A 55,400-nucleotide genomic window follows, 5' to 3' on the forward strand; every position below is an offset into this window, starting at 1 on the left:
TCCACGGTTTCGATCACGTTGGCGCCCGGCTGCTTGAACACCACCAGCAGCACCGCCGGCTTGCCGTTGGACAGGCCGAAGTTGCGCAGGTCCTGCACGTCTTCGCGCACGTAGCCCAGGTCCGAGATATGGATCAAGTCGCCGTTGTGCGCCTTGACCACCAGCGGCCCGTAATCGTTGCTGTCGAGCAACTGGTCATTGGCCCCAATGCCGTAGGAGCGGTCACCCACCGCCACATTGCCCTTGGGCAGGTTGGCGTTGGACGCGCCGATCACCTGGCGCACCTGCTCCAGGCTCACGCCGTACTGGTTGAGGCGGTCCGGGTTGAGCTCGATGCGCACCGCCGGCAGCGCGCCGCCGCCCACCGTCACGTCGCCGACGCCAGTGGTTTGCAGCAGGCGCTGCTCCAGTACCGTCGAGGCGGCGTCGTACATTTGCCCCGGCGTGGCGCTGTCGGAGGTCAGGCTGATAATCAGGATCGGCGAATCCGCCGGGTTGACCTTGCGGTAGGTCGGGTTGCCGGACAAGTCACTGGGCAAGTTGCTGCGCGCGGCGTTGATCGCCGCCTGTACGTCCCGCGCGGCACCGTCGATGTCGCGGCTCAGATCAAACTGCATAGTGATGCGCGTCGAGCCGAGGCTGCTGGCCGAGGTCATCTGCGTGACCCCGGCGATCTGCCCGAATTGGCGCTCCAGCGGCGTGGCCACCGAACTGGCGACGGTGGTCGGGTCGGCGCCAGGCAACGAGGCGCTGACGCTGATGGTGGGGAAATCCACCTCCGGCAGCGGCGCCACCGGCAGCAGGTTGAAGGCCAATAGGCCAAACAATGCCAGCCCGGCCGCCAGCAGCGTGGTGGCAATGGGACGATGGATAAACGGCGCGCTAAGGTTCATTGCATTAATCCACCGCCACCGGGCGACGGCTGAAACGCTGCCCCAGGCCATGCATGGCGAGGAAGATCACCGGCGTGGAAAACAGCGTGAGCAACTGGCTCAGCAACAGCCCGCCGATGATCGCGATGCCCAGCGGGTGGCGCAGCTCCGAGCCGATGCCGGTGCCCAGTGCCAACGGCACCGCGCCGAACAACGAGGCCATGCTGGTCATCAAAATCGGCCGGAACCGCAACTCCGCTGCCTGGCGAATCGCCTGCACCGGGCTCAAGCCGCCTTCGCGTAAAAGCTCCAGCGCGAAGTCGACCATCATGATGCCGTTTTTCATGACGATGCCGATCAGCAACACAATGCCGATCAAACCGATAATGTCGAACTGCGTGCCGGTGAGCAGCAACGCCAGTAAGGCGCCGAGAGCCGCCGACAGCAGGGTCGAAAGAATCGTCACCGGGTGAACGAAGCTCTCGTACAAAATGCCCAGCATCAGGTAGACCACCACAATCGCCGCCAGCACCAGGAACACCTGGTTGGACAACGACGCCTGGAATGTCGCCGCCGCGCCTTCGAGGTTGGCTTGCACCGACAGCGGCAGGCCAACCTTGGCTTCAATTTCCTGCAAGCGCGTGACTGCCGCGCCCAAGGTCTGCCCGGGCGCGAGGTTGAACGACACATCCGCGTAGGGGAACTGCCCCAGGCGATTGATAGTGACCGGCGAACGTACAATCTGCATGGTCGCCATGCTCGACAGCGGCGCCACACCGCCCCCAGGAATATCCACGTACAACCCAGTGAGCAAGTCCGGCAGGTTACGCGGCGGGTGGTCGGTGGCGATCACCACGTGGTACTGGTTGAGCTGCGTGTAGATAGTCGAGACCTGGCGCTGGCCGAACGCGTCATACAGCACATCGTCGATGGCCTGCGGCGTGATGCCCAGCCGCGAGGCGGTGGCGCGGTCGAAGGTCAGCTTGATCTGGTTGCCGAACTGCATGGCCTGGCTTTGTACATCGGTGAACATCGGGTCTTGCTTGATCGCGGCGAGCAGCTTGGTGGTCCACTGTTCCAACTCATCCGGGTCAGTGGCTTGCAGTCCCAAACGGTAGCTGGTGGTCGACACCGTGGCGTCCAGGGTCAGGTCTTGCACCGAGTGCAGATACAGGCGGATGCCCGCGTCATCGGCGTTGGCGTCGGCCAGGCGGCGAATCACTTCGGTGCTGCTGTCACGTTCGCCACGCGGCTTCAGGTTAATCAGCAAATTACCCTGATTGATGGTCGGGTTAGTCTGGTCAATGCCGACAAACGACGACAGGCTTTGCACCGCCGGGTCCTTGAGGATGCGGGCCGCCAGGCGTTGCTGCTCGACTTGCATCTGCTGGAACGAAATGGTCGGTGAAGCCTGGGAAATGCCCTGGATCAGGCCGGTGTCCTGATCGGGAAAAAAGCCCTTGGGCATGATCACCAGGGTGAACAAGGTCAGCGCGGCGGTGAGCACCACCGACATCAGGGTCAAGGTGCGGTGCGCCAATACCCAATCCAGGCCACGCACGTAATGGCGGTTGATGCGGTCGAAGAAATCCGCGCGGCGTTGCTCATGCCGGGACTTGAGCATGCGTGCGCACATCATCGGCGTAAGCGTCAGGGAGATGAACGCCGAGATAACGATGGTCACTGCCACGGTCATGGCGAACTCACGGAACAGCCGTCCGACCACATCGCCCATGAACAGCAGCGGAATCATCACCGCAATCAGCGCGATGGACAGCGAAATAATGGTGAAGCCGATCTGCTCCGCGCCCTTGAGCGCGGCTTGCAGTGGCGTGTCACCGGCCTCCAGGTAGCGCGTGATGTTTTCGATCATCACGATGGCGTCATCCACCACAAAGCCGATGGCAATAGTCAGCGCCATCAGCGTCAGGTTATTCAGGGAAAAGCCCAGTGCATAGGCCACCGCCAGGGTGCCGATCAGCGTCAACGGGATGGTGACGGCGGGAATAATCGTGGCCGGCACGTTGCGCAAAAAGGCAAAAATCACGATCACCACCAGCAAGATCGCCAGCCCCAATTCGTACTGCACATCGGTGACCGAGGCGCGGATGGTCTGGGTGCGGTCGGTGAGCACCGCGACCTTCAAGGTGCCCGGCAGGCTGGCGCGTAGCTTGGGCAGCAGTTGCTGCACGCGGTCGACCACTTCGATCACGTTGGCGCCCGGTTGGCGCTGGATATTCAACACGATCGACGGCGTGTCGTTGGTCCAGGCAGCCTGGCGTGGGTTTTCCGGGCCTTGGGTGGAGCTGGCAATTTGCGAGAGGCGAATCGGCGCGCCGTTTTTGTAGGCGATCACCAGGTCGCGGTATTCCTCCGCCGATTGCAGCTGGTCGTTGGCGCCGATGGAATAGGCCTGGAATTTACCGTCGATATTGCCCTTTGCCTGGTTGACGTTGGCGGTGCCCAGCGAGGTGCGCAAATCATCCAGCGACAGGCCGAGGCTGTTCAGCGCCGAGGTGTTGGCCTCGACTCGCACCGCCGGGCGCTGGCCGCCGCTGATGGTCACCAGGCCGACGCCGGTGATCTGCGAGATTTTCTGCGCCAGCCGTGTATCGGCCAAGTCTTCAACCTTGGTCAGCGGCAGTACATCGGGGGTCAGCGACAGCGTCAGCACCGGCGCATCCGCCGGGTTGACCTTGCTGTACACCGGCGGGTAAGGCAGGTTGGCGGGCAGGAACGTCCCCGCCGCGTTGATGGCGGCCTGCACTTCCTGTTCGGCCACGTCCAGGGACAGCGACAGGTCAAATTGCAGGGTCACCACCGAAGCACCGTCGGAGCTGGTGGAGTTCATCGACTTGAGCCCCGGCATTTCGCCGAGCTGACGCTCCAGTGGCGCGGTGATCGAGGAACTGACCACATCCGGGCTGGCGCCGGGGTATTGGGTGAACACCTGGATGGTCGGGTAATCCACCTCCGGCAGTGCCGACACCGACAGCAAGTGATAACCCAACAGGCCAAGCAGCAGCACCGCGACCATCATCAACGTGGTGGCCACGGGGCGTTCGATAAAGGGCCGCGAAATATTCATGTTCGGCGACTCCTTACTGGGCGACGACTTTTACGGAGGATCCATCATCCAGTTTGTCGGCGCCCTCGGTGATCACCTGCTCACCGGCCTTGACGCCATTGTCGAGCACTGCCGAGACATCCCCGGTGCTTGGGCCGGTCTTGATCGTGCGCAGGCTGGCCTTGTTGCCATTGACCACAAAGACGAAATCGCCCTTGCTGCCATGCTGAATCGCGCGGGTCGGCACCACGGCGATCTGGCTCAAAGTGTCGGCCTTGAGGCGCGCATTGACGAATTGGTTGGGGAACAGCGCAGTGCCCGAATCGTCGAACTGCGCCTTGACCTTGATGGTGCCGGTACTGGTGTCCACCTCGTTATCCAACGCCAGCAACGCGCCGGTGGCGAGCAGGGTTTGCTTGTTGCGATCGTAAGCCAGCACGCTGACGCTGCCATGGGACATGGCCTGGTTGATTGCGCCCAAGTCGTCCTCGGGCACAGCGAACACCACAGTGGCCGGGTTCATCTGGGTGATCACCACAATCCCGGTGGTGCTGGCGGTGGTCACGTAGTTGCCGGGGTCGACCAGCCGCAAGCCGACCACGCCATCCACCGGCGAAGTGATGGTGCAATAGCTCAATTGCACTTCGAGGTTTTGCACATTGCCCTGGTCGGCGGCGACGGTGCCTTGTTGCTGCTGCACCAGGGACGCCTGGGTGTCGAGGGTTTGCTGGCTGGTGGAACCGGCTTTGACCAAGTCGCGATAGCGCGCCAGGTCGCGTTGGGCGTTGCTCAGTACCGCCTGATCATGGGCCAGGTTGCCCTTGGCTACTGCCAGTTGCGCCTTCAGCGCACGGTCGTCGATGCGGGCGATAACCTGGCCTTTGCTGACGTGCTGGCCTTCCTTGAATTCCACGCTGCTGAGGATGCCATCGACCTGGCTTACCACCGTAACGCTGCGGGTTGGAGTGACGGTGCCGAGGGCGTCGATGTACACCGGCACGTCCTGCAACACCACCGGCACCACGGCAACCGGTTCACCCAGGGACGGCGGCTTGCCCTTGTGTTGCCCGCTGAAGAAGTGAATCCCTGCCAAAACCGCCAGTACCACCAAGACTACGCCGACCATCCAGGCGAACGTACGACGTCTGCTTTTCTCCACGGTTTCTCACTCACAAAAGCCAAAAACAGGATGAAGCGATGCAGCTTTGCACCGAATCGCTGCCCTGAACTCTAGCAGCGCGCCCGGTGCGTGCCTGTACAACCGTGAATGCGTTCAGCATCAAGACAGACAAACTCCGCTGTAACGCCCGGTGTGCAAGGGTTGCACCTGCATTCTTGAGCGCTGCGTCAAGCCGGTGCTACCATGCCCGACCGCCTGTCTTGGCAAGGAACCTGTTGGTTTATGAGCACCATTCGCGAGCGCAACAAAGAAAAGATCCTGCGGGCGGCAAGCGAGGAGTTTGCCGACAAGGGCTTCGCCGCGACCAAAACCAGCGACATCGCCGCCAAGGCCGGGCTGCCCAAGCCCAACGTCTATTACTACTTCAGGTCCAAGGACAACCTCTACCGCGAGGTGCTCGAAAGCATTATCGAGCCGATCCTGGCCGCCTCCACACCGTTCAACCCCGAGGGCGAGCCGTCGGTGGTGCTGAGCAACTACATCCGCTCGAAAATCCGCATCTCCCGCGATTTGCCGTTTGCGTCCAAGGTGTTTGCCAGCGAAATCATGCACGGCGCCCCGCACCTGAGCCCTGAGCAGATCGAGCAGCTCAACGCCCAGGCCAAGCACAACATCAACTGCATCCAAAGCTGGGTAGATCGCGGCCTGATCGCCGCCATAGACCCCAACCACCTGATGTTCAGCATCTGGGCGGCGACGCAGACGTATGCCGATTTTGACTGGCAGATATCGGCGGTGACCGGCAAAGCCAAGCTGGATGAGGCGGATTATGAGGCGGCGGCGCAAACGATCATTCGGTTGGTGTTGAAGGGGTGTGAGTTGGGCTGATGGGCCGTGGTGCCTGTGCTATTCGCGAGCAAGCCCGCTCCCACACTTTGAACCGCGCCAGACATAAACTGTATGAACACCACAGAGCCCATGTGGGAGCGGGCTTGCTCGCGAAAGCGCCCATCCAGACACATCCTGCCAAAAGCCTGCCGATCAGCATCAGCCACGGAGACCTAGCCTCTCAGAACCCCAACTGAAGAGAGGCCATGGAATGCCTGAACTCCCCGCTTCAAAACGACTGCGCATCGGGCGCTATGATGAACACAACCGCATCTACCTACTCACCACCAACACGCTTGACCGTGAGCCGATATTCGAGGATTTCAGGCTAGGCCGACTCGTCGTTCAACAATTCAGGATTGCGCAGAATCTAGGCCTGGCAACTTCCCTCGCCTGGGTGGTCATGCCTGATCACTTCCACTGGCTTATCTCCCTGGAAAAGGGATCACTTGCGGACCTGATGCGCCGGGTAAAATCCAAAAGCACCCGCGTCGTGAATGCCGTAGCCGGTCGTCAGGGTCGCCTCTGGCAACCTGGTTTTCATGATCATTCAGTGCGTCGGGAAGAGAGCCTTGAAGGGATTGCCAGGTATATCGTGGCTAATCCATTGAGAGCTGGCTTGGTGAAAAAGTTTGGCGACTATCCGTTGTGGGATGCCATTTGGCTCTGACCCAACACCGAGTCGCCTGCATCGCAGGCAAGCCAGCTCCCACATTGGAATGCATTTCACAGGTGGAACTCGGTCAGTGTGGGAGCTGGCTTGCCTGCGATGAGGCCCTAACAGGCTATAGCGATCAAGCAGAAACCCCCGCATCCGCCAACAACCCCCCACACTTGACTGCATTTCACAGGTGGAACTCGGTCAGTGTGGGAGCTGGCTTGCCTGCGATGAGGCCCTAACAGGCTATAGCGATCAAGCAGAAACCCCCGCATCCGCCAACAACCCCACCCCCTCGATCGCCGTAATCGCGCATTGCTCATCAATATCCGAGGTATCCCCGCTGATCCCGATCGCCCCCAGCACCAGCCCGTCCTGATTCCGTATCAACACACCACCCGGTGCCGGCACCACGCTGCCCTGGCCCAGGCTGTTCAACGCGGCGATAAACGCTGGGCGCTGCTGTGCGTCCAGCGCCAGCAAGCGCGAGCCCTTGCCCAGTGCAATCGCGCCCCAGGCCTTGCCGATGGCGATTTGTGGGCGCAGCAGGCTGGCGCCGTCTTCGCGCTGCAGGGTGATCAAGTGGCCGCCGCTGTCGAGCACCGCGATGGTCAGCGGTGCAGCCGAGATCGTGCGGCCTGCGGTGAGGGCCTGGCTGGCGAGTTGGGTGGCAAGTTTCAAGGTTAAAGCGCTCATGGTGCCGTCCTTCTTTTGTTATTGGGAATGCGGTGGAGGTCTGTTTGATCAGATGCTCGATCAAACAAATAGAACACAATGACATTTAATTTTGTATACAATATTTTCGCACAAAGGCTCCATACGTCGAAAAAAGTGCTTCCGACGAACGCCATGGCCACTTTGCAAAATGCATTGACCTGCGGCGCTCGCCGTGAATACACTTTGTCCAGACACCACTTGTATACAATTACAAAACGCAAGAGGCACCAAAACCATGAGCAAAATGAGAGCAATCGAAGCCGCCGTCCTGGTGATGCGCCGTGAAGGCGTGGACACCGCCTTCGGTATCCCGGGCGCCGCGATCAACCCGCTGTATTCGGCCTTGCAGAAGGTCGGTGGCATCGATCACGTCCTTGCTCGCCACGTTGAAGGCGCCTCGCACATGGCCGAGGGCTACACCCGCACCAAGGCCGGCAATATCGGCGTGTGCATCGGCACCTCGGGCCCGGCGGGCACCGACATGGTCACCGGCCTGTACAGCGCCTCGGCCGACTCGATCCCGATTCTGTGCATCACCGGCCAGGCGCCGCGTGCCCGCATGCACAAGGAAGATTTCCAGGCCGTCGACATCACCAGCATCGTCAAGCCAGTGACCAAGTGGGCGACCACTGTTCTGGAGCCCGGCCAAGTGCCCTACGCGTTCCAGAAAGCCTTCTATGAAATGCGCTCCGGCCGCCCTGGCCCGGTGCTGATCGACCTGCCGTTCGACGTGCAGATGGCCGAGATCGAATTCGATATCGACGCCTACCAGCCACTGCCGCTGGCCAAGCCACTGGCTACGCGCATCCAGGTGGAAAAAGCCCTGGCGCTGCTGGATGCGGCCGAACGCCCCTTGCTGGTCAGCGGTGGCGGCGTGATCAATGCCGATGCCAGCGAGTTGCTGGTGGAGTTTGCTGAACTCACCGGCATCCCGGTGATCCCGACCCTGATGGGCTGGGGCACGATCCCGGACGATCACCCGCTGATGGTGGGCATGGTCGGTCTGCAAACTTCACACCGTTATGGCAACGCGACGATGCTCAAGTCGGACGTGGTGCTGGGCATCGGCAACCGTTGGGCCAACCGCCACACCGGTTCGGTGGAGGTGTACACCGAAGGCCGCAAGTTCATCCACGTCGACATCGAACCGACGCAGATTGGCCGCGTATTCACCCCCGACCTGGGCATTGTTTCCGACGCTGGTTCTGCCCTGACCATGTTCATTGAAGTGGCCCGCGAGTGGAAAGCCGCCGGCAAGCTCAAGGACCGCAGCGCCTGGCTGCATGACTGCCAACAGCGCAAGGCCACCCTGCACCGCAAGACCCACTTCGACAACGTGCCGGTCAAGCCGCAACGCGTGTACGAAGAGATGAACCAAGTGTTCGGCAAAGACACCTGCTACGTCAGCACCATCGGCCTGTCGCAGATTGCCGGCGCGCAATTCCTGCACGTTTACAAGCCACGCCACTGGATCAACTGCGGCCAGGCCGGTCCCTTGGGCTGGACCATTCCGGCGGCACTCGGTGTGGTCAAGGCCGACCCGAGCCGCAAAGTGGTGGCGTTGTCCGGCGACTATGACTTCCAGTTCATGATCGAAGAGCTGGCGGTGGGCGCGCAGTTCAAGCTGCCGTATATCCACGTGGTGGTGAACAACTCCTACCTGGGCCTGATTCGCCAAGCCCAGCGCGGGTTTGAGATGGACTACTGCGTGCAGCTGTCCTTCGACAACCTCAACGCCCCGGAGCTCAACGGTTATGGCGTCGACCATGTGGCTGTCGCCGAAGGCTTGGGTTGCAAGGCGCTGCGCGTATTCGAGCCGGGCCAGATCCAGCCGGCGTTGCGCAAGGCGCAGGAAATGATCGAAGAATTCAAGGTTCCGGTGATTGTTGAGATTATTCTGGAGCGCGTGACCAATATTTCCATGGGCACCGAGATCAACGCCGTCAACGAATTCGAAGATCTGGCCCTGGTCGGCAACGATGCGCCGACTGCCATTTCCCTGCTCGATTAAGGAGAACCCTATGCCGCGTTTTGCCGCCAACCTGTCCATGCTGTTTACCGAGCAGGACTTTCTCGCCCGTTTCAAAGCGGCCGCCGACGCCGGCTTCCAGGGTGTGGAATACCTGTTCCCGTACGAGTTCAGCTCCGCCGAGATCAAGGCGCAGCTGGATGCCAACGGCCTGACCCAAGTGCTGTTCAACCTGCCGGCCGGTGACTGGGCCAATGGCGAGCGTGGTTTGGCGTGCCACCCGGACCGGGTCGAGGAGTTCCGTGCCGGGGTCAAGCTGGCCATCGCCTACGCCCAAGTACTGGGCAATACCCAGATCAACTGCCTGGCCGGGATTCGTCCTGCCGGTGTGGATGATGAAACCGTGGAAAAGGCCTTTGTCGCCAACCTCAAGTACGCCGCCGACAAGCTGCAAGCGGCGGGCATCAAGCTGGTGATGGAGATGATCAACACCCGCGATATCCCGGGCTTCTACCTGAACAACACGGCGCAGGCCCTGTCGATTCGCGAGCAGGTGGGCAGCGCCAACCTGTTCCTGCAATACGACATCTACCACATGCAAATCATGGAAGGCGATTTGGCCCGGACCATGGCCGCGCACCTGGGTGAGATCAACCACATCCAGTTGGCTGACAACCCTGGGCGTAACGAGCCGGGGACCGGGGAGATCAACTATCGCTTCCTGTTCGAGCATCTGGATCGGATTGGTTATGCCGGTTGGGTCGGCTGCGAGTACAAGCCGCTGACCACCACCGAAGCGGGACTGGGTTGGCTCAAGACCCATAACGCCATCTAACTGACACAACACAAAAGAATGTGGGAGCTGGCTTGCCTGCGATGCAGACACCGCGGTGTATCAGGCAAAACCGGGGGATGCCATCGCAGGCAAGCCAGCTCCCACATTTGGATCTTCAGTGTTTGGTGGACCGTGTCCGCCCTGCACCTAGAATAAAAAGAGGATTTTGATCATGGCTAAAATCGGATTTATCGGCACCGGCATCATGGGCCAACCCATGGCCGCCAACCTGCAAAAGGCCGGCCACCAACTGTTCCTGTCCGAGCATCACGGCAAGGCTCCCGAAGCCCTGATCGCGGCTGGCGCCGTGGCCCTGGCCAACCCGCAGCAAGTCGCCCAGGAAGCCGAGTTCATCATCGTGATGGTGCCCGACACCCCGCAGGTCGACGACGTGCTGTTCCGCGCCGACGGTGTTGCTGCCGGCCTGTCACCGAACAAAGTGGTGATCGACATGAGTTCGATCTCCCCTACCGCCACCAAAGCCTTTGCCGCCAAGATCAATGCAACCGGCGCGCAATACCTCGACGCGCCGGTGTCCGGCGGTGAAGTCGGCGCCAAGGCCGGCACCTTGAGCATCATGATCGGTGGCGAGCCGCAGACGTTCGAACGCGCCCTGCCGCTGTTCCAGGCCATGGGCAAAAACATCACCCTGGTCGGCGGCAATGGCGACGGCCAGACCGCCAAGGTCGCCAACCAGATCATCGTTGCGCTGAACATCCAGGCGGTGGCCGAAGCGCTGCTGTTCGCATCGAAGAACGGCGCCGACCCGGCCAAGGTGCGTGAAGCGCTGATGGGTGGCTTTGCTTCGTCGAAGATTCTGGAAGTGCATGGCGAGCGCATGATCAAGGGCACCTTTGATCCGGGCTTCCGCATCAACCTGCACCAGAAAGACCTGAACCTGGCGCTGGCCGGGGCCAAGGAGCTGGGGATCAACCTGCCGAACACGGCCGGTACGCAGCAGGTATTCAGCACCTGCACGGCGATTGGTGGTGGCAATTGGGACCACTCGGCGCTGATCAAAGGGTTGGAGCATATGGCGAATTTTTCGATTCGCGATAAGTAATTCGATTTGAAATGCAGGCCAATGTGGGAGCTGGCTTGCCTGCGATAGCGGTCTTTCAGTTAGACATTCATTGCCTGGTACACCGCTATCGCAGGCAAGCCAGCTCCCACATTTTGATCCCGTTTCAAGTCTTAACTCTAATAACAAGAATTCCCCGGGAGCCCGCTTATGTCGGTCGATCCGCAACACCTGCTTCGCGAGCTGTTTGCCACAGCCATCGACGCCGCCCACCCCCGGCAAGTCCTTGAACCTTATCTGCCCGCCGACCGCAGCGGCCGTGTAATCGTGATCGGCGCCGGCAAAGCCGCGGCCGCCATGGCGCTGGTGGTCGAGAACTGCTGGCAGGGCGAAGTCTCGGGGCTGGTGGTCACCCGTTACGGCCACGGCGCACCGTGCAAGAAAATCGAAGTGGTCGAGGCCGCACACCCAGTGCCCGATGCGGCCGGCCTGGCCGTCGCCAAGCGCGTGCTGGAACTGATCAGCAACCTCACCGAAGACGACCGCGTGATCTTCCTGCTCTCCGGCGGTGGTTCGGCCTTGCTGGCCCTGCCCGCCGAAGGCATCACCCTGGCCGACAAACAAAGCATCAACAAAGCGTTGCTCAAATCCGGCGCGACCATTGGCGAGATGAATTGCGTGCGCAAGCACCTCTCGGCCATCAAGGGCGGCCGGTTGGCCAAGGCCGCATGGCCGGCGACGGTGTACACCTACGCTATCTCGGATGTGCCGGGCGACCAGGCCACCGTCATCGCCTCCGGCCCCACCGTCGGCGACCCGAGCACCTCGCAACAAGCCCTGGCGATTCTCAAGCGCTACAGCATTGAGGCGCCGGCATCGGTGCGCAGTTGGTTGCAGAACCCAGCCTCGGAAACCGTCAAACCCGGCGACCCGGTACTCGCGCGCAGCCACTTCCAGTTGATCGCCCGCCCGCAGCAGTCGCTGGAAGCGGTGGCGGTAAAAGTCCGCCAGGCCGGGTTCAGCCCGTTGATCCTCGGCGATCTGGAAGGCGAAGCACGGGACGTGGCCAAGGTACACGCCGGTATCGCCCGGCAGATCGTGCTGCACGGCCAGCCCTTGGCGGCGCCCTGCGTGATTCTCTCGGGCGGTGAAACCACCGTCACCGTGCGCGGCAATGGCCGTGGCGGGCGCAATGCCGAATTCCTGCTGAGCCTGACTGACAGCCTCAAGGGTTTGCCCGGCGTGTACGCATTGGCCGGTGACACCGACGGCATCGACGGCTCCGAAGACAACGCCGGCGCAATCATGACCCCGTGCAGCTACCGCCGCGCCGAAGCCCTGGGCCTTAGCGCCAGCGACGAGCTGGACAACAACAATGGCTATGGCTACTTCGCCGCGCTCGACGGTTTGATCGTCACCGAGCCGACCCGCACCAACGTCAATGACTTCCGCGCCATCCTGATTCTTGAGACTGCCAAACATGACGCCTGACAAGAAAGTCAAAATTCTCGCCACCCTCGGCCCGGCCACCGATGGCATCGATGACATCCGCGAGTTGGTGGAAGCCGGCGTGAATATCTTCCGCCTCAACTTCAGCCACGGCGAGCATGCCGACCACGCCCAGCGTTACCAGTGGATTCGCCAAGTGGAGCGCCAGCTCAATTACCCGCTGGGCATCCTTATGGACCTGCAAGGGCCGAAGCTGCGGGTCGGGCGTTTTGCCGAGGGCAAAGTGCAACTGGTGCGCGGCCAGGCCTTGCGCCTGGACCTGGACCCGACGCCGGGCGATCAGCGCCGGGTCAACCTGCCCCATCCCGAGATTATCGCCGCACTGGAACCGGGCATGGACCTGTTGCTGGACGACGGCAAACTGCGCCTGCGCGTGATCACCAAACACGTCGACGCCATCGACACCACCGTGCTCAATGGTGGCGAGCTGTCCGACCGTAAAGGCGTGAATGTGCCGCAAGCGCTGTTGGAACTCAGCCCGCTGACCGCCAAGGACCGCCGCGACCTGAGCTTCGGCCTGGAGTTGGGCGTGGATTGGGTGGCGCTGTCGTTTGTGCAACGCCCGGAAGATATCCGCGAAGCCCGCGAACTGATCGGTGACAAGGCCTTCCTGATGGCCAAGATCGAAAAACCCTCAGCCGTGCTGCGCTTGCGGGAAATCGCCGAACTGAGCGACGCGATCATGGTGGCCAGAGGCGACCTGGGTGTGGAAGTGCCCGCCGAGAGCGTGCCGCAGATCCAGAAAGACATCATCAGCACCTGCCGCCAATTGGGTAAGCCGGTGGTGGTGGCCACGCAGATGCTCGAATCCATGCGCTTCTCGCCGGCGCCGACCCGCGCCGAAGTGACCGACGTGGCCAACGCCGTGGCCGAAGGCGCGGACGCGGTGATGCTCTCGGCCGAAACCGCCTCGGGCGAATACCCGCTGGAAGCCGTGCAGATGATGAGCAAGATCATCCGCCAAGTGGAAAACGGCCCGGATTACCAGACGCAACTGGACGTGAGCCGGCCCAAGGCGGATGCCACGGTGTCGGATGCGATCAGCTGCGCGATTCGGCGCATCAGCAGCATTTTGCCGGTGGCGGTGCTGGTGAACTACAGCGAGTCCGGCAGCTCCAGTCTGCGCGCGGCGCGGGAGCGGCCGGTGGCGCCGATCCTCAACCTCACGCCGAACCTGTCCACGGCGCGGCGTTTGAGTGTGGCCTGGGGCGTGCACTCGGTGGTCAATGACCGGCTGCGCCAGGTCGATGAGGTGTGTTCCACGGCGCTGGAAATTGCCCAGGCGCAAGGCATGGCGCAGCGCGGGGACACTTTGGTGATTACGGCGGGGGTGCCGTTCGGGCAGCCGGGGTCGACCAATTCGTTGCGTATCGAGACGTTGATCTAACCCCCTGTGGCGAGGGAGCTTGCTCCCGTTGGACGGCGTAGCCGGCCCATCTTTTGGGGCCGCTTCGCAGCCCAGCGGGAGCAAGCTCCCTCGCCACAGGGTTGGTGTTCACCTGCAGAAACTCAATTCATGCACAACCCAACCTGCCCCGACTGGGCCGAAGCGCTGCTCAACGGCTTCAGCCAGATATTCCTGCAACGCCAGCCGCTGTGCGGCCTGCTGTGCCTGTTGGCCATCCTGATCGGCGCCCCGGCCTTGCTCGGCGGGGCGTTGCTGGGGGGCGTCGCCGGTTTGCTCACCGCCCAGCGCCGGGGCTATCCCAAGGCAGAACGCCAAGCTGGCTTGTACAGCTACAACGGCGTGCTGCTGGGTGTGTTGATCAGCCAGCACTTCGCCTGGTCGGCCTTATTGCCGCCGCTGATCCTGGCCTGCGGCGGCCTGAGTGCGATGCTCACGCGGCAATGGTTGAAACATGCCCGTCACCCGGATGACTTGTCTGCGTACACCGCGCCCTTTGTCGGCCTGGGTTGGCTGCTGATCGGCAGCGTGCCTGAGCCGACGTTCGCGCTGGTCGAGCCCGACGTTCTGTCTGTGATCAGTGCGCCCTTGACCGGCCTTGCGCAAGTCATGCTGCTGGACCAACCCCTGGCCGGCGTCTTGATTGCGCTCGGTCTGTTGCTGGCCAACCGTCGCGCCGCACTGTGGGCGCTGATCGGCGCTGTGACTGGCGTGCTGGTGGCTCTACTGCTCGACGAACCCGCCAGCGCCCTCCTCGGCCTGCACAGCTACAACCCGGCGCTGGCGGCACTGGCCTTGAGCCAATCACGCCGTCAGCCGTGGCTGCCAATGTTGGGCATCCTGCTGGCGATCATCCTCACGCCCGGTTTTGCCGCCCTGCACCTGCCTGCGCTGACCGCGCCGTTTATCCTCGCGTGCTGGCTGGTGCGCGCCACGCAGCGGATGTTCAAAGCCCGCGTGGACAGCCCGTTCGAATCCCCCTAGGCTTGCTCGATATTCGATTCAGGCGGGTTTTATGGACAGCAACAGCGACTGGCGTCAGCGCCTCTATGTCATGGTATTCCAGAGCGACACCGCAGCCGGGCGGCGCTTTGACGGCATTCTGCTACTGATCATCCTTGCCAGCATTGTGATCGTGATGCTCGACAGCATCGACGATATCCACCAGAACTACGCCAATGTGCTGGCCTACATCGAATGGGGCTTCACGCTGATCTTCGCGATCGAGTACGGCTTGCGGCTGTACTGCTCGCCCAAACCCCTGCGCTATGCCTTCAGCTTTTATGGCTTGGTGGACTTGCTGGCCATCGTGCCCGGCATCCTCGCGCTGTATTACAGCGACGCCCAATACCTGCTGATTATCCGCATCATTCGGATGCTGCGGATTTTCCGCGTGCTCAAGCTCAGCCCGTACCTCAAGCAAGCCAACTACTTGATGGCGGCGCTGCGCGGCAGCAAACAGAAGATCGTGGTGTTCCTGGTCAGCGTGTGCACCCTGGTGACGGTGTTCGGCACCCTCATGTATGTGATTGAAGGCCCGGAGCACGGGTTTACCAGCATTCCCAAAGGCATCTACTGGGCAATCGTGACCCTCACCACCGTAGGCTTTGGCGATATCGTGCCGAAGACGCCGCTGGGCCAGGTGATTTCGTCGCTGGTGATGATCACCGGTTACTCGATCATCGCCGTACCCACCGGGATTTTTACCGCTGAACTGGCCAGCGCCATGCGCGGTGAACAGCTGGAGCACGATTGCCCGGTGTGCAAGAAAAACAGCCATGAACCCAACGCGGCGTTTTGCTCGCGCTGTGGCAGCAACCTGTTTCATAAAGTGGAATAAGCACAGTACGTTTTAATCTTTAAACGCCTATGCAGGCCCGGCTATAGTTGCTGGCAAATTGCCCCCACTCTTCTCTCGAACAACAAGGAATGAGCAGTGAAAAAAATCCTCAGCGCCTCTCTTCTGGCCGCGGGCCTGGCCCTGGCCGGTGCCGTGCAAGCCGCACCGGTCACACTGCTTAACGTCTCCTACGACGTGATGCGCGACTTCTACAAGGACTATAACGCCGCCTTCCAGAAGCACTGGGAAGCCGAGCACCCGAACGACAAGCTGACCCTGCAGATGTCTTTCGGCGGTTCCAGCAAACAAGCGCGCTCGGTGATCGACGGCCTGCCGGCCGATGTGATCACCATGAACATGGCCACCGACATCAATGCCCTGGCGGACAACGGCAAACTGGTGCCGGACAACTGGGTCACACGCCTGCCGAACAACAGCGCGCCGTTCACCTCCGCCACCGTGTTTATCGTGCGCAAGGGCAACCCCAAAGCCCTGAAAGACTGGCCCGACCTGCTCAAAGATGGCGTGCAAGTGATCGTGCCCAACCCGAAAACCTCGGGTAATGGCCGCTACACCTACCTGTCGGCCTGGGGTTATGTGCTGAAAAACGGTGGTGATGAAGACAAGGCCAAGAAGTTCGTCGGCGAATTGTTCAAACATGCACCAGTGCTGGACACTGGCGGCCGTGCCGCCACCACCACGTTCATGACCAACCAGATCGGCGATGTGCTGGTGACCTTTGAGAACGAAGCCGAAATGATCGCCCGTGAATTCGGCCGTGATCAGTTCGAAGTGATCTACCCAAGCGTTTCCGCCGAAGCTGAACCGCCGGTGTCGGTGGTCGACAAAGTGGTCGACAAGAAAGGCACCCGCGTTGCTGCCGAGGATTACCTGAAGTACCTGTGGTCGCCGGAAGGCCAGGAAATTGCCGCCAACAACTACCTGCGCCCGCGTGATCCGAAAGTGCTGGCCAAGTACACCGACCGCTTCCCGAAAGTCGACTTCCTGTCGGTGGAGAAGACCTTTGGTGACTGGCGTACCGTGCAGAAAACTCACTTCAATGATGGCGGGATTTTTGACCAGATCTACAGCGGGCAATAAATCGCTGTAACTGAAAAAATGCAGTCAAGTGTGGGAGCTGGCTTGCCTGTGATAGCATCCCCTCGGTGTAACTGATACACCGAGGTGATTGCATCGCAGGCAAGCCAGCTCCCACACAAGCCAGCTCCCACATTTGTTTTTGTGTTTGGCAGTTACATCGGCGGTGTCACGCCATCCTTGCCGGCTGAGATCGCCTGGGCCGTAATGGTCCCATCCGCGCCCTGCGCCGCAAACAACACCACCTTCACACCCGCCTTGAGCAAGCTGCGATCGCCCGGCTCCAGGTTCACGATCGGCACATCCTCCGGCACCACAATCTTCTGCTCGCCGCCTTTGTACTTCACGGTCAGGGTGCGCCCGTTGCTGACCACCAAGTCGCCCACCGTGCCATTGGTCATGCTGCTGCCTTCTTTCAAATCGAACGCGCGGTGCCCGTCACCCGTACCGGCCATGGCCGGTGGGAATACGTGGACTTCCAGCGCAGTCAGGGTGCCATCGGCGTTCGGCATGGCGGCCGAGCCGATGTAGCTGCCAGGCTTGATCTCATCGATCTTGGCCAAGGTAACGGCGCGTACCTGGGTGGCCGGCGTCAGATGCACCACAACCTCTTCGCCACTGTTGACCTTGACGTGCATCGCGTCGCCGTCCATCGCAGTAATGGCGCCGCGTACGCCGACCCGTGGGGCCTCGGCGGCATTGGCCAGCCCAATGGCCATGGCCGCAGCCAGGGTGGAGGCCAGGAGCATCTTGTTCAGCGTGATTTTCATCGCAATGGATTTCCTGTTTCGACAGTTATGTCTGAATGTATCATTGGCGTTCGACCCAAAAGTTAACGATTCAGTCATTAATTTGCGGCATGAGTGATATCAATGCGCGCGCCCTACACCGGCGCAGGTGTTGCCTTTACCCTCGCACGCCACCTTCCTTCGCTTGAATGAGAACACCATGACCGCTACCTCACACGCTTCAAGCACCATGACCCGAGGCATGGTGATGCTGTTTGCGTTCTGTTGCGGCGCCATTGTTGCCAACATCTACTACGCCCAACCGATCATCGAGCTGATCGCGCCGGACATCGGCCTGACCCCGGCACTGGCGAGCCTGATTGTCTCACTCACGCAAATCGGCTATGCCCTGGGCCTGTTCTTTCTGGTGCCGCTGGGCGACCTGCTGGAAAACCGCAAGCTGATGATCATCACCAACCTGGTGGCCATCGCCAGCCTACTGGGTGCAGCGTTTGCCGAGCAGCCGAATGTGTTCCTGCTTGTGTCGTTGCTGATTGGCTTCAGTTCCGTCTCGGTGCAAATTCTTATCCCGCTGGCCGCGCACCTGGCGCCCGCCGAGTCCCGAGGCCGGGTGGTCGGCAGCATCATGGGTGGCTTGTTGCTGGGTATTCTGCTGGCGCGGCCGGTGTCCAGCCTGGTGGCTGACCACTTTGGCTGGCGTGCGATGTTCATGGCGGCGGCTGCGGTGATGGTGTTTATCAGTGCGGTGCTGATGCTGACCATCCCCAAGCGCCAGCCCGACCATAGCGCCAGCTATGGCCAACTGCTGGGCTCGCTGGGCACCTTGCTGCGCAAGCAACCGCTACTGCGTCAGCGCGCGTTCTACCAAGGCTGCATGTTCGCCACTTTCAGCCTGTTCTGGACCGCTGCACCGTTGGAGCTGGCACGTAATCATGGCCTGAGCCAAAGCGAAATCGCCCTGTTTGCCCTGGTCGGCGCCTTGGGCGCTATCGCCGCGCCTATCGCCGGGCGCCTGGCCGATGCCGGCCACACACAGCGCGCCTCGCTGCTGGCCATGGTGTTTGCCGCGCTGAGCTTCCTGCCGGCTTTTGTACACCCGTTGTACAGCGTGATCGCCCTGGCGCTGACCGGCGTGGTGCTGGACTTCTGCGTGCAGATGAACATGGTCCTCGGCCAACGCGCCATCTACGCCCTTGATGCCAACAGCCGCAGCCGCCTGAACGCGTTGTACATGACCAGCATCTTCATCGGCGGCGCCTTCGGCTCGGCGATTGCCAGCAGCGTGTATGAACACGGCGGCTGGCTGGGCGTGATGCTGGTGGGCAGTGCATTCCCGCTGGTGGCGCTGTTGCGGTTCCTGAGCGCTTCGCGCCAGGCCGAGGTGGCTACCGCTTAAGAACGCACCAACTTCTCCAACGCCGCATCCGCCAGAAATGACGAGCGGCTTTTAACCTTGTGCTCGCGCACATAGCGGTCGATACGCTGAATGACATAACCGGGCAAGGTCACATTGACCTTCTCGGTCTTGCCCAAATAGGGCGAGATATCCAGCTCCAACATACCCCAGCCCATGCCGGCGTAGTCTTTGTGGGCGTGGTGGTTGGCCACTGACGTCGGCATCGGAATCACCCCGCCTTCGGCCGCGATTTCTTGCAGCAGGATGTGGGCGATTTCTACCGCGGCGTTATACGCCTCTTCAAAACTGTCGCCGGCGGTGACCGCGCCTGGAATATCGGGGATCTGGATACCGGTGGCGGTGAAGTCATCGCCCCATTCGATACAGATTGGGTATTGCATACATGCTCTCCTTAAAACTGAAACAGCCCGGCGCGCTTTCTGATGCTGCGGACGGTGCCCGGAGGCAGGTCCTTTTTGGGATGAGGCAACGGGATCGTTTACGGGTTATAGCGGTGGGTAAAAATATGATGACTGCCCGTGACCCGATCCAGCACCCAACCCGACTCTTGCAGCTCCTTGATCAATAACCTGCTTTGCACCCCAGCCTCCTTGGCTTGGCCTGAATAAAAACAACCCTAGAGTTATCTTTACTCAAGCACAGATTTCGTTGGTCGGACTGGCGGCCGTATTGCTGAATATTGGAAATGCACCGATTTATTCCCACCCCATGCCTTCCACTCGGGTTGCAGGCAAGCGTGATTCGATACGCCGAGGTCAACCCCGATTACACTCAACGCCCAGAACCCTCAGCCATGCTTGAGGCCCTCACCCGCTAACCAAGGACCTTCGATGGACCGCCTCAGCGCAATGGAAACCTTCGTCCACGTGGTCGAAACCGGCTCGTTCTCCGCGGCAGCCAAACGCTTGGGCATCGGCCAGCCCGCCGTGTCGAAAAGCATCGCGCAATTGGAGGCGCGCCTGGCGGTGCGGTTGCTGTTGCGGTCCACACGCGGCCTGACCCCGACCGAAGCGGGCCTTGCCTATTTCGAGCGGGCCAAGCGCGTCATCGATGAAACCAACGAGGCCGACGACGCTGCACGCGGCGCCGGGGCCGGGCTGTCGGGCAACCTGCGCGTCAGTGCTGCCACCACCTTTGCGCGGTTGCACGTCATCCCGCACCTGGGGCCATTTCTGGAGCGATATCCCGCCGTCAATATTGAAGTGGTGCTCAATGACCATTCGCTCAACCTGGTGGAAGAAGGCATCGACGTGGCCCTGCGCATGGGCAACCTGGTCGACTCAGGCCTTACCGCGCGCAAGATTGCCCAATCCCATCGGCAAATCCTGGCCACCCCAACCTACTTCGAACGCTTCGGTGAGCCCGCCACTCCGGCGGATGTGCTGCAACATCAAGCGATCATCTACAGCCTGGGCGGCGGCGCACGCTGGACCTTCAGCAAAGGCGACAGCCACTTCCCGATCGTCGCCAGTGGCCGCATACGCGTAACCTCGGCCGAAGGCGTACGCGCCGCGGTGCTCAACCATTTGGGCCTGGCCATGGCGTCGACCTGGATGTTTGGCCCGGAGTTGGCCAGCGGCGAAGTAAAAGCCGTGCTGAACGACTGGCGATTGCCGCCCATCGATTTATGGGCGGTGTTCCCCACAGGCCGAATGGCGAGTGCCAAGGCACGGGCGTTTGTGGAGTATGTAGAAGGGTTACTCGTTTAGCCCCGTAGCGCTGAACCTGGGGATACGGCCGTTAAGCGATGGCCAGTAGCTGAAGCGGCTCGCGCCCGCCAGCAAAGCCGGCTGACGACGCAACACGGCCAACACAGCGTGCGCGGCGATCGTCAGTGCCATCTGTTGGCCTGGGCAGTGATGGCGCCCGCTACCAAAGCTGAACAGGTGCCGTTGCGTGCGCGCCAGCACAAAACTGTCGGGATCGGTGTTGGCCTCAGCGTCGCGATTGGCCGACGCCAGCAGAACTAAAATACTCTCCCCCGCCGCCAACACCCGGTTGCCGATGGTGCAGCGCGCCGCCACGAATCGCCGTGTGTTTTGCACCGGTGAATCGTAACGCGCCACCTCCTCCACCAGCGCCGTGGCGAGGGCTGGCGTGCGTACAATCTGCGCGACCAGCTCAGGGTGCCGCGCAAGCATCACCAGTGAGTTGCCGATCAACCCGGCGCTGGCTTCGCAGGTCTGCGACAACAGCCCGATCAGATTGGCCGTCAACACCTGCGCATCCTCCCAGTTGCCGCCACGGATATGGGCCAGCAGCGCGGTTTCTTCCAAGACCTCTCGGAACATCCGCTGCAACTGCGACGCGCCGGCCTGCGCAGTGCACAACTGCGCTTCACTGCTCAGCGGTGAAAGGCCGGCGACAAACGCCCGCGTGAGCCCGGCGACACACGCCACTTGTGGCGCAGGGCATCCCAGCAGCGACGCAACCACCGCGACGGGCAAGGTAAACATCAGCGCATCCAGGGTCTGCACGCTGTCGATCAACCGAGCGACCTGCTCGGCGATGGCCGACGCCTCCACAGCCGCCAATGCCGGCTCAATCGCCGCCCGAGGGCATCGATGCGCCGGGCCTTCGTTCATGCGCATCCACCGCGCAAAAACCTCTCCTGCCGTACCCTGTGCTATCGCCTTGGGCACCGGCTCGTGTAACGGGCGTACGTGACAGTCCGGGTGTGCCAGCACCGCCTCCACCGTCTTGGCCCGACTGGCGACCCACAGGCCCAGCTCGGCATCGAACAGCAGTTCTTCATGACGCCGCAGGCTGGCGTAATACGCATAGGGATCAACATGGGTAGCAGCTTGCAGCGGTGTCATCCGGGACGTCCTGTGCTTAAAGAAGCGTTACTATCGGCGCTCCCACGCGGCAATGATTCGTTCAGGAACGAAATATGAACGCCTTTGATGATGACGCGGCACTCTCACAAATCGCCGGGGCGATAGCAGAGCCTGCGCGCACGAAAATGCTCTGCGCGCTGATGGATGGCCATGCGCGCACCAGCACCGAGATGGCCGTGATTGCCGGCGTCAGCACCTCGACGGCCAGCGCCCACTTGGCCAGGCTCAAGGACGATGGCCTGCTCACGCTGCACACCCAGGGCCGACACCGTTACTACAGCCTTGCCGGCGCGCACGTGGCCCAGGCCATCGAAGGGTTGATGGTGATCAGCCGCAACACCGCCCAGGCGTTTGTCCCCAGCACGCCCAACCGCCTGCGACTCGCACGTACCTGCTACGACCACATGGCCGGCACGCTGGCGGTGCAACTGCACGACCATTTCATCGCCTCTGGGTGGCTGGTTGGCGATGGCACCTATGCGCTGACGACGCCCGGTGAAACCGCGATGATCGCGTTGGGGCTGGATATGCCTGCGTTACGCGCGCAGCGTCGGCGTTTTGCCTGCGCTTGCCTGGACTGGAGCATGCGCCGGCCGCATTTGGCAGGGGCATTGGGTGCAGCGGTTTTGCAGTGCGTGATTGGTCGTGGGTGGGTGACTCAGGATCTGGACAGCCGGGCGCTGGGGGTCACGGCCAAGGGGCGCAAGGCGTTTGCAGCGCGCTTTGGCTTAGAAACTGCCGGGCAATAAGATTAAAGGTGGGAGGTGGGTTGCCTGCGGTGGCGGTCTTTTGGTGGTGTAAATATCCGTTGCTGCGGTAACGGCCGCTTAGGGTTCCGCTCTTACAGCGGGTCACTTTTGGCAAACGCCCCAAAAGTAACCAAAAGGTCTGTGCCCCACCACTTGGCACCTCGCTTAGGCTCGGTGTGCCCTCACTCCGGCTTGAATCCGTGGGCCGCCGCGATGGGCCATCCTTGGCCCAGCGCGGCTAACCCGGCGTCCTGCCGGGTTACCCACGGATTCAAGCCTGCGTTCGGCCATCGTGGTTAACGGGGCGTCTGAGATCAAAAGCAGATCAAGATCAAAATCTACAGCACGGCGGCCTGAAAGCCGACCTGAGTGGTTGAATCCAAAGCCAGATCAAGTGCAAAGCAAAAGCCTGTCTACCTGATGCAACGCGGTCTAAATGTGGGAGCGCATGCAGTTTTGAATATGAGATCGGCTGCGGATTTGCATGCACTGAAGAGCTGCTTTTCTGTGGGAGCTGGCTTGTCGAATCGTCGCACCGCTGCGATGCAGGCACCTCGGTACATCAGGTACACCGGGTTGATGCCATCGCAGGCAAGCCAGCTCCCACAGGTGACCGAGTATGGTTCTGCTGTTGCTGTTGCTGTTGCTGTTGCTCCGGCCCTTACATCCTTTTCGATGACGAAGTCAGCGGTCTTTTGATCTGCGCTTTTGATCTTGATCTGAAATCGCCCCGTTAAACACGATGGCCGCAATCTGACAGTGATTTGGGGGGTAAACCGGCAGGACGCCGGTTTAGCCGCGCTGGGCCAAGGATGGCCCATCGCGGCGGCCCCCCAAATCACTGGCGGATTGCGGGCATGCCGAGCCTAAGCGAGGCACCGAGTGTTGGGGCGAAGACTTTTTGGTTACTTTTGTGTCTTTACAAAAGTGACCCGCCGTAAGGGCGGAACCATAGGCAGCCGTTACCCAAATAACGGATATGTACACCAACAAAAGACAGCCATCGCAGACAAGCCAGCTCCCACATGAACAAGCGGCGCCTGCTAGAGAATCCGGCCATCCCAGGCCACCGTCACATGCCGTGGCAACTCGCGTCGGTGTTCCAGCAACCAGGCATCGAAGGTGTGCCCCACATGGGTCAACACACCCAACTGCGCGCCGGTTTCTTCGATACTCTGCAACGCCAACGTCAGGTCATTGTGATTACGCGGCGCTTGCGGCTGCGGCGGCATGGAGCAGTCGAGTACCAGCACGTCCAACGGCTCTCGTTGCAACCAGGCCAAGGTAGCCGGCGGTAGACCGACGGTGTCAGTGAGGTAGGCGATGCGCCGCCCCTCGCCTTCGAGCAGATAACCCAAGGTCAGCTTTGAATGCTGCAGCGGCAACGCAGTAACGCTCAGTTCGCCAAACCGTCGGGTTTCAAACTCGGCAAACGGCTGGCTGAAATCGAGGATGCCCGGATGTTTGTAGAGGTCGGACAAACCCTCCGGGTCGGCGGGGCCGTGTACCGGAATGATCAAGCCCTGGCCCCAACGCAGGTGCAACAAACCCTGAGCGTGATCGGCATGATAGTGCGTCTGCAAAATCCCATTAAAACTGCGCGGCGGGAAGCGTTCGCAGAGGTCGGGCAAGCCACTGTCGATCAACCAGCGCTGGTCGCCGCACTCGATCAACGCGCTGCACGGGCGGCGGCGCAGGCTGGCATCACTGCGTGCCAGACCGCACGCCGCGCACTCGCAGCCATACACCGGAACCTGCCGCGCGTCACCGGTGCCCAGTAAGGTCAGGCGCATGCCGTGTGCCCGTGATCGAGGCAGCAGAGCAAGCGCTCGACGGTGTTTTCCAGCGGGCCGGAATTGTCGAGTACAAACAATCCGCGGCCATTGCCCGCGATCAAATCAGCAGTAAACCGCGCATTGCGCGCCAGGCGTTCCTCGATATCGGCCTGGGACTCGCGCCCGCGCGCCATCAGGCGCTGGCGCAATACGGCCTGATCCACCGTCAGAAGCAATACCAGCAAGCTCGGATAGCGCTCACGGGTTTGTGCCAGGTGCGCACGCGAGCCATTGACCAGCACATCGTCCCCCGCCGCCAGCCATTCATCGATGGCCTTGGGAATGCCATACCACAAGCCATTGGCCTGCCAACTGAGGGCAAACGCGCCCTCGGCCAGCAGCGCGGCGAACTGTTCCGGGCTCACCCCTTGCGCGGCCTCGCCCACCGCTTCCGGCGAACGGGTGATCACGCGGCGCACAATGCGGCAGCCGCGCTCGGCCAAGCGTGGGCGTGCGGCATCCAGCAGGCTGTCCTTGCCCGAACCGGATGGCCCGATGAGATAGATCAACCTGCCTGCCATCAAAACACCCTCTTCGCTTGTCGCCAGACTTGTTGCACTACAGGAAGCCCCTCGCAGCGACGGGCTTGCACCAAATCCGCTCGCAGGCCTATCGCAATTTCACCGCGATCCGCCAGGCCCGCCGCTTGCGCAGGCGCCAGGCTGATCATCTTGACGGCCCGCGACAGGTCGCCGCCATCCTGTTGATCGGCCAGCACAAAGGCCGCCTGCAACAGGCTGGCCGGGTAGTAGTCACTGGAAAGTATATCCAGCAATCCTTCGGCAGCCAGGCCGGCGGCGGCCACATTACCCGAGTGCGACCCGCCGCGCACCACGTTCGGCGCGCCCATCAGAACTTTCATGTTCAGTGCCTGGCAGCCCTTCGCCGCCTCCAGCGTGGTGGGGAATTCGGCGATGGTCATGCCGTAGCCCGCCGACTCCTCCACATGCGCCAGCGTCGCGTCGTCATGGCTGGCCACCGACAGGCCGCGCTCCAGGCAATGGGCGACGATGGCCGCACGATAGCGGTCGCTATATTCCTTGGAGTTGGCCATTTGCAGCACGATAAACGCGTCCATGGTTTCGTCGTTGAGGTGGTACTTGCCCATGTAGTACTCACGGTACTTGGATTCGAGCACGAACTGGCGCTGGCCCGGCGAATGGTCCATCACCGACACCAGCCGCACCAGCGGGTTTTCCACCAGGTCGCGGAACACACTGAGGGTGTCCGGGTGGCACAGCTCGCAGCGCAGGTGCAGGTGGTGCTCGGCGCGGGTCAAACCGGCGTCTTCTGCCTGGGCGATCGCATCGAGCATCGCCGGCAGCTTTTTCATGCGGTTGCCCTTGGGGTTCACATCGCCGATGGACACCGCGTCGAACACTGTGGTGATCCCCGCCGCAATGATTTGCGCATCATGGCTGAGCACCGCCGAGATCGACGGCCAGTCCACGCCGGGGCGCGGGGTCATGTGTTTTTCCAGGTTGTCGGTGTGCAGCTCTACCAGGCCCGGCAGCAGGCAATCGCCGCCCAGGTCCTGGGCCTGGGGTAACTGGCTGCGGCCTTCGGCGAGGTCGACAATCTTGCCGTCGCGCAGCACCACCGTGCCCTGGAACATGCGCTCCGCCGTGACGACCTGGGCATTGGTGAGGATCTGTTCAGCGGGCATGGGCGTATTCCTCTTGGGCGACGGGCGATGGGGTCATGTCGAAATGGCGGTCAGCGACCGCTTCACGGGCGGCGCGGTCGTGGAAGATGCCGATCAGCGCCGCGCCGGCGGCCTTGGCTTCGTTCATCAGTTCCAGCACCACTTGGCGGTTGCTGTCGTCCAGGGACGCGGTAGGTTCGTCCAGCAACATCACCGGCCAGGCGACCATGAAGCCCCGAGCGATATTGACGCGCTGTTGTTCGCCACCGGAGAAGGTGCCGGGCGCCAGTTGCCACAAGCGCTGCGGGATGTTCAGGCGCGTGAGCAGCTGTTCGGCGCGGGCCTGTGCATCGGCCTTCGACCAGCCACGGGCCAGGGCCGGCTCCATCACCACGTCCAGGCAGGCCACGCGGGGGATGACACGCAGAAACTGGCTGACGTAACCGAGGGTCTGCTGGCGCACCTGGAGAATGTCACGCGGCTCGGCGCCGACCAACTCCAGCCACTCACCGGCATGCTGCACACGAATGCTGCCACCCGCTGGCAGGTAGTTGCCGTAAAGGGTGCGCAACAAGGTGCTTTTACCCGCGCCGGACTGGCCATGCAGTACCAGGCATTCACCGCCCTGCACACTGAACGCCACACCGCGCAGCACGTTGAGCACCACGCCGTGTTGCTGATGCAGGGTGAAGGTTTTCGAGAGGTCACGGACCTCAATCAAGGCATTCATCATGGCTGCAATACCGAAGACACCAGCAGTTGAGAGTAAGGGTGCTGTGGATCGTCGAGGATCTGGTCAGTGAGCCCGGTTTCCACCACGCGGGAGCGGCGCATCACCATCAGGCGGTCGGCGAGCAAACGCGCAACGGCCAGGTCGTGGGTGACGATCACCACCGCCAAATCCAGCTCACGTACCAGGCCGCGCAACAGGTCGAGCAGGCGCGCTTGCACCGACACATCCAGGCCGCCGGTGGGTTCGTCCATGAATACCAAGCGCGGGCTGGAGACGAGGTTGCGGGCGATTTGCAGGCGCTGCTGCATGCCGCCCGAGAAGGTGCGCGGCAAATCGTCGATGCGCTGCGGGTCGATTTCCACCTGGCCGAGCCAATCCAGACCGGCGCCGCGCAGCTGCGCATAGTTGCGCACGCCTTGGGCCATCAGGCGCTCGCCGATGTTGGCGCCGGCCGAAACGCCCATGCGCAGGCCGTCCCGTGGGTTCTGCTCGACAAAACCCCATTCGGTGCGCAGCAAGGTGCGGCGCTCGGCTTCGCTGGCGCTGTACAAATCCAGCCATTCGCCGTCCTTGCTGCGGTAGCCGATGCTGCCGGCTTGCGGCGGCAAACGCCCGCTCAGCAGCGAGAGCAAGGTGGATTTACCTGAGCCGGATTCGCCGACAATCCCCAGCACTTCACCCGGGTAAAGATCAAAGCTGACGCCCTGGCAGCCCTTCTCCGGGCCGTAAAGCAACGACAGGTCACGTACTTGAAGCAAAGGCTGGCTCACTGGTTGTTCTCCTTGACGCGTTGGGCGCAATACCAGGTGTCGGAACACACAAAACTCTGGGTTCCCGCGTCGTCGAGAATCAGCTCATCGAGGAAGGAATCGTGGCTGCCGCAGATGGCGCAGTTGTGTGCCCACTTCTGCACTTCGAACGGATGGTCTTCGAAGTCCAGGCTGGTGACCTGGGTGTACGGCGGCACCGCGTACAGGCGCTTTTCGCGACCGGCGCCGAACAGCATCAACGCCGGGCTCATGTCGAGTTTGGGGTTGTCGAATTTAGGGATCGGCGACGGGTCCATCACGTAGCGCTCATCGACCATCACCGGGTAGGCGTAGCTGGTGGCGATATGGCCGAAGGTGGCGATGTCTTCGTAGAGTTTGACGTGCATCACCCCGTAGTCGTTGAGGGCGTGCATGGTGCGGGTCTCGGTTTCCGAGGGTTCGATAAAGCGCAGCGGCTCGGGGATCGGCACTTGGTAAACCATGATTTGACCGGCCTGCAGCGCCGTTTCCGGGATGCGGTGGCGGGTCTGGATCACGCTGGCGTCGGGCGTCGCTTCGGTGGTGGCAACCCCCGCCGTGCGGGCGAAAAAGCGCCGGATCGACACGGCGTTGGTGGTGTCGTCGGCGCCCTGGTCGATCACCTTGAGCACGTCATCATCACCGAGGATCGCGGCGGTCAATTGCATGCCGCCGGTGCCCCAGCCGTAAGGCAACGGCATTTCGCGGCCGCCAAACGGCACTTGGTAACCGGGAATCGCCACGGCCTTGAGCAAGGCGCGGCGGATCATGCGTTTGGTCTGTTCGTCGAGGTAGGCGAAGTTGTACGCCGGGTCGCGCACAGCCGGTTGGGTCAAGTCATTCATGGCGGTTGCCCTCGGCCGGTTGGCGCAGTTTGCGGATCAGTTCCAGCTCGGACTGGAAGTCCACGTAGTGAGGCAATTTGAGGTGCGAGACAAACCCCGCCGCCTCGACGTTGTCGCAATGGGCCAGCACAAACTCTTCGCGTTGGGCCGGTGAGACGACTTCTTCGTTGTATTCCCCGGCGCGCAGCGAGCGGTCGACCAGCGCCATGCCCATGGCCTTGCGCTCGGCATGCCCGAACGCCAAACCGTAGCCACGGGTGAACTGCGCCAGCTCGGTGGCCGAACCGACGAACTGGTTGACCATCTCGCACTCGGTGACTTCGATGCTGCCCAGGCAGATGGGAAAGCCCAGCTCTTCGGGGTCGATCCACACCTCGACGTCGCCGATGCGAATCTCACCGGCAAACGGGTGGTTACGGCCGTAACCGCGCTGGGTCGAATAGCCCAGCGCGAGCAGGAAACCCTCGTCGCCACGGGCCAGGGCTTGCAGGCGCTCGGCGCGGCTGGCCGGGTATTCCAGCGGGTCGCGGGTGATGTCGGCGACGCTGGCGTTGTCGTCGGCTTCGTTTTTGATCAAGCCTTCTTTGGCGAGCAAACCAAGCACCCGTGGGCAGGCGTCAATCTGTGCATCCGCCGGGGTCTGCGGGCCTGGGTATTGACCTTCGGCCAGCAGCGAAAAATCCAGCAGGCGGTGGGTGTAGTCGAAGGTCGGGCCGAGCAGTTGGCCGCCGGGCACGTCCTTGAAGGTGGCTGACAGGCGTCGGCTCAAGGACATCTGCGACGTATCAATCGGCAGGCTCGGGCTGAAGCGCGGCAGCGTGGTGCGGTAGGCGCGCAGCAGGAAGATCGCCTCGACCAAATCCCCTGCTGACTGCTTGATCGCCAGCGCAGCCAGCTCTTCGTCGAACAACGAGCCTTCGGTCATCACCCGCGCCACCGCCAGCGGCAATTGCTCGCGGATCTGCCTCACGCTGAGTTCAGGAATGGCGGTATCGCCCCGGCGTTTTTTTGCCAGCAGGCGGTGGGCATTGTCGATGGCCTGTTCGCCACCTTTGACGGCTACGTACATCAGGCGTGCTCCTGTGCAATACGGCTGCTGCGCGGCAGGCCGATCAGGTGGTGGCCGGCGGTGAACACCAAGTCCAGACCACGCGGGAAGGCTTCGCGGCGTTGGCGCTCTTGCCAGAAGGCTTGCGGCACCGGCAGGTTTACCAGGCGCTGGGTTTTGATCCCTGGGCCGCGCCAGTGCAGGCCGCGACCGGACTCCAGGTCGGTAAGCTGAACCAGCAAGGTGCAGGACTGATCCGGGTAACGGTCGTTGCCGTGGTCGAAGCCGCCGAGGTCAAGCAGGTCTTGCTCACCGAGCAGCGCGAACACTGCGTCTTCGCGTTTATCGGTGAGCGGGCAACCACAGTGGAAGGCCAGGTTGGCGCGGATCAGCGGCGTGTCGAAGCTCGGCGCCAGCCACAGTGGCGTGTCCATATCCAGCAGGGCCAGGCACAGCGCGTAGGTGGCGGGCGCCAGGCCGTCGAGGCGTGGCGCGGACGGCAGATGCTGGATCAAACCGGGTTCGGCCAACGCCTTGAGGGCAGCACGAAAACCACGCTGGGCATCCAGCACCGGCTCGACAAAGGCCGGTTGCAATAGTTGAGCGTTCATCAGTTTTCTCCTCGTACCAGGGTGAAGAACTCGACCTTGGTGGCAGCGGTGTCGGTTTCTTTTTGCGCACGGCGCTGGGCCTGGGCAGTGGCCAGGGCGGTGATCAAGTCGCTGAGCCACAGGCTCGGTTGCGTGCCTTGCAGATGCGCATCGGCCAACGCGGCCAGCTCGGCATGCAGCTTGTCGCGCCCGGCCAGGTAGCTGTAGCCGGTACGGCCGTCGGCCAGGCGCACCACGCAGCGGGTCACGCTCATTTCGCCGACGTTGAAGGCCGCGCCGTCACCGCCCATGCGCCCGCGCACCAGGGTCATGCCGATTTCCGGGGCGCGGATCAGTTGGTACTCGGCGTCTTTCAACGCGGCCTCAAAGGGTTGCAATTCATTGAGCTGGGCGCGGGCTAATACGCCGATCCAATGTTGTCGCGGGGACACATTCATCATTCAAGTCACCACTTGGTACTGAAAGCGATCCGAACGGCTGGTGGACTGCGCCAGCTCCACCGGGCGGCCGTCGCGATCGCAGGAAAGGGTAAACACCGTGAGGGCCGGCAAGTGCCGAGGCATCATCAGCAGCGCGGCTTCATCACGGTTGGGCAGACGCGCACCGATCAGGCTTTGGGTGCGGGTCAGCGGCAGCGCTCGTTCACGCAGGTACTGGCGCAGGGAGCCGCCGTTGTAATCGGCCAGCAACGGCGCACGGCTGGCGCAGTAGCGATGGCGGATCAGGCTGACGGGCTGGTGATCAAGCTTGCGCAGGGTTTGCAGCTCGATCATCGGGGCCATCTCGGCGATGCCCAAATGCAGGGCTTCGTCGCGGCTGGCGTAGCAGTAGCGGCGCTTGAGCAACACCGCCTGCACGCCGACGCCCTGGGCCGACAGTGATTGGCTGTAGGAGGTCTCGGCGCCCATCGAGTAAATCAGCGGGCGGTCGAGCACCTGGGTGCCCTTGCCCTGGCGGCGCAACAGGCTGCCTTCAAACACCAGCTCGTCGATGGCGCGGCGCAAGGTGTGGCGGTTGACGCCAAAGCGCTCGGCCATGTGCACCTCGCCGGGCAGGAAGTCACCGGCCTGGTAGCTGCTCAATTCACGGCGCAGGATATCCGCGAGTTCGCGGTACACCGGCTCATCTTGTCTAGACAACTGCATGCTTAAAAAAAGCGCCGCGCGGGCACCCCTCCGGCGTCAGATGAACTGCTTGCGCAGGCGTTGGGACAGCACGTCGATACAGCTCACCACCACGATGATCACCAGCAGCACCGCGCAGGTTTGTACGAACTGGAAGGCGCGAATGTTTTCCCAGAGGATCACGCCGATACCGCCGGCGCCGACCATGCCCACCACCGTCGCCGAGCGCACATTGGCTTCGAAGCGGTACAGCGCGTAGCTCACCCACAGCGGCATCACTTGCGGGATCACGCCGTAGATCACTTCCTGCAAGGCACTCGCGCCGGTGGCTCGCACGCCTTCTACCGGGCCTGGGTCGATGGCTTCGACGGCTTCGGCAAACAGCTTGGCGAGCACGCCGGTGGTGCTGATCCACAAGGCCAAAACACCGGCGAAAGGACCGAGGCCGACGGCGACCACGAACAGCATGGCGAACACCATTTCATTGATGGAGCGGAAGGCGTCCATCACGCGGCGCAGCGGTTGGTGGACCCACCACGGGGTGATGTTGTCGGCGCACAAGATGCCCAGCGGCACCGAGCAGACGATGGCCAGCACCGTGCCCCACAGGGCGATTTGTACGGTGACGATCATCTCCTTGAGGTAGGAGCGCCATTCGTGGAAGTCGGGCGGGAAGAAGTCGGCGGCGAAGGTCGCCATGTTTCCGGAATCGCGGTACAGCGCCAGCGGGTTCATCTCGGCGCCGTGCCAGGCCCAGGCCAGCAGGACCAGGAACAGGCCCCAGCCGAGGTATTGCGGCCAGGTGCGCTTGCCGACGGCTTCAGCGTGTAAGGTAGTCATGGGTTCACTCTCAGTTGTTGTGAGGTGTGCTTTCTGTGGCGAGGGAGCTTGCTCCCTTTCGACTGCGAAGCAGTCGCCAGCTATTGGGGTGCTTCGCACCCCAGAGGGAGCAAGCTCCCTCGCCACAAAAGCCGGTTCCTACTGGGGTTAGCCGTTTGCCGCAGTTTTCTTGTCCAGCTCGGAGATGCGCTGTTGCAGCTTGGCCAGGTCGGCGTCGATGTCGGCGAGCTTCTTGGCCTTGTCGGCCGCTTCCAGCTTGTCGTCTGCACTGATGGTGGTGCGCTGCTTGAACAGCTCCAGTTGGCGGATCGGCAACAGCTGGTCGTCGTTGGAAGCGAGGAACTTGCCCAGTTGCATGTTCTTCAGCACCGCTTTCTCTTCATCGGTGTCGCCATAGTTGGCGAAGAAATCACGGATCTTGGTTTTCTCGCTGTCCGTCAGCGCCTTGCTCCACACCATCGGGTCGGCCGGGATCAGCGGCGATTTCCAGATCACCTTGAGCATTGCGGCTTTGTCCGGCTGGGTGACTTCCAGGCGGTCCCAGCTTTCGGTGTTGAAGGTGGCCACGTCCAACTGCCCCTTGGCCACGCTGAGTGCGTTGACTTCATGGCTGGAGTTGAGCGTGCGTTTGAACGCGGTGGCGGCATCCACATGGTTCTTGGCGAACACGTAGTAGCCCGGCACCAGGTAGCCCGAGGTGGAGTTCGGGTCACCGTTGCCGAAGGTCAGGTTCTTGGCGTTTTTGAGCATGTCGTCGACGTTGTTGATCGGGCTGTCCTTGCGCACGATCAGCACGCTCCAGTAACCGGCAGCGCCATTGGCGGCGGCGGTCTGGGCGAAGATCTCGCCGTTGGAACGGTCCACCGCCTCCATCGCCGCCTTGTTGCCCAGCCAGGCCACGTCGACCTTGTTAAAGCGCATGCCCTGGATCAACCCGGCGTAGTCGGAGGCGAAGGTGGCGTTGATGGTCAGGCCGGTCTTCTTCTGCATGTCATCCAGAAACGGCTGCCACACACTCTTGAGGTTCTGCGAAGACTCGGTGGACATGATGCCGAAGTTGATGGCTTTGTCGGCGGCCTGGGCAGTGCCCATGGCGGCGCCGGCCAGCAACACCGCAGACAGAAACACTTGGCCGATACGGTTCAACATGGACGGGATTCCTGTGGGTCGTGAGTAGGGTTTCAAGCGCGCGCCATGGCCAGCCGAGGCGTGGCGACGGCTGTGCGGGTCTGGTCGGAAAACATCAGGCTGGTGTCGACGTCGGCACCGTACAAATCGTTGAGGAACTGGCTGCTCATGGCGCTGCCCTGCCCGTCGAAATGAATGCGCCCGCCTTTAAGGGCCACGGCACGCGGGCAATAACGCATGGCGTAATCGACTTGATGCAGGGTCACCACCACGGTCTTGCCGTCGCGGCGGTTGATGTCGGCGAGGATCTCCATGACCTTGCGCGCCGACTCCGGGTCCAGCGAGGCAATAGGCTCATCGGCGAGGATGACTTCGGCGCGCTGGGTCAATGCACGGGCAATCGCCACGCGCTGCTGCTGACCGCCGGACAAGGTCGAAGCACGCTGCCCGGCCAGGTCGGCCAAGCCCACACGGGCGAGGGATTCGAGGGCAAACGCCTTTTCCTCGGCATTGAACAAACCGAGGTTGCCGCGCCAGCGCGGCATGCGGCCCAGGCAACCGAGCAGTACGTTGTCGAGCACGCTCAGGCGGTTGACCAGGTTGAACTGCTGGAAAATGTAGCCGATGTCTGCGCGCAACCGCCGCACCTTGCCATTCAAGCGCCCACTGGCCTGCACCTCCCGGCCCAACACCTTGACGCTGCCGCCGTTGCTCTTGTCGCAACAGGCCAGGCCCGCCAAATGGCGCAACAACGTGGACTTGCCGGAACCGGAAGCGCCAATCAGCGCGACCATCTCACCTGCGGCAATGGTGAGTTCGAGGTCGACCAATGCGGACTTCTTCGCAAAGGTCTTGTTCAAGTGATCGACATGGATAGCGTGAGTCATGGGCTTCTCTGTCTGGTTTGAACAGCCACACAAGGGCTGCGGTTGAGTTCAAACGACAGTAGGCGCGGGAGGTGTCAGTGCTATTACTTGCACATGACTGCCGGGCGGCGGTTTGATGAAGGTTTTGTGAAAGGTTGCAAAGCCACCGCAATCCCCTGTGACCGATCGTTCCCACGCTCTGAACTGACCCCACAAAGTTGGACGTTTACCCATCTATGCCTGAGCGGCCTGAGTTCTGTATTCAACAGGACTCAGGCCGTTTAGCTTCAGTCTGATACGCGAGTGATTGTAATACTGGATGTACTCGTCGATGCCAGCGTGAAGCTCATCAAGGTCGTTAAATTTATTCAGATAAAAAAACTCTGACTTCAGTGTGCCGAAAAAACTCTCCATGGCCGCATTGTCGTAGCAGTTACCCTTGCGCGACATGCTCGGCGTCACGGAGCTTTTTTTGAGAGCCTGCAGGTAAATGGGCATTCGATACTGCCAGCCCTGGTCTGAGTGCAAAACCGGTTTTTCATGCGGCTGAAGTCGCTTGAATGCACCTTTGAGCATCTTCCCGACCATATCGAACAGCGGCCTTCTGGCAACCTCATAGGAAATGATTTCGCCGTTGTACAGATCCAAAACGGGCGACAGATAAAGCTTCTGGCCTCCAACTTTGAACTCTGTAACGTCGGTTACCCACTTTTGATTGGGTGACGGAGCTTCGAACTCACGCCTCAAAAGATTTGCCGCTACCTTGCCTACCTCACCCTTGTAGGCTCGGTATTTCTTCACGCGCACCAAGCTCTTGAGCTGAAGCTGCGCCATCAGTCGCTGAACCGTCTTGTGATTGACGAGATGACCAGCGCTTCGTACCGCAGCCGTTATCCGGCGGTAGCCATACCGGCCCTTATGCTCATCGAACGTCGAACGAATCTTGTCTTTCAGCTCAGCGTGCTTATCAGCCGCTTGCAGCGCCTTTTGCTGATAGTAAAAGGTGCTGCGTGCCAAACCGGCGAACTTCAGCAGGCTTTCGAGAGAGTGCCGCGGCCTCAGTCCTATTACGATTCGCGCTTTTTCTGCTGCGCTACTCGTTTCTTCTCCTGAACCAAGGCATCGAGCTTTTTTAGGTAGTCGTTTTCCATCCGCAACTGCTTTACCTCGGCAAGCAAATCATCGCGTGAGCGCGACTCATCATCGGGTGAGTCGGGTTGAACAGGAGGAATGGTGGTTGGCATTTTTTTCGGACGTCCGGCTCTATTAGGCTGCTTGGTAAGGGCATCAAAACCGCCCTCATCATAGCGGCGCTCCCAGAGGCCGATGATGCCGAACCTGCGGATGTCGAACAAGGCCGCCGTCTGCCGATAGGACAGCTGTTCCTTACGCATACGTTTCAAAACAGACAGTTTGAAGTCGTTGCTATAGCGCTGCAGCTTTTTCTGTTTCAGCCCGGCAGCGCCATGCACCTGATAGGCCGCAACCCACTGGCGAAGGGATGAAAAATCCACATTGTGACGGTGTGCCACATCCCTCAAACCCGCGCTACCGGAACAGTAGTCCTGCACTGCTGCCAGTTTTACTTGCTCTGTGTACTTACCCATGACACCCCCAAAGGTTGTGTCCAACCTTTGGGGGTCAGTTCACTCTGCGTGGGAACGCCGCCTGGGACGCTCTGCGTCCCGAATCAGGCGAAGGTTTACGCAACGGTGACGCAGAGCGTCACGGGATGCATTCCTTTGCTGCGCGTGGGAACGATCTACAGGTTTTGTGAAAGGTTGCAAAGCCACCGCAATTCCCCGTGGCGAGGGAGCTTGCTCCCGCTGGGCTGCGAAGCGGCCCCAAAAAACGACGGGCGCGGTGTGTCAGGTGGATCGAAGGTGGCTGGGTTGGGACTGCTGCGCAGTCCAGCGGGAGCAAGCTCCCTCGCCACAGGGGCTTGGCTTGCCTTAAGGTATTCAATGTTCCTGCGATTGCTTCACGCCCATATAAATTGTCCCAAAACATGGAAGACAAACCTCAATGATCATCGCCAAGGCTTGCCCCGTCGTACTGCGAAAAAGACAGACTTTGGAAATCCTGGCCTTCGAACACCCCCTCGCCGGTTTCCAACTGGTCAAGGGCAGCATAGAGCCAGGCGAAACCACAGAGGCCGCCGCCATCCGAGAACTGCGCGAAGAGTCCGGAATAAACGGCAGCGTAATACGGGGCTTGGGCCCCTGGCATTCAGAGATCACCGGCCATACCTGGGCTTTTCACCAATGCCGGGCTTCGGTAGAGCTTGCGGATAACTGGACCCATTTTGCTGAAGATGATGGAGGCCATGAATTTCGATTTTTCTGGCACCCATTGAGCAGTGAACTTACCCATGAATGGCACCCAATCTTTAAGGGCGCGCTGACTACATTGATAGAGAGGCTTGGTGATAACCAAAGCTGAACAAGACTTTCCCTACGCCCAGTCAGTTAACCGCTCTGCATTATGTTGACCGAGCCATACGCAGGAGGGCCAAGCCCTGCCGGGTTTCCCATTCCCCGGTCGACCAACCTGCGTATGGTTCACCCTTTCCAACCTGCTCAGTGGCGGCTGTGCATGGGAGGCTTTTCGGCCTGCCGGGTTCCTATGACCGGCCTACCACCCCGTGTACAGTCGCCTCCCCCCGTCGTGTGATGGCTACCGGCCAATGTATGTGAAGATCTGCCCTACACATATTTCGGGTTGCGTCCGATCAACCTCACCGCTAACCTTCGCGGGTCGCTGCAAAATCAGCGAACGGGTGTGGAAGCCCGAACTCTCCAGGCGTATAAGCGCCCATAGCCTCTAGCGGGCGCTTTTTTCATGCCCGCTATAAAGTGTTATGGCGGCTGTGCGCGGGGCACCTTCGGGTGCGCCGGGGTCCTGGAGTCCGGTCTTCCACACCTGCGTACAGTCGCCACCCAATCATGTGGAAGTGATCGTGGCGACTCCTTTAACTCCAGGAGTAACACCATGAAAAAAGTCACGCCTAACCCTCCGCCATCCACCTCGGATGACACCCCACAAACCCCACCCAACCTCATCTTCACCGTCCGCCCCGGCCTCAGTACCGAAGTTGCCTTGAGCAATGCCAGCGAGATGCTGGAATCGGCGACGGTGTGTGCCTACGACTGTGCCGAGCACTTGGATGGATCAAGCCGCAAGCAGGTGCTGGCAGTGGTGCAGATGGTTGAGATTGCGCAATTGTTGGTGGATCAAGCGCTGAATCGGGAGTGTCCCGTGGCCTGATGGCTGAGGCGATCTAGTGTGGGAGCTGGCTTGCCTGCGATAGCGGTGTGTCAGCTACCCATCTGCCAACTGACCCAACGGTATCGCAGGCAAGCCAGCTCCCACATTGGTTGTGCGTACATCAGGGGATATTTGCGTCACGCACGCGCAGTCGCGGGGTGACGAAATCCAGGAAGGCGCGCACCTTCAGCGGCAATGGCGCCTGCCCTTTGTGCACCAGGCTGATCGGCAACGCCGCTGATTCGTAGGGCTGCAGCACCACCTGTAAATCACCCTTTTGCACTGCGTCCGCCACTTGATACGACAGCACCCGAATCACGCCAACATCCAGCGTTGCCGCCGTAATCGCCGCTTCCGCGGTGTTCACCGACAGCCGCGAATGCACGGGCACGCTCTGTTGCGCTTTACCCGCCCCAAACACCCACGCGCCCACCGAGGACAGCACTTCAAAGGTGATGCAACTGTGGTCCGTCAGCGTCTGCGGCGTGGTCGGTTCGCCATGGGTTTGCAGATAATGAGGACTGGCACACACCACCCGCCGCACCGTGCCGACTTGCACCGCCTTGAGTGAGCTGTCCGGCAGGTCGCCAATGCGCACGGCCACGTCGCACTGTTCTTCCATCAGGTGCACCACGCGGTCGGTGAGCACCAGGTTGACGCTGATCTCGGGGTACTGCGCCAGAAACTCCGCCACCACCGGCACGATATGCAGGCGCCCGAACACGATGGGCGCGGTCACCGTGAGCTCGCCTTTGGGCACGGCATATTCGCCGGTGGCGGCCCGTTCGGCTTCGCCGATCTCTTCGAGAATCCGCTGGCACGCCGCCAGATAGGAAGCACCCATGTCCGTCAGCGACAACTGCCGCGTGGTGCGGTGCAGCAGCCGGGATTTGAGGTGAGCTTCCAGTTCCGCAACTTTACGGCTGACCGTTGCCAGCGGCATGCCCAACTGGCGCGCCGCCGCCGACAAGCTACCCGCCTCCACCACCGCGACAAACACCGACATCGATTCAAGACGGTTCATAACGCCCTATCAAATTCTGGAAGGATGATTCCCGATCCTAGGGGATTATCGACATAAACGCGACTGCGTAAGGTTGGCGACTCATCCCCCAGCGACATGAGGCAAACGCCATGACATCCGAGAATGCACCGCCGCGAGGCAAGATCATCATGATGGCGGTGATCGCCGGCGCGGTGGTCACCAACATTTACTGCACCCAGCCGGTGCTGCCGTTGATTGCCTCGGACATGGGCGTGGCGGTGTCGACGGTCAACCTGGTGGCGGGCGCGGCCTTGCTGGGGTTCGCCACTGGGTTGGCATTTTTACTGCCCATGGGCGACCGCTTTGACCGGCGCAAGCTGGTACTCGGGCAGATTGCGCTGGCGTTCTGCTTTGCCTTGGCTGCGACCTTTGCGCCGAGCATTTGGGCGTTGATCGGCGCCTCGTTCGGCCTCGGCGTGGTGTGTTGCGTGCCGCAACAGTTGGTGCCCTTTGCGGCGGTGATGTCGCAGCCCCACGAACGCGGGCGCAATGTGGGCACGGTGGTCAGCGGGATCATGTTAGGGATTTTGCTTGGGCGCACCATCAGCGGTGTGGTCGGTGAAGCGTATGGCTGGCGGGCGGTGTATGCCATGGAGGCAGCGTTCATGATCCCGGTGTGGTTTATCGCAGCCAGGCTGCTGCCGCCGGGCGTGCCGAGTACCGACCTGTCCTACCCTCGTCTGCTGGCTTCACTGTGGCCGTTGATGCGCGATAACAGCCCGATTCGGCAATCGATGATGGTGCAGGCGTTGTTGTGGGCGTGCTTCAACGCGTTTTGGGTGAATTTGGCCGGGTTGCTGGCCAATGGGCCGTGGCAGCTGGGCAGTGCCTGGGCCGGTGGTTTCGGGATTATCGGCGCGGTGGGTGCGTTTGCGGCGTCGTATGGCGGGCGGGCGGCGGACAAGCTGGGTTGTCGCAAGGTGATTGGCGCCAGCGTGGGGATTGTGACCTTGGCGTTTTTGATGCTGGCGGGGGCGCAGACGTCATTGATCTTGCTGGTGCTGGGCGTGATTGTGCTGGATATCGGTGTGCAGGCCGGGTTGGTGGCCAATCAGACGCGGGCGTTTGCGGTGGACCCCAAGGCGCAGGGGCGGATTAACAGTTTGTATATGACCGCGACGTTTGTGGGTGGAGCGGTTGGGGCGACGGTGAGTGGGTGGTTGATGGCGCAGTTTGGTTGGGTGGGGATTGTGGAATTTGGGGTGGTGTTGGGGGTGGTGGCTGGGGTGATTCACTGGCTCGGAGCGCCGCGCCGCATTCAAGAACTGGCGTAAATCTCAGATCAAATGGAGATCAAAACTGTGGGAGCGGGCTTGCCCGCGATAGCGGTGGACCAGGCAATACCTAGCCAGCAGGTGTACCGCTATCGCAGGCAAGCCAGCTCCCACAGGGGATTGCGTTTCAAGTCAGGTAATGCTCGTTCCCACGCGCAGCAAAGGAATGCCGCCTGGGACGCTCTGCGTCCCGAAGTGGGCCTGACGCAGAGCGTCACCGCATGCATTCCTTTGCTGCGCGTGGGAACGATCAAATTCGAACGATCAAAGGGGATCTACTGTGGGAGCTGGCTTGCCAGCTCCCACAGTGGATTGCGTTTCAAGTTGAGTAATAAAAAAGGCGACCTTTCAAAGGTCGCCTTTTGTTATTGCGCGTATTGCTTGCTCAACCCCGGCGGCACGCCGTGTATGTCGGTGTCTTCCCACGGCCCGTTCGGGCTGATGGAGCGGCTCCAGCCGTTGCTCCAGCGGTAGTAAGTGCGCTGGCGGTAGAAGGTGTCAGGCTGTTCGTCGAGCACATACACCTGCATCTTGCCGTCCCAGTGGCTGGCCGCGCCAGGTGGTGGGGCGAAGGTGGGCGATTTGCTTGGCACAGGTTTCGGCGGCGGCGTTACCGGGCCGGAAGGCTGGGTGCTTGGCTGGGTCGCCGGGCCAGACGGCGGGATAGTCGGGCCGGTGGGCGCGGGAGGCCGATGGACCGCACAAGCGCTCAAGCCGAGTACCAGGCTGAGCAAGGTGATGCGTGCAAATGCGGTCATAGGCGTTTCCTCGAATTATTTGTCCGGAGTGTCGATGGTCAGCTGCTGCAGCGCAGTGGTGCTGCTGGCCAAGGGTTGGCTGCGGCCGATCCACTCGCCAGTGGTCGGTTGACCGGCCCGGGATATGCGCGCAACCAGTTGGACTTCGGGGAAGTTCGACAGTTTCAACTGCGGCATCATTGCGTCCGCATCGCCCAGTTCGACGGTGACCGGCAGTTCAGCCACGGTGACGCGCTTGGCCGCCAACGGCGCCGGTGGGCCGTTTACCGCACGGGCGAAGATAAACACGCTGTCGGTGGCCAGGGCTTTGGCCTTCACCTCAGGTGCCAGGTCCACGCGCACTTTCATCACGGTTTTTGCCGCAACCGTGCCCCCGCTTTCCTTGAGCTTCTCGGCCGCACGGTCGATGCCCCCTTGCAGCGCGACACGGGAGTTGTCTTCCGCTGGCAACTGCGCCAACAGCCGGTTCCAGTAATCGATGGCTTCCTGATAACGCTGGCCTTCAAAGGCGGCGATACCCAGCAGGCCGAGGCTGGTGACTTCTTTGGGGTCGAGCTTCAAGGCTTCATCGGTCAGCGCCTGCACCTTGGGCGACCATTGTTTATTGTCGGCAAAGTACTGCGCCTGCGCCCACTGGCCGAGCAGTTCGGGCTGGCGCCCGGCCAGTGCGACGGTGCGTTCGAAGATTTTCGCGGCGTCCGCGGAACGGTCCTGAGCCATGTAGGCGCGGCCGAGGAAGTACAAGCCTTCCGGCGAGTCCGGCTGGGCGGCGGCGGCGCGCTCCAGGCGGCGGGTCATGTCTTGCATCGACACCGGCGGCTGGGAGAATTCGCGGGTCAGTTCGACCTTGTCGCTCGCTCCGTAATGCAGGTACAGCGCAACGCCCAGGACCGGCACGAGAAACGCCGCCAAAAACGGCAGTGGTTTGCCCAAGCGCGATTCGCGCGGCTTTTCTAAGCCTTCGGTGTCGGCCAGCAACTCACGCGCAGCCTCGGCACGGCCAGTGTCGAGTTGCGCGGCATTCAGCACGCCTTCGTCCTGCTGCACTTGCAGCTCGGCCACGCGTTCTTGGTAGAGCGCCACGTTCAGTGCGGTGCGATCCTCTTCACGCTGGGCACGGCGGCCGCGCAACACAGGGATCAACAGGAAACTCAGGGCAATCAGGAGCAGCAACCCTGCTGCGAGCCAAAAATCAATCATCAGTCTTGGTGTCCAGCAATTGGTCGAGGCGTTTGCGTTCATCCGGGGAGAGCGCATCGGAACCATCAGTAGGCGCAGCGCGGCGACGGCGCACGATCACGGCCATCACCACCACGCCGGCCAGCAACAGCCCGGCGGGGCCGAACCAGAGCAACGCAGTCTTGCCGGTAAGGGCCGGTTTGTAGCGCACGAAATCACCGTAGCGATCGACCATGAAGTCGATGATCTGCTGGTTGTCCTTGCCCTCCCCCAGCATGCGGAAGATCTCTTTGCGCAGGTCGGCGGCGATGGGGGCGTTGGAGTCGGCAATGTCCTGGTTCTGGCACTTGGGGCAGCGCAGTTCCTTGGTCAGTTCGCGAAAACGCTCGCGGTCACCGTCCTTGGCGAACTCGTAGGTGTCGATGGCCGCATGGGCGACGCCGACCAATCCAAGTGCCAAAACAGCAGCGGCTAACAGACGCTTCATGGCTTGGCCTCATCGACCAGCGCCTGGTACTTGGCGGCCAGTTGCTCGCGCCAGACCACTTCGTCGATCACGCCAACATACTTGTCGCGGATCACGCCTTTGGCATCGATGAAGAAGGTTTCCGGAGCGCCGTACACGCCGAGGTTGAGGCCCAAGTTGCCGTCCTCATCGCGAATATCCAGCTGGTACGGGTTGTGGAACTCGGCCAGCCACTTCAAGGCCGCCGCATTGTCGTCCTTGTAGTTGATGCCGTAGATCACCACGCCCTGCTCGGCGAGTTTGTTGAGCACCGGGTGCTCGACGCGGCAGGAGATGCACCAGGTGCCCCACACGTTGACCAGCGCCGGTTTGCCCAGCAGGTCGGCCTGGGTCAGAGTCTTGTCGCCCTGCACCGTCTTCAGGCTGAACGCCGGGAATGGCTTGCCGATCATCGCCGAGGGCAACTCGGCCGGGTCCAGGTACAAGCCACGGTATAAAAACACTGCCATCACCAGAAAGGCCGCCAGCGGTAACACCATCAACCAACGCTTCATGCCGCCGCTCCTTGCAGGCCGAGGGCTTCACGCACCCGGCTTTTGACCTTGACCCGATAACGCCGGTCCAGCGCGGCGAGTAACCCGCCGAAACCGGTGAGCAAACCGCCGAACCAGATCCAGCGTACAAACGGCTTCACATGCACGCGCACCGCCCAGGCACCGTCGCCCAACGGCTCACCCAGCGCCACATAGAGGTCGCGGGTAAAACCGGCGTCGATACCCGCTTCGGTCATCATCGAGCTTTGCACGGTGTACAGGCGTTTTTCCGGGTGCAGCACCGCCACTTCCTTGCCGTTGCGCACCACACGCACCGTGCCTTTGTCGGACGTGAAGTTCGGGCCTTCGAAGTGCTTGGCGCCTTCGAAGATGAAGTGGTAACCGGCCAGGTCCATGGACTCACCCGGCGCCAGGCGCAGGTCGCGCTCGGCGCTGTTCTGGCTGGACAGCACCACGCCGAGGGCGCACACGGCGATGCCGATATGGGCGACTTGCATGCCCCAGTAGCTGCGGGTCAATGTTGGCAGACCTTTGATCAGGCCTTTGTGACGGGTCTTGTCGAAGATGTCGCGCACGCCGGCCAGCAATACCCAGGCGGCGAGCAGGAAGGTGGCGAGCACCGCCCAGTTGAAGTCGCCGTAGGCAAACCCGGCGATCACTGCCAGGGCCACGCTGCCCAGCAGCACCGGCATCAGCATGCCGGCCAGCCATTTCACCGGCGTGTCTTTCCAGCGCACCAGCACACCAACGGCCATGACCACCATCAACAGGCCCATCAACGGGATAAACAACGCGTTGAAGTACGGCGGGCCGACGGACAGCTTGGCGCCGCTCAGCGCGTCCAGCACCAAGGGGTACAAGGTGCCGAGCAGAATCATCGACGCGGCCACCACCAGCACCAGGTTATTGCCCAGCAGCAGGGTTTCTCGCGACCACAGGTTGAAGCCGACCTGGCTCTTGACCACCGGCGCGCGCAACGCAAACAGGGTCAACGAGCCGCCGACTACAAACAGCAGGAAGATCAGGATGAACACGCCGCGCTCCGGGTCCGACGCAAACGCATGCACCGAGGTCAGCACGCCCGAACGCACCAGGAAAGTACCCAGCAGGCTGAGGGAGAATGCGGCGATGGCCAGCAACACGGTCCAGCTTTTGAACACGCCGCGTTTTTCGGTGACCGCCAGCGAGTGAATCAGCGCGGTGCCGACCAGCCAAGGCATGAAGGAAGCATTTTCCACCGGGTCCCAGAACCACCAGCCGCCCCAGCCGAGTTCGTAATAGGCCCACCACGAACCGAGGGTAATACCGATACCGAGGAATGCCCAGGCCACAATGGTCCATGGCCGCGACCAGCGCGCCCAGGCCGCATCGAGGCGCCCGCCGAGCAGGGCGGCGATGGCAAACGCAAAGGCTACGGAGAAACCGACGTAGCCCATATAAAGCATCGGCGGGTGCACGATCAGGCCGATGTCTTGCAACAACGGGTTGAGGTCATGCCCATCCATTGGGATCTGCGGCAGGATGCGCGTGAACGGGTTGGAGGTCATGATCAAAAACAGCAGGAAGCCGATGCTGATCATGCCCATCACCGCCAGCACGCGGGCCAGCATGACTTGCGGCAGTTGGCGCGAGAACACCGACACGGCAAAGGTCCAGCCGCCGAGGATCAAGGCCCAGAGCAGCAACGAACCTTCGTGGGCACCCCACACGGCGCTGAACTTGTAGTACCAAGGCAGCGCGCTGTTGGAGTTATTGGCGACATAGGCAACGGAAAAGTCGTCGGTCATAAAGGCGTAGGTCAGGCAGCCAAAGGCGAACACCAAAAAGGCAAACTGGCCCCAGGCGGCCGGTTGCGCCAGGCTCATCCACAGGCGGTCACCGCGCCAGGCACCGAGCAACGGCACCACGGCCTGAACGATGGCGAAGCACAGGGCGAGGATCATCGCCAGTTGGCCCAACTCCGGAATAAACAGTGCGGACGTCATGGCTTAGCCCTCCTTGGCAGGCTGTGCATTTGAGCCAGGGGCCGATTGGCCGCTGTCCTTAAGGGCTTTGGTGACCTCGGGCGGCATGTACTTCTCATCGTGCTTGGCGAGTACTTCATCGGCCACCACCACGCCGTCGGCGTTGAGCTTGCCCAGGGCGACAATGCCCTGGCCTTCACGAAACAGGTCCGGGAGGATGCCGCGATAGGTGATGGTCACGGCTTTGTTGAAGTCGGTGACCACGAAGGTCACGTCGAGGGAATCACCGGAACGCTTCAAGGAGCCCTTCTCGACCATGCCGCCGGCGCGGATGCGCGTGTCGACTGGCGCTTCGCCATTGGCGATCTGGGTCGGGGTGTAGAACAGGTTGATGTTCTGCTGCAAGGCGCTCAGGGCCAGGGTGACGGCAATGCCGACGCCGGCCATGATGGCGAGGATGATCAACAGACGCTTTCTACGCAGCGGATTCACTTATCGGTCTCCCGGCGCAGACGACGCGCCTCTTGTTGCAGGTAACGCTTGCGGGCCAGGATCGGCGCGGCGACGTTGAGGGCCAGCACCGCCAGGCAGATGCCATAGGCCGTCCAGACATACAGGCCGTGATGGCCCATGGCGAGAAATTCACTGAACGAGTTGAAGTTCATCCGCGCGCTCCCAGGCTGTTTTGCACTTCGGCCTTGACCCAACTGGTGCGGGCTTCACGCTTGAGCACTTCGAGGCGCATGCGCATCAGCAATACGGCGCCAAAGAAGCAGTAGAACCCCAACACCATCAGCAGCAGCGGCGCCCACATTTCCACAGGCATCGCCGGTTTTTCGGTGAGGGTGAAGGTGGCGCCCTGGTGCAGGGTGTTCCACCACTCCACCGAGTATTTGATGATCGGGATGTTGATCACGCCGACGATGGCCAGCACTGCGCAGGCCTTGGCGGCGCTGTCGCGGTTGCTGATGGCGTTGCCCAGAGCAATCAGGCCGAAATACAGGAACAGCAGGATCAGCATGGAGGTGAGTCGCGCATCCCACACCCACCACGAACCCCAGGTGGGTTTGCCCCAGATCGCGCCGGTGACCAGCGCCACGGCGGTCATCCACGCACCGATGGGCGCGGCGCATTGCAGGGCGACGTCGGCCAGTTTCATCTTCCACACCAGGCCGACGATGCCGCACACGGCCAGCATCACGTAGCAGGACTGGGCCAGCATGGCGGCGGGCACGTGGATATAGATGATGCGAAAGCTGTTGCCTTGCTGGTAGTCCGGCGGCGCGAAGGCCAGGCCCCAGACCAAGCCGATGCCGATCAGCAAAATGGCGGCGACGCTCAACCACGGCAGCAGCTTGCCGCTGATGCCGTAAAACCATTTGGGCGAGCCGAGCTTGTGAAACCAGGTCCAGTTCATTGCTGTTTCCATCACGGTGGCTGTGCGTCATTGCGCAAAGCTCAGGGTCTTTACTGGCCAAGACATAACACTTGGCCAGACCTCATTATTCGCCGACGCTGATCTTCAGGCCAGCCGCTATAGCAAAGGGTGTCAGGGTTACCGCCAGGGCGGTCAGGCTGCCAAGCCACAGGAGGTAACCGGTCGCCGGCATGCCCATGAGCGCGGCCTGCAAGGCGCCGCTGCCCAGGATCAACACCGGGATGTACAAAGGCAGAATCAGCAGGGCCAGCAACAGGCCACCCCGCTTCAAACCGACGGTCAACGCTGCGCCCACCGCCCCCAACAGGCTGAGCACCGGCGTACCGAGTAACAAGGACAGGAGCAACACCGGCAGGCACTCAACGGGCAAGCCGAGCATCATCGCCAGCAGCGGCGAGAGCAATACTAGCGCCAAGCCGGAAAAAACCCAGTGTGCCAGCACCTTGGCCAGTACCAGAAGTGGCAAGGGGTGCGACGAAAGGACCCACTGTTCGAGGGAACCGTCTTCAAAATCACTGCGAAACAGCCCGTCCAGCGAGAGCAGGACCGATAAAAGCGCGGCCACCCACACCAGTCCCGGGGACAAGGTTTGCAACAGTTTAGTTTCAGGGCCGACTGCCAGCGGGAACAGCGCGATGACGATGGCGAAAAACACCAAGGGATTGGCCAGTTCGGCCGGGCGACGGCACAACAGGCGGGCTTCACGGGCGACTAACAGCGCGAACACACTCATGCCGACCACCGCCCTAAATCCAGGTCGCGGTAACCGGCGGGCCTGCGCGCCAGCGTGTGGTGGGTGGTGAGCAGCACCAGGCCACCCTGTTCACAGTGCTGGGCCAGGTGCTCTTCGAGTTGGGCGACGCCTTGCTTGTCGAGGGCGGTGAAGGGTTCGTCGAGAATCCACAGCGGCGGGCCAGGCAGATACAAACGTGCCAGCGCCACGCGGCGCTGCTGGCCGGCGGACAAGGTGTGGCAGGGAACGTCTTCGAAGCCTTTGAGGCCGACAGCGGCCAAGGCCTGCCAGATGGCATCACGGGGCGCCGGATGATGCAGGGCGCTGAGCCAACTGAGGTTTTCTTCCGGCGTGAGCACGTCCTTGATGCCGGCGGCGTGGCCGATCCAGGTCAGGTTACGCGCGAGTTCGGTACGTTGTTCGTTGAGGGGCTTGCCGTTGAGTCGAACCTCACCGGCCGTCGGCTGCATCAAACCGGCCAGCAGGCGCAGCAAACTGGTCTTGCCGCTGCCGTTGGGGCCGCTGATCTGCACCATGTCGCCGCCCGCCAGCCGCAGTTCGAGATGCTCGAACAGCAGGCGCAGGTCACGTTCACAGGCAAGCGCTACGGCTTCTAGAAGAGGGCTGGTCAAAAGATCGCGGGCCTTTACGGTTCAAGTCGGCGGTGCAGCGGCCGTTATAGAGAAATGCACAATAACGGCTTTGGCGACCGATTTTAGAGAGCTGGATCAAATAGTTGTGAGGTTTTTACCGCTCTCTTTGCAGACGGGCGGCATTATACATGTGATGCCCTACTCTAAAGAGGGCAATTTCCCCAGAGACGACGCGCACGATGACCGGTGAGATCAACCTTCCTACGCTGCCGCCCGCACCGACGCCCGGGCCTGCCCCGCTGCCGCCGACCGGCGAGTTGTTGAAACTGCTGGAGCCGCAGACCGGCCTGATCGACCCTGGGAAAACCGTCAACGCCGAGGTGATTGCGCTTAAACAAGGCGGTGATGCGTTTCAGCTATTGCTCAAGTTGACCCTCGAAGGCGGCCGCCAAACCTTGGTACAAGCCAGCAGCGCCCAGCCGTTGCCGTTGGGCAGCAATGTGGCGGTGAGCCAGACACCCACCGGCAACCTGACCATCAGCTTGCAGCAAGCCTTGAGCGCCAATGTGGCCGCCCTCACCCGCATTGACACCACACAAATGCCGGTGGGCACGCTGTTGCAGGCCAAGGTGCTGACCACCCAGATGCTGCCGCAAGGCACCGCGCAACCGGCAATCTATCGCTCGCTGGTCAGCGTGCTCAATAACGCCCTGGCCGGCACCACGCTGAGCCTGGAAAGCCCGCAGCCGCTGCGGGTCGGCAGCTTGCTCAGCGCCGTGGTGCAGAATGCGCAAAGCCTGAATTTCGTGCCGTTGAGCGGGCTCAAGGATCAGTTGGCCGTGGCGCAACAACTGACCACTCAGCAAAGTCGCCAAGGCTCGCTGGATGTGCTGTTCACCGCGCTGCAAAGCCTGCCCGCCGACGACACCACTTCCAGCGACCTGCGCGCCGCCGCCGCGCGTTTGCTCAATGCGCTGCCTGACCTGGCGCAAGTCAGCAACCCGAAGGTGCTGGCGCAGTTGGTACAAAGTAGCGGCGTGTTCCTTGAAGCCAAATTGCTCGCCGGGCAAGACCCGCAAATTCCGCCTCTGGACATGAAGGGCGCGCTGCTGCGCCTGGTTGACGATTTGCTGCCGGCCCTGCCCGCCGCGACGAATCTGAATGCCATCCTCGCCGCCAATACGCTGGCCCAGGTACTGCCCAACTTCGTGCGTAACCCGCTCAGCACCCTCGGCCAGATCGGCGCACGGCAAGCCCCGGCAGGGTTTCCTCTGCCGGACCGGCTGATGGCCAAGCTGGCAGGCGAAGGCGACCTGGAAAACCTGCTGCGCCTGGCCGCCGGGGCCATTTCCCGGCTGCAAAGCCACCAGCTATCGAGCCTGGAGCAAACCGGCACCACCGCCGATGGCCGGCTGCAAACCACCTGGCAGCTGGAAATCCCCATGCGTACCTTGCAGGACATTGTGCCGTTGCAGGTCAAGTTCCAGCGTGAAGAACCGCCGCCGGACAAGGACCAACCGGAGCGCAAGGACAAGAAAGACCCCAAGCAAATGCTCTGGCGCGTCGAGCTGGCCTTCGACATGGAGCCGCTGGGGCCGTTGCAGGTGCAGGCGCAACTGACTCAGGGCAAATTGTCCAGCCAGCTGTGGGTCTCGCGCCCGTTCACCGCCAGCCTGATCGAAAGCCACTTGGGCAGCTTGCGCGAGCGCCTGGTGACCTCGGGTATCAATGTCGGCGACCTGGATTGCCACCTCGGCACGCCGCCACGCGGGCCACGAACCGGATTGGAGCAACGCTGGGTGGATGAAACCGCATGAAAAACCCGACCCCGCCGCGCCAGGCGATTGCCCTCAAGTACGACGGCCAGCAAGCGCCGACCCTGACGGCCAAGGGCGACGATGCCCTGGCTGAAGCCATCCTCAAGTTGGCGCGGGAAAATGAAGTACCGATCTATGAGAATGCCGAACTGGTGAAGCTGCTGGCGCGTATGGAATTGGGCGACAGCATCCCGGAGGAGCTGTACCGCACGGTGGCCGAGATTATTGCGTTTGCGTGGACGCTCAAGGGCAAATTCCCGGTGGGCTATGACCCGAATGCCGAGCCGGTGGAGCGGGATGTGACTGAGCGTGGGGATGATTACTAGCTAAGCGCAAATCCAATGTGGGGCTTGCCTGTGATAGCGGGGGGGTCAGCCGATGCATGTGCGGCTGATGTGCGGGATGTTAGGCCGTGTACATATCCGTTGCTGCGGTAACGGCTTCTATTGGTTCCGCTCTTACAGCGGGTCACTTTTGTAAAGACACAAAAGTAACCAAAAAGTCTTCGCCCCAACACTCGGTGCCTCGCTATGGCTCGGCATGCCCTCACTCCGGCTTGAATCCGTGGGCCGCCGCGATGGGCCATCCTTGGCCCAGCGCGGCTAACCCGGCGTCCTGCCGGGTTACCCACGGATTCAAGCCTGCGTTCGGCCATCGTGTTTGACGGGGCGATTTCAGATCAAGATCAAAAGCGCAGATCAAAAGACCGCTGACTTCGTCATCGAAAAGGATGTAAGGGCCAGAGCAACAGCAACAGCAACAGCAACAGCAACAGCAACAGCAACAGCAACAGCAACAGCAACAGCAACAGCAACAGCAACAGCAACAGCAACAGCAACAGCAACAGCAGAGCCATACTCGGTCAAAGGTGGGAGCTGGCTTGTCGAATCGTCGCACCGCTGCGATGGCATCAACTCGGTGTGCCTGATACACCGAGGTGTCTGCATCGCAGGCAAGCCAGCTCCCACAGAAAGGCAGATCCCAAAGAAAAGCAGCTCTTCAATGCCTGTAAATCCGCAGCCGACCTCATATTCAAAACTGCATGCGGTCAACTGTGGGAGCGGGCTTGCTCGCGAATGCGGTGGGTCAGTCAATTTATCTGTCACTGATACACCGCATTCGCGAGCAAGCCGCTTCCACATCTCAGCCCCAGTTGCATCAGGTAGATAAGCTTTTGCTTTGCACTTGATCTGGCTTTTGCTTCAACCACTCAGGTCGGCTTTCAGGCCGCCGTGCTGTAGATCTTGATCTTGATCTGAGACGCCCCGTTAACCACGATGGCCGAACGCAGGCTTGAATCCGTGGGTAACCCGGCAGGACGCCGGGTTAGCCGCGCTGGGCCAAGGATGGCCCATCGCGGCGGCCCACGGATTCAAGCCGGAGTGAGGGCACACCGAGCCTAAGCGAGGGGCCGAGTGGTGGGGCGAGGACCTTTTGGTTACTTTTGCGTCCTTGCAAAAGTGACCCGCTGTAAGAGCGGAACCATAAGCGGCCGTTATCGCAGCAACGGATATGTACACCGAAAAACCGCCACAGCAGCCAAGCCAGCTCCCACAGTCGATCTCTATCGTCAGTTCAGCACTTCACTCAACGGAATGAAATTAACGCGGTCGCCCATCTCCAACGTCGTGCCCTCCAACACCTCCACAAACCCTTCGGCCCACGCCGCACTGCGCAGCACACCGGAACTCTGGTTGCGGTAGATAATCGCCCGACCCTGCTCGATACGCCCGCGCAGGTACTCGCGGCGGTTGCCCGGCTGGGGCCACACAAACCCCACCGGTACTTCGAAACGCAGCGGTGCTACGTCTTGCACGCCTTGGCGGCGCAGCAGATAAGGCCGGGCCAGCAGCGCAAAGGTCACCAGCGTCGACGCCGGATTGCCGGGCAGACCGATCACCGGCACACCGCGAAAGTGCCCGAAGGTCAGCGGCTTGCCCGGCTTGATCGCAAGCTTCCACAGGGCCAGTTCGCCTTCTTCGCGCAGGGCGATGCCGAGAAAGTCCGCCTCGCCGACCGAGACACCGCCGGTGGACAGGATCAGGTCGACACCGCCCAGGCCTGCCAGGCGTGTGCGGGTTTTTCCCAGGTCATCCGGAAGAATCCCGGCATCGATCACTTCACACCCCATGCGTGCAAGCCAACTGCACAACACTCGCCGGTTGCTGTTGTAGATCTGCCCCGGCCCCAGCGGCAGGCCGGGTTCGATCAGTTCGTCGCCGGTGGACAGCACGGCTACGCGCACCCGGCGCACCACACTCAGACAGTCATGCCCGAGGGAGGCCGCCAGGCCCAGCTCTATCGGGCCCAGGCGAGTGCCGGCGTTTAACACCAACTCGCCGACCGTGGTTTCCTGGCCTTGAGGGCGGATGTTCTGGCCGGCCTGCAAGGGCTCGGTAAAGCTCACGCGCTGGTCGGTATGGACCACGGCGTTTTCCTGCATCTCCACGCAATCGGCGCCTTCGGGCACCGGCGCGCCGGTAAAGATGCGCGCGCAGGTGCCGGCCACCAGTGGCTGCGGCGCCTGGCCGGCGAAGATGCGCTGGCTCACGGGCAGCGGCTCGCCGGTCCAGTCGGCCAGGCGCAGCGCATAACCGTCCATAGCGCTGTTGGGCCAGGGCGGCAGGTCGAGGGTGGAGACCAGGTCTTGCGCCAGCACGCGGCTATCGCAATCGGCCAGGGCCAGCACTTCCTGCTCGCGGATCGGCTTGGCGTCGGCCATGTCCAGCAATTGGCGCAGCGCGTCTTCCACCGGCATCAGCGCGCCAGTCTTGCCGGGCTTATCCAAGGGCTTGTCCAAGGGCTTACCCACGAGATTCGCAGGGTTCGGCCTGCTTCAGGTGCGGCACGAAGTTGCAGGGGCGGTGACGGTTATCCAGCTGCTCGGCGAGGATGCCATCCCAGCCCGTGCGCACCGCGTTGGTCGAACCCGGCAGGCAGCACACCAGCGTGCCATTGGCCAGGCCGGCCAGGGCGCGTGATTGCACGGTGGAGGTGCCGATATCGGCCACGGAGATCTGGCGGAACAGTTCGCCAAAACCATCGACGAGCTTGTCCAGCAGGCAACTGACGGCTTCTGGCGTGCTGTCGCGCCCGGTGAAGCCGGTGCCGCCGGTGATCAGCACCACTTGCACCACGTCTTCGGCGATCCAATGAGCGACTTGGGCGCGGATTTTGTAAAGATCATCCTTGAGCAGCACACGCTCGGCCAGGTTGTGGCCGGCGGCGGTCAGGCGATCGACGAAGACCTGGCCGGAGGTGTCGGTGTCCAGGGTGCGGGTGTCGCTGACGGTCAGCACAGCGATATTGAGGGGTACGAAGGGCGCATCAGCCTTGGCTTTCATGGCTTGGTCCGGTTGTCGAATGAACAGCCCGATGTTATATCACAGGCTCCTATTTACCTGCCGCAGCGGAACCACCATGTCGCTTGATTCTTCGCCCCTGCCCTGTTCGATCCTGCTGCTGGCCGGCGGCCGTGGCCAACGCATGGGCGGCCAGGACAAAGGCCTGCTGCCTTGGCACGGTCAGCCGTTGGTTGCACATTTGCAGCGCCTGACCCGCCCGCTGACCGATGACCTGATCATCTCGTGCAACCGCAACCATGAGCAGTACGCGCCCTATGCCGACCAGTTGGTGAGCGACGACAGCCCGGACTTCCCCGGCCCGCTGGCGGGCATCCGCGCGGGCCTGGCCGCCGCGCGGCATGCGCACTTGCTGATACTGCCGTGTGACGTCCCGAACATCGACGTGGGACTACTCAACGACCTGCGTGAGATTGCACGCCGCAACCCGCAGCTGCCGGTGATGGTTCGCCATGGTGAATTCTGGGAACCCTTGATCTGCATCATCCCCACCCACCTCAAAACCCAGGTAGAACAGGCATGGGACGCTGGTGAGCGCAGCCCGCGCAAGATCTTCCTGCAGTTGGGCGGTGTGGGCCTGGAATGCCAAGCCGACGACCCGCGCCTGGCCAACCTGAATACACCCGAGCTGTTGCACCCTGGGTCCGGCGTGTCAGAATGAACCTCGCACAAGGAACTTTGTCGACGCCACGCGCGTCACAAGGTCAGCAATTTAAAAGAATTCTCTTGGAGACAAACTCATGACTCAACGGACCATCGCCGCTCTCATGCTTGCACTGGGCCTCGCTACTCTTGCCGGTTGCGCTTCGCCTACAGTGATCACCCTGAATGACGGTCGCGAAATCCAGGCCGTCGACACCCCTAAATACGACAAGGCTTCGGGCTTCTACGAGTTCGAACAACTTGACGGCAAGCAGACCCGTATCAACAAGGATCAGGTTCGCACCGTTAAAGACCTGTAAGTCTAAGCGCTTGCCCACAAGGCCCGCCATGTGCGGGCCTTGTCGTTTCTGGCGGTTACCAGCCGAGGGTGATGCGGCTGCGAAAATCGCGTTGTTCAGCGGTTACCGGGTCGATAAAACGCACGCCCTGGGCCAGCAATTTGAGCGGGTTGGCGTAGTCGTCCTCGGCATCCTTGAGCACGTCGGGGTAGAACGGGTCGTTGCAGATACTCGCCCCCAGCGCCGTCATGTGCACCCGCAACTGGTGCTTCTTGCCGGTCACGGGGAACAGGCCGTAGCGCCACAGATCGCCATTTTTCTCGCGCACCTCCACCGCCGTTTCGGTGTTGCTGGCGCCCGGCCCTTCCTGCATCCGAAAGAACGGTTCGCCATCGACCAGGCGGCTTTTATGCACCAGTGGGAAGGTCAGGTCGGGCAAGGCCGGAGCAATGGCTTCGTAGAATTTATCGATGCGCCGCGTGGGAAACAGCTGTTGATACGCCGACCGGGTTTGCGGGTTGGCCGAGAACAGCACCAGACCCGCCGTGTGCCGATCAATACGATGCAATGGCACCAGCGCGGGGTTGTCCAGGCGGCGTATCAGGCGGCGCAACAGGGTTTGTTCGACGTATTCGCCGGCCGGGGTCACCGGCAGAAAGTGCGGTTTGTCGGCCACCACCAAGTGCTCATCGACGTACAGGATGGTTTCCTGAACCGGGATCACCTTCTCATTCGGCACTTCGCGAAAATAATAAATGCACAGGCCTTCCTTGTAGGCGAGGTCCAGGCTGATTGGCTGGCCATTGATATCCAAGACGCGGCCACGGGCGATGCGGTCCAGCCACTGCTCGCGGCCAATCGCCGGGAAGTGCTCGCACAGGCAATCGAGCACCGTCGCCCACGGGCCGGGTGGCAGGTACAAGGTGCTGGCTTGATGCTGGGACGCAGAGAAACCGGATGTGGACATGCAATGCTCGAAACCTGGATAAACCGGCTGGCATTATCCCGCATGGAGCGCGGTTGAGCCTAGGGCGGATCTCAGGCCTTGGCCAATTGCGCCCGCAGTACCGGCGAAGCACTGGCCGCCTCGGTGAACTCCTTGAGCCAACGCAACACATCCACCGCTTCCCAGCGGCCAGGATCATAAAGCGCGTACAACAAGCCCTGGTAACCCACCACGTCGAGTTGCTTGTGGTAACCGGCGCGCTGGAACAACGCCTCGATTTCAGCAAAGCAGGTATTGAAATGCACTTTGTTAAACGGCGTCTTGCCTTCCGTGACCAGGCCGTCGAGGCGCAGCTCGTTCACCGCGTCGCGCACGACGTCGGCGGACATGCGATTGACGCTGCTTTTCAGTTGTTCAACATTCACCACGGGCGTTCCCTCTATTCAATCGCTGTACAAACATACAGTAACGCAATATTTGGAAACTCGCCATCGCGAAAACGCGCCTGTGCGATCAAGCTCGGCAGAGCACACCCGGCGAGCCTGCTCAGAGGTTCTGCAACTGAGCACTGATGCGCTGACAATTGCTGCGCAGCACCTCCACAAAGTGAACGACGTTGGACGATTCCGGACGGTGCAGCGGCCGCACAACGCTCACACAGTAAGATATCGAATGGGAAAAACGCCGGATCTGCAAACCTCTGCCCACATAGTCCAGGGCGGTGAGTGGATTGACGATTGCAACGCCGACACCCAGGTTTACGGTCGCGCACACAGCACTGGCGCTATGCGTTTCGACCACCAGCCGTCTTTCAATGCCCGCCTGGTGAAAGATCGCGTCGGTTTT

58 protein-coding genes and 1 pseudogene (2 of these 59 running past the window's edge) are annotated in these 55,400 nt (G+C 61.6%); 20 read left to right on the top strand and 39 right to left on the bottom strand.

Features of this window, described 5'->3' with window-relative positions:
- The 3 genes in view from P5706_RS23080 to P5706_RS23090 are tightly spaced (at most 13 nt apart) and all read right to left on the bottom strand, a layout consistent with a single transcriptional unit that may run on beyond the window.
- Positions 1-893: the 5' portion of an efflux RND transporter permease subunit gene (locus P5706_RS23080; RefSeq protein WP_285682012.1), read on the bottom strand. 2,233 nt of this gene lie to the left of the window's left edge; the window shows 893 of its 3,126 coding nt (coding positions 1-893); it begins with the start codon at positions 891-893; the stop codon falls past the left edge of the window.
- A gap of 4 nt (positions 894-897) precedes the next feature.
- Positions 898-3,960, bottom strand: coding sequence for an efflux RND transporter permease subunit (locus tag P5706_RS23085; RefSeq protein WP_285682014.1), 3,063 nt, complete (start codon positions 3,958-3,960; stop codon positions 898-900).
- Positions 3,961-3,973: 13 nt separating this feature from the next.
- A complete protein-coding gene (locus P5706_RS23090; protein WP_200433544.1) occupies positions 3,974-5,098 on the bottom strand; it encodes an efflux RND transporter periplasmic adaptor subunit in 1,125 nt (374 codons plus the stop codon).
- Between the two features lie 243 nt (positions 5,099-5,341).
- On the opposite strand from P5706_RS23090, the gene P5706_RS23095 reads away from it, so the two are divergent.
- The gene (locus P5706_RS23095; RefSeq protein WP_017136243.1) at positions 5,342-5,947 is read left to right on the top strand and encodes a TetR/AcrR family transcriptional regulator; all 606 of its coding nucleotides are present in this window, start codon (positions 5,342-5,344) and stop codon (positions 5,945-5,947) included.
- 211 nt (positions 5,948-6,158) lie between these two features.
- Positions 6,159-6,617, top strand: coding sequence for an REP-associated tyrosine transposase (locus tag P5706_RS23100; protein WP_285682017.1), 459 nt, complete (start codon positions 6,159-6,161; stop codon positions 6,615-6,617).
- 243 nt (positions 6,618-6,860) lie between these two features.
- Here P5706_RS23100 and P5706_RS23105 read toward each other — a convergent pair whose 3' ends face one another.
- Positions 6,861-7,301 (bottom strand): GlcG/HbpS family heme-binding protein, encoded by a 441-nt coding sequence (locus P5706_RS23105; RefSeq protein ID WP_200433542.1) that lies wholly within the window; start codon positions 7,299-7,301, stop codon positions 6,861-6,863.
- 256 nt (positions 7,302-7,557) lie between these two features.
- On the opposite strand from P5706_RS23105, the gene gcl reads away from it, so the two are divergent.
- The 8 genes from gcl (at position 7,558) to P5706_RS23145 (ending at position 17,002) form a co-directional block, all read left to right on the top strand.
- Positions 7,558-9,333 (top strand): glyoxylate carboligase, encoded by a 1,776-nt coding sequence (gene gcl, locus P5706_RS23110; RefSeq protein ID WP_017136240.1) that lies wholly within the window; start codon positions 7,558-7,560, stop codon positions 9,331-9,333.
- A 10-nt stretch (positions 9,334-9,343) separates the two neighbouring features.
- On the top strand, positions 9,344-10,126 hold the full coding sequence (gene hyi, locus P5706_RS23115; RefSeq protein ID WP_285682019.1) for a hydroxypyruvate isomerase: 783 nt from the start codon (positions 9,344-9,346) through the stop codon (positions 10,124-10,126).
- 172 nt (positions 10,127-10,298) lie between these two features.
- The gene (locus P5706_RS23120; protein ID WP_026013623.1) at positions 10,299-11,189 is read left to right on the top strand and encodes a 2-hydroxy-3-oxopropionate reductase; all 891 of its coding nucleotides are present in this window, start codon (positions 10,299-10,301) and stop codon (positions 11,187-11,189) included.
- Positions 11,190-11,357: 168 nt separating this feature from the next.
- Positions 11,358-12,638 (top strand): glycerate kinase type-2 family protein, encoded by a 1,281-nt coding sequence (locus tag P5706_RS23125; RefSeq protein WP_285682022.1) that lies wholly within the window; start codon positions 11,358-11,360, stop codon positions 12,636-12,638.
- Positions 12,628-14,043: a pyruvate kinase gene (gene pyk / locus P5706_RS23130; RefSeq protein ID WP_200433538.1), complete on the top strand. Its 1,416-nt coding sequence runs from the start codon at positions 12,628-12,630 to the stop codon at positions 14,041-14,043. Before P5706_RS23125 ends, pyk begins: the two co-directional genes overlap by 11 nt.
- Before the next feature lie 129 nt (positions 14,044-14,172).
- On the top strand, positions 14,173-15,045 hold the full coding sequence (locus tag P5706_RS23135; protein ID WP_200433537.1) for an urea transporter: 873 nt from the start codon (positions 14,173-14,175) through the stop codon (positions 15,043-15,045).
- A gap of 31 nt (positions 15,046-15,076) precedes the next feature.
- Positions 15,077-15,901 (top strand): ion transporter, encoded by an 825-nt coding sequence (locus P5706_RS23140; RefSeq protein ID WP_200433536.1) that lies wholly within the window; start codon positions 15,077-15,079, stop codon positions 15,899-15,901.
- Between the two features lie 96 nt (positions 15,902-15,997).
- On the top strand, positions 15,998-17,002 hold the full coding sequence (locus tag P5706_RS23145; protein ID WP_099549035.1) for a sulfate ABC transporter substrate-binding protein: 1,005 nt from the start codon (positions 15,998-16,000) through the stop codon (positions 17,000-17,002).
- A gap of 152 nt (positions 17,003-17,154) precedes the next feature.
- Here P5706_RS23145 and P5706_RS23150 read toward each other — a convergent pair whose 3' ends face one another.
- Positions 17,155-17,769: a DUF5666 domain-containing protein gene (locus P5706_RS23150; RefSeq protein ID WP_138816051.1), complete on the bottom strand. Its 615-nt coding sequence runs from the start codon at positions 17,767-17,769 to the stop codon at positions 17,155-17,157.
- Between the two features lie 178 nt (positions 17,770-17,947).
- On the opposite strand from P5706_RS23150, the gene P5706_RS23155 reads away from it, so the two are divergent.
- Entirely contained in the window at positions 17,948-19,144 is a 1,197-nt protein-coding gene (locus P5706_RS23155) for an MFS transporter (protein ID WP_285682027.1), read from the top strand.
- On the opposite strand, the gene P5706_RS23160 is transcribed toward P5706_RS23155, so the two are convergent.
- Positions 19,141-19,545, bottom strand: coding sequence for a type II toxin-antitoxin system HicB family antitoxin (locus P5706_RS23160; protein ID WP_285682029.1), 405 nt, complete (start codon positions 19,543-19,545; stop codon positions 19,141-19,143). The two genes, P5706_RS23155 and P5706_RS23160, sit on opposite strands and share 4 nt — an antisense overlap.
- A gap of 11 nt (positions 19,546-19,556) precedes the next feature.
- Positions 19,557-19,745, bottom strand: a pseudogene (locus tag P5706_RS23165) (type II toxin-antitoxin system HicA family toxin).
- A 250-nt stretch (positions 19,746-19,995) separates the two neighbouring features.
- Here P5706_RS23165 and P5706_RS23170 point away from each other — a divergent pair.
- The gene (locus P5706_RS23170) at positions 19,996-20,874 is read left to right on the top strand and encodes a LysR family transcriptional regulator (protein ID WP_285682031.1); all 879 of its coding nucleotides are present in this window, start codon (positions 19,996-19,998) and stop codon (positions 20,872-20,874) included.
- Here the strand turns inward: P5706_RS23170 and P5706_RS23175 are convergent.
- Positions 20,863-21,984 (bottom strand): cytochrome P450, encoded by a 1,122-nt coding sequence (locus tag P5706_RS23175; RefSeq protein ID WP_285682033.1) that lies wholly within the window; start codon positions 21,982-21,984, stop codon positions 20,863-20,865. The genes P5706_RS23170 and P5706_RS23175 overlap by 12 nt on opposite strands.
- Before the next feature lie 74 nt (positions 21,985-22,058).
- On the opposite strand from P5706_RS23175, the gene P5706_RS23180 reads away from it, so the two are divergent.
- Positions 22,059-22,754, top strand: a complete 696-nt coding sequence (locus tag P5706_RS23180) for an ArsR/SmtB family transcription factor (protein WP_285682035.1) — start codon at positions 22,059-22,061, stop codon at positions 22,752-22,754.
- Between the two features lie 1,043 nt (positions 22,755-23,797).
- Here the strand turns inward: P5706_RS23180 and phnP are convergent.
- From phnP to P5706_RS23250, 14 genes are all read right to left on the bottom strand, one after another.
- Positions 23,798-24,547, bottom strand: coding sequence for a phosphonate metabolism protein PhnP (gene phnP, locus P5706_RS23185; RefSeq protein ID WP_285682037.1), 750 nt, complete (start codon positions 24,545-24,547; stop codon positions 23,798-23,800).
- On the bottom strand, positions 24,538-25,110 hold the full coding sequence (phnN, locus tag P5706_RS23190) for a phosphonate metabolism protein/1,5-bisphosphokinase (PRPP-forming) PhnN (RefSeq protein ID WP_200432726.1): 573 nt from the start codon (positions 25,108-25,110) through the stop codon (positions 24,538-24,540). Before phnN ends, phnP begins: the two co-directional genes overlap by 10 nt.
- A complete protein-coding gene (locus P5706_RS23195) occupies positions 25,110-26,255 on the bottom strand; it encodes an alpha-D-ribose 1-methylphosphonate 5-triphosphate diphosphatase (protein WP_285682040.1) in 1,146 nt (381 codons plus the stop codon). The genes phnN and P5706_RS23195 overlap by 1 nt, the downstream gene beginning before the upstream one ends.
- Positions 26,245-26,964: a phosphonate C-P lyase system protein PhnL gene (phnL, locus tag P5706_RS23200; RefSeq protein ID WP_200432801.1), complete on the bottom strand. Its 720-nt coding sequence runs from the start codon at positions 26,962-26,964 to the stop codon at positions 26,245-26,247. Before phnL ends, P5706_RS23195 begins: the two co-directional genes overlap by 11 nt.
- Complete coding sequence (phnK, locus tag P5706_RS23205) at positions 26,964-27,773, bottom strand: phosphonate C-P lyase system protein PhnK (protein WP_200432800.1); 810 nt, start codon at positions 27,771-27,773, stop codon at positions 26,964-26,966. Before phnK ends, phnL begins: the two co-directional genes overlap by 1 nt.
- On the bottom strand, positions 27,734-28,600 hold the full coding sequence (locus P5706_RS23210; RefSeq protein WP_110623386.1) for an alpha-D-ribose 1-methylphosphonate 5-phosphate C-P-lyase PhnJ: 867 nt from the start codon (positions 28,598-28,600) through the stop codon (positions 27,734-27,736). Before P5706_RS23210 ends, phnK begins: the two co-directional genes overlap by 40 nt.
- Positions 28,593-29,669 carry a carbon-phosphorus lyase complex subunit gene (locus P5706_RS23215; protein WP_285682043.1) on the bottom strand — a complete coding sequence of 359 codons (1,077 nt, stop codon included), beginning with the start codon at positions 29,667-29,669 and terminating at the stop codon, positions 28,593-28,595. Before P5706_RS23215 ends, P5706_RS23210 begins: the two co-directional genes overlap by 8 nt.
- Positions 29,669-30,259: a phosphonate C-P lyase system protein PhnH gene (gene phnH, locus P5706_RS23220; RefSeq protein WP_017136211.1), complete on the bottom strand. Its 591-nt coding sequence runs from the start codon at positions 30,257-30,259 to the stop codon at positions 29,669-29,671. Before phnH ends, P5706_RS23215 begins: the two co-directional genes overlap by 1 nt.
- On the bottom strand, positions 30,259-30,696 hold the full coding sequence (gene phnG, locus P5706_RS23225; protein WP_285682810.1) for a phosphonate C-P lyase system protein PhnG: 438 nt from the start codon (positions 30,694-30,696) through the stop codon (positions 30,259-30,261). Before phnG ends, phnH begins: the two co-directional genes overlap by 1 nt.
- Before the next feature lie 3 nt (positions 30,697-30,699).
- The gene (gene phnF, locus P5706_RS23230; protein ID WP_200432730.1) at positions 30,700-31,404 is read right to left on the bottom strand and encodes a phosphonate metabolism transcriptional regulator PhnF; all 705 of its coding nucleotides are present in this window, start codon (positions 31,402-31,404) and stop codon (positions 30,700-30,702) included.
- A gap of 36 nt (positions 31,405-31,440) precedes the next feature.
- Positions 31,441-32,223 (bottom strand): phosphonate ABC transporter, permease protein PhnE, encoded by a 783-nt coding sequence (gene phnE / locus P5706_RS23235; protein ID WP_017136208.1) that lies wholly within the window; start codon positions 32,221-32,223, stop codon positions 31,441-31,443.
- 147 nt (positions 32,224-32,370) lie between these two features.
- Positions 32,371-33,372 (bottom strand): phosphonate ABC transporter substrate-binding protein, encoded by a 1,002-nt coding sequence (gene phnD, locus P5706_RS23240; RefSeq protein WP_200432731.1) that lies wholly within the window; start codon positions 33,370-33,372, stop codon positions 32,371-32,373.
- A 32-nt stretch (positions 33,373-33,404) separates the two neighbouring features.
- Entirely contained in the window at positions 33,405-34,238 is an 834-nt protein-coding gene (phnC, locus tag P5706_RS23245) for a phosphonate ABC transporter ATP-binding protein (protein ID WP_138816064.1), read from the bottom strand.
- A gap of 213 nt (positions 34,239-34,451) precedes the next feature.
- A protein-coding gene (locus tag P5706_RS23250) for an IS3 family transposase (RefSeq protein ID WP_285678350.1) occupies positions 34,452-35,824 on the bottom strand; the annotation gives its coding sequence in 2 pieces (ribosomal slippage) (positions 34,452-35,353 and positions 35,353-35,824; 1,374 coding nt in all).
- Between the two features lie 418 nt (positions 35,825-36,242).
- Between P5706_RS23250 and P5706_RS23255 the strand changes: the two genes are divergently transcribed.
- Positions 36,243-36,659: an NUDIX hydrolase gene (locus P5706_RS23255; RefSeq protein ID WP_285682047.1), complete on the top strand. Its 417-nt coding sequence runs from the start codon at positions 36,243-36,245 to the stop codon at positions 36,657-36,659.
- 549 nt (positions 36,660-37,208) lie between these two features.
- Positions 37,209-37,484, top strand: coding sequence for a DUF6124 family protein (locus P5706_RS23260; protein ID WP_017136205.1), 276 nt, complete (start codon positions 37,209-37,211; stop codon positions 37,482-37,484).
- A gap of 121 nt (positions 37,485-37,605) precedes the next feature.
- Here the strand turns inward: P5706_RS23260 and P5706_RS23265 are convergent, their stop codons facing one another.
- Complete coding sequence (locus P5706_RS23265) at positions 37,606-38,508, bottom strand: LysR family transcriptional regulator (RefSeq protein ID WP_285682050.1); 903 nt, start codon at positions 38,506-38,508, stop codon at positions 37,606-37,608.
- 110 nt (positions 38,509-38,618) lie between these two features.
- On the opposite strand from P5706_RS23265, the gene P5706_RS23270 reads away from it, so the two are divergent.
- On the top strand, positions 38,619-39,803 hold the full coding sequence (locus P5706_RS23270) for an MFS transporter (RefSeq protein ID WP_285682052.1): 1,185 nt from the start codon (positions 38,619-38,621) through the stop codon (positions 39,801-39,803).
- A gap of 365 nt (positions 39,804-40,168) precedes the next feature.
- Here P5706_RS23270 and P5706_RS23275 read toward each other — a convergent pair whose 3' ends face one another.
- From P5706_RS23275 to ccmA, 10 genes are all read right to left on the bottom strand, one after another.
- Complete coding sequence (locus P5706_RS23275) at positions 40,169-40,561, bottom strand: hypothetical protein (protein ID WP_200432735.1); 393 nt, start codon at positions 40,559-40,561, stop codon at positions 40,169-40,171.
- A gap of 15 nt (positions 40,562-40,576) precedes the next feature.
- A complete protein-coding gene (gene ccmI / locus P5706_RS23280; protein WP_285682055.1) occupies positions 40,577-41,761 on the bottom strand; it encodes a c-type cytochrome biogenesis protein CcmI in 1,185 nt (394 codons plus the stop codon).
- Entirely contained in the window at positions 41,754-42,227 is a 474-nt protein-coding gene (locus P5706_RS23285; protein ID WP_017136200.1) for a cytochrome c-type biogenesis protein, read from the bottom strand. The genes ccmI and P5706_RS23285 overlap by 8 nt, the downstream gene beginning before the upstream one ends.
- Positions 42,224-42,760, bottom strand: coding sequence for a DsbE family thiol:disulfide interchange protein (locus P5706_RS23290; protein WP_017136199.1), 537 nt, complete (start codon positions 42,758-42,760; stop codon positions 42,224-42,226). Before P5706_RS23290 ends, P5706_RS23285 begins: the two co-directional genes overlap by 4 nt.
- Positions 42,757-44,745 carry a heme lyase CcmF/NrfE family subunit gene (locus P5706_RS23295; protein WP_017136198.1) on the bottom strand — a complete coding sequence of 663 codons (1,989 nt, stop codon included), beginning with the start codon at positions 44,743-44,745 and terminating at the stop codon, positions 42,757-42,759. The genes P5706_RS23290 and P5706_RS23295 overlap by 4 nt, the downstream gene beginning before the upstream one ends.
- 3 nt (positions 44,746-44,748) lie before the next feature.
- Positions 44,749-45,216, bottom strand: a complete 468-nt coding sequence (gene ccmE / locus P5706_RS23300) for a cytochrome c maturation protein CcmE (protein WP_200432739.1) — start codon at positions 45,214-45,216, stop codon at positions 44,749-44,751.
- Positions 45,213-45,389, bottom strand: coding sequence for a heme exporter protein CcmD (gene ccmD / locus P5706_RS23305; RefSeq protein ID WP_017136196.1), 177 nt, complete (start codon positions 45,387-45,389; stop codon positions 45,213-45,215). Before ccmD ends, ccmE begins: the two co-directional genes overlap by 4 nt.
- On the bottom strand, positions 45,386-46,141 hold the full coding sequence (locus P5706_RS23310; protein WP_065912425.1) for a heme ABC transporter permease: 756 nt from the start codon (positions 46,139-46,141) through the stop codon (positions 45,386-45,388). The genes ccmD and P5706_RS23310 overlap by 4 nt, the downstream gene beginning before the upstream one ends.
- Before the next feature lie 85 nt (positions 46,142-46,226).
- Positions 46,227-46,895: a heme exporter protein CcmB gene (ccmB, locus tag P5706_RS23315; RefSeq protein WP_014717701.1), complete on the bottom strand. Its 669-nt coding sequence runs from the start codon at positions 46,893-46,895 to the stop codon at positions 46,227-46,229.
- The gene (gene ccmA / locus P5706_RS23320) at positions 46,892-47,527 is read right to left on the bottom strand and encodes a cytochrome c biogenesis heme-transporting ATPase CcmA (protein ID WP_285682058.1); all 636 of its coding nucleotides are present in this window, start codon (positions 47,525-47,527) and stop codon (positions 46,892-46,894) included. Before ccmA ends, ccmB begins: the two co-directional genes overlap by 4 nt.
- Before the next feature lie 200 nt (positions 47,528-47,727).
- Here ccmA and fliK point away from each other — a divergent pair, with 200 nt between their 5' ends.
- Both fliK and P5706_RS23330 read left to right on the top strand, forming a co-directional pair.
- The gene (fliK, locus tag P5706_RS23325; RefSeq protein WP_285682060.1) at positions 47,728-49,305 is read left to right on the top strand and encodes a flagellar hook-length control protein FliK; all 1,578 of its coding nucleotides are present in this window, start codon (positions 47,728-47,730) and stop codon (positions 49,303-49,305) included.
- Entirely contained in the window at positions 49,302-49,631 is a 330-nt protein-coding gene (locus tag P5706_RS23330) for an EscU/YscU/HrcU family type III secretion system export apparatus switch protein (RefSeq protein ID WP_053255183.1), read from the top strand. The genes fliK and P5706_RS23330 overlap by 4 nt, the downstream gene beginning before the upstream one ends.
- Positions 49,632-50,023: 392 nt before the next feature.
- On the opposite strand, the gene P5706_RS23335 is transcribed toward P5706_RS23330, so the two are convergent.
- The 3 genes from P5706_RS23335 to moaB all read right to left on the bottom strand — a co-directional run bounded on the left by P5706_RS23335 (position 50,024) and on the right by moaB (position 52,649).
- Positions 50,024-50,161, bottom strand: a complete 138-nt coding sequence (locus P5706_RS23335) for a hypothetical protein (RefSeq protein ID WP_285682063.1) — start codon at positions 50,159-50,161, stop codon at positions 50,024-50,026.
- Positions 50,162-50,875: 714 nt separating this feature from the next.
- Complete coding sequence (locus P5706_RS23340) at positions 50,876-52,063, bottom strand: molybdopterin molybdotransferase MoeA (RefSeq protein WP_285682812.1); 1,188 nt, start codon at positions 52,061-52,063, stop codon at positions 50,876-50,878.
- 46 nt (positions 52,064-52,109) lie between these two features.
- The gene (gene moaB, locus P5706_RS23345; protein WP_138816073.1) at positions 52,110-52,649 is read right to left on the bottom strand and encodes a molybdenum cofactor biosynthesis protein B; all 540 of its coding nucleotides are present in this window, start codon (positions 52,647-52,649) and stop codon (positions 52,110-52,112) included.
- Positions 52,650-52,725: 76 nt separating this feature from the next.
- Here moaB and mobA point away from each other — a divergent pair, with 76 nt between their 5' ends.
- Positions 52,726-53,328 (top strand): molybdenum cofactor guanylyltransferase MobA, encoded by a 603-nt coding sequence (gene mobA, locus P5706_RS23350; RefSeq protein WP_285682066.1) that lies wholly within the window; start codon positions 52,726-52,728, stop codon positions 53,326-53,328.
- Positions 53,329-53,407: 79 nt separating this feature from the next.
- Entirely contained in the window at positions 53,408-53,629 is a 222-nt protein-coding gene (locus P5706_RS23355; RefSeq protein ID WP_017136187.1) for a YgdI/YgdR family lipoprotein, read from the top strand.
- A 55-nt stretch (positions 53,630-53,684) separates the two neighbouring features.
- On the opposite strand, the gene P5706_RS23360 is transcribed toward P5706_RS23355, so the two are convergent.
- From P5706_RS23360 to P5706_RS23370, 3 genes are all read right to left on the bottom strand, one after another.
- Positions 53,685-54,575 (bottom strand): pseudouridine synthase, encoded by an 891-nt coding sequence (locus P5706_RS23360; protein ID WP_285682068.1) that lies wholly within the window; start codon positions 54,573-54,575, stop codon positions 53,685-53,687.
- A 71-nt stretch (positions 54,576-54,646) separates the two neighbouring features.
- Entirely contained in the window at positions 54,647-54,982 is a 336-nt protein-coding gene (locus P5706_RS23365) for a hypothetical protein (RefSeq protein ID WP_003189932.1), read from the bottom strand.
- A 118-nt stretch (positions 54,983-55,100) separates the two neighbouring features.
- A protein-coding gene (locus tag P5706_RS23370; RefSeq protein ID WP_058422857.1) for a LysR family transcriptional regulator crosses the window boundary here: on the bottom strand, positions 55,101-55,400 show its end. 612 nt of this gene lie beyond the right edge of the window; only the last 300 of its 912 coding nucleotides appear in the window; its start codon lies off the right edge, out of view — the gene reads right to left on this strand; its stop codon occupies positions 55,101-55,103.

The organism is Pseudomonas sp. ChxA, assembly GCF_030263855.1.
Taxonomy (GTDB): Bacteria; Pseudomonadota; Gammaproteobacteria; order Pseudomonadales; family Pseudomonadaceae; genus Aquipseudomonas; species Aquipseudomonas fluorescens_CB.

Coding starts and splice junctions, on each gene's coding strand:
- phnL (WP_200432801.1), bottom strand. CDS start 26,964: ATGAATGCCTTGATTGAGGTCCGTGACCTCTCGAAAACCTTCACCCTG.
- P5706_RS23215 (WP_285682043.1), bottom strand. CDS start 29,669: ATGTACGTAGCCGTCAAAGGTGGCGAACAGGCCATCGACAATGCCCAC.
- phnF (WP_200432730.1), bottom strand. CDS start 31,404: ATGCAGTTGTCTAGACAAGATGAGCCGGTGTACCGCGAACTCGCGGAT.
- P5706_RS23180 (WP_285682035.1), top strand. CDS start 22,059: ATGAACGCCTTTGATGATGACGCGGCACTCTCACAAATCGCCGGGGCG.
- P5706_RS23360 (WP_285682068.1), bottom strand. CDS start 54,575: ATGTCCACATCCGGTTTCTCTGCGTCCCAGCATCAAGCCAGCACCTTG.
- ccmB (WP_014717701.1), bottom strand. CDS start 46,895: ATGAGTGTGTTCGCGCTGTTAGTCGCCCGTGAAGCCCGCCTGTTGTGC.
- hyi (WP_285682019.1), top strand. CDS start 9,344: ATGCCGCGTTTTGCCGCCAACCTGTCCATGCTGTTTACCGAGCAGGAC.
- gcl (WP_017136240.1), top strand. CDS start 7,558: ATGAGCAAAATGAGAGCAATCGAAGCCGCCGTCCTGGTGATGCGCCGT.
- P5706_RS23255 (WP_285682047.1), top strand. CDS start 36,243: ATGATCATCGCCAAGGCTTGCCCCGTCGTACTGCGAAAAAGACAGACT.
- fliK (WP_285682060.1), top strand. CDS start 47,728: ATGACCGGTGAGATCAACCTTCCTACGCTGCCGCCCGCACCGACGCCC.
- P5706_RS23150 (WP_138816051.1), bottom strand. CDS start 17,769: ATGAAAATCACGCTGAACAAGATGCTCCTGGCCTCCACCCTGGCTGCG.
- P5706_RS23335 (WP_285682063.1), bottom strand. CDS start 50,161: ATGGCTCTGCTGTTGCTGTTGCTGTTGCTGTTGCTGTTGCTGTTGCTG.
- ccmD (WP_017136196.1), bottom strand. CDS start 45,389: ATGAACTTCAACTCGTTCAGTGAATTTCTCGCCATGGGCCATCACGGC.
- P5706_RS23295 (WP_017136198.1), bottom strand. CDS start 44,745: ATGACGTCCGCACTGTTTATTCCGGAGTTGGGCCAACTGGCGATGATC.
- P5706_RS23330 (WP_053255183.1), top strand. CDS start 49,302: ATGAAAAACCCGACCCCGCCGCGCCAGGCGATTGCCCTCAAGTACGAC.
- mobA (WP_285682066.1), top strand. CDS start 52,726: ATGTCGCTTGATTCTTCGCCCCTGCCCTGTTCGATCCTGCTGCTGGCC.
- phnH (WP_017136211.1), bottom strand. CDS start 30,259: ATGAACGCTCAACTATTGCAACCGGCCTTTGTCGAGCCGGTGCTGGAT.
- phnG (WP_285682810.1), bottom strand. CDS start 30,696: ATGAATGTGTCCCCGCGACAACATTGGATCGGCGTATTAGCCCGCGCC.
- P5706_RS23135 (WP_200433537.1), top strand. CDS start 14,173: ATGCACAACCCAACCTGCCCCGACTGGGCCGAAGCGCTGCTCAACGGC.
- ccmI (WP_285682055.1), bottom strand. CDS start 41,761: ATGATTGATTTTTGGCTCGCAGCAGGGTTGCTGCTCCTGATTGCCCTG.
- phnP (WP_285682037.1), bottom strand. CDS start 24,547: ATGCGCCTGACCTTACTGGGCACCGGTGACGCGCGGCAGGTTCCGGTG.
- P5706_RS23140 (WP_200433536.1), top strand. CDS start 15,077: ATGGACAGCAACAGCGACTGGCGTCAGCGCCTCTATGTCATGGTATTC.
- phnE (WP_017136208.1), bottom strand. CDS start 32,223: ATGACTACCTTACACGCTGAAGCCGTCGGCAAGCGCACCTGGCCGCAA.
- P5706_RS23355 (WP_017136187.1), top strand. CDS start 53,408: ATGACTCAACGGACCATCGCCGCTCTCATGCTTGCACTGGGCCTCGCT.
- P5706_RS23095 (WP_017136243.1), top strand. CDS start 5,342: ATGAGCACCATTCGCGAGCGCAACAAAGAAAAGATCCTGCGGGCGGCA.
- P5706_RS23210 (WP_110623386.1), bottom strand. CDS start 28,600: ATGAATGACTTGACCCAACCGGCTGTGCGCGACCCGGCGTACAACTTC.
- phnC (WP_138816064.1), bottom strand. CDS start 34,238: ATGACTCACGCTATCCATGTCGATCACTTGAACAAGACCTTTGCGAAG.
- phnN (WP_200432726.1), bottom strand. CDS start 25,110: ATGGCAGGCAGGTTGATCTATCTCATCGGGCCATCCGGTTCGGGCAAG.
- P5706_RS23160 (WP_285682029.1), bottom strand. CDS start 19,545: ATGCAATACCCAATCTGTATCGAATGGGGCGATGACTTCACCGCCACC.
- P5706_RS23120 (WP_026013623.1), top strand. CDS start 10,299: ATGGCTAAAATCGGATTTATCGGCACCGGCATCATGGGCCAACCCATG.
- P5706_RS23100 (WP_285682017.1), top strand. CDS start 6,159: ATGCCTGAACTCCCCGCTTCAAAACGACTGCGCATCGGGCGCTATGAT.
- phnD (WP_200432731.1), bottom strand. CDS start 33,372: ATGTTGAACCGTATCGGCCAAGTGTTTCTGTCTGCGGTGTTGCTGGCC.
- P5706_RS23170 (WP_285682031.1), top strand. CDS start 19,996: ATGGACCGCCTCAGCGCAATGGAAACCTTCGTCCACGTGGTCGAAACC.
- P5706_RS23155 (WP_285682027.1), top strand. CDS start 17,948: ATGACCGCTACCTCACACGCTTCAAGCACCATGACCCGAGGCATGGTG.
- P5706_RS23275 (WP_200432735.1), bottom strand. CDS start 40,561: ATGACCGCATTTGCACGCATCACCTTGCTCAGCCTGGTACTCGGCTTG.
- pyk (WP_200433538.1), top strand. CDS start 12,628: ATGACGCCTGACAAGAAAGTCAAAATTCTCGCCACCCTCGGCCCGGCC.
- P5706_RS23085 (WP_285682014.1), bottom strand. CDS start 3,960: ATGAATATTTCGCGGCCCTTTATCGAACGCCCCGTGGCCACCACGTTG.
- P5706_RS23105 (WP_200433542.1), bottom strand. CDS start 7,301: ATGAGCGCTTTAACCTTGAAACTTGCCACCCAACTCGCCAGCCAGGCC.
- P5706_RS23175 (WP_285682033.1), bottom strand. CDS start 21,984: ATGACACCGCTGCAAGCTGCTACCCATGTTGATCCCTATGCGTATTAC.
- P5706_RS23290 (WP_017136199.1), bottom strand. CDS start 42,760: ATGAAGCGTTGGTTGATGGTGTTACCGCTGGCGGCCTTTCTGGTGATG.
- P5706_RS23265 (WP_285682050.1), bottom strand. CDS start 38,508: ATGAACCGTCTTGAATCGATGTCGGTGTTTGTCGCGGTGGTGGAGGCG.
- P5706_RS23340 (WP_285682812.1), bottom strand. CDS start 52,063: ATGCCGGTGGAAGACGCGCTGCGCCAATTGCTGGACATGGCCGACGCC.
- P5706_RS23270 (WP_285682052.1), top strand. CDS start 38,619: ATGACATCCGAGAATGCACCGCCGCGAGGCAAGATCATCATGATGGCG.
- P5706_RS23260 (WP_017136205.1), top strand. CDS start 37,209: ATGAAAAAAGTCACGCCTAACCCTCCGCCATCCACCTCGGATGACACC.
- P5706_RS23285 (WP_017136200.1), bottom strand. CDS start 42,227: ATGAAGCGTCTGTTAGCCGCTGCTGTTTTGGCACTTGGATTGGTCGGC.
- P5706_RS23195 (WP_285682040.1), bottom strand. CDS start 26,255: ATGCCCGCTGAACAGATCCTCACCAATGCCCAGGTCGTCACGGCGGAG.
- P5706_RS23125 (WP_285682022.1), top strand. CDS start 11,358: ATGTCGGTCGATCCGCAACACCTGCTTCGCGAGCTGTTTGCCACAGCC.
- P5706_RS23310 (WP_065912425.1), bottom strand. CDS start 46,141: ATGAACTGGACCTGGTTTCACAAGCTCGGCTCGCCCAAATGGTTTTAC.
- moaB (WP_138816073.1), bottom strand. CDS start 52,649: ATGAAAGCCAAGGCTGATGCGCCCTTCGTACCCCTCAATATCGCTGTG.